At 70.4% G+C, this 56,653-nt stretch carries 54 protein-coding genes (2 of these 54 cut by a window edge); 21 read left to right on the top strand and 33 right to left on the bottom strand.

What is annotated here, in order from left to right; all coding sequences use genetic code 11:
* Positions 1-462, top strand: the 3' portion of a protein-coding gene (locus GH747_RS14730; protein WP_149770349.1) for a nucleoside/nucleotide kinase family protein. The gene continues 171 nt to the left of window position 1, outside the view; the window shows 462 of its 633 coding nt (coding positions 172-633); its start codon lies off the left edge, out of view; its stop codon occupies positions 460-462.
* Between the two features lie 4 nt (positions 463-466).
* Here the strand turns inward: GH747_RS14730 and GH747_RS14725 are convergent, their stop codons facing one another.
* The 14 genes from GH747_RS14725 to GH747_RS14660 form a co-directional block, all read right to left on the bottom strand.
* Positions 467-2,086, bottom strand: coding sequence for a VWA domain-containing protein (locus GH747_RS14725; protein WP_149770348.1), 1,620 nt, complete (start codon positions 2,084-2,086; stop codon positions 467-469).
* A gap of 86 nt (positions 2,087-2,172) precedes the next feature.
* Positions 2,173-3,786 carry a substrate-binding domain-containing protein gene (locus GH747_RS14720; protein ID WP_149770347.1) on the bottom strand — a complete coding sequence of 538 codons (1,614 nt, stop codon included), beginning with the start codon at positions 3,784-3,786 and terminating at the stop codon, positions 2,173-2,175.
* Positions 3,787-3,853: 67 nt separating this feature from the next.
* Complete coding sequence (locus GH747_RS14715) at positions 3,854-4,921, bottom strand: adenosine deaminase (RefSeq protein ID WP_149770346.1); 1,068 nt, start codon at positions 4,919-4,921, stop codon at positions 3,854-3,856.
* A 19-nt stretch (positions 4,922-4,940) separates the two neighbouring features.
* Positions 4,941-6,230 carry a thymidine phosphorylase gene (locus GH747_RS14710; protein ID WP_149770345.1) on the bottom strand — a complete coding sequence of 430 codons (1,290 nt, stop codon included), beginning with the start codon at positions 6,228-6,230 and terminating at the stop codon, positions 4,941-4,943.
* Entirely contained in the window at positions 6,227-7,444 is a 1,218-nt protein-coding gene (locus tag GH747_RS14705) for a cytochrome P450 (RefSeq protein ID WP_228552937.1), read from the bottom strand. Before GH747_RS14705 ends, GH747_RS14710 begins: the two co-directional genes overlap by 4 nt.
* 22 nt (positions 7,445-7,466) lie before the next feature.
* A complete protein-coding gene (locus GH747_RS14700) occupies positions 7,467-7,874 on the bottom strand; it encodes a cytidine deaminase (RefSeq protein ID WP_149770344.1) in 408 nt (135 codons plus the stop codon).
* Positions 7,871-9,133 (bottom strand): ABC transporter permease, encoded by a 1,263-nt coding sequence (locus tag GH747_RS14695; RefSeq protein ID WP_149770343.1) that lies wholly within the window; start codon positions 9,131-9,133, stop codon positions 7,871-7,873. Before GH747_RS14695 ends, GH747_RS14700 begins: the two co-directional genes overlap by 4 nt.
* Positions 9,130-10,224, bottom strand: a complete 1,095-nt coding sequence (locus tag GH747_RS14690; protein ID WP_149770342.1) for an ABC transporter permease — start codon at positions 10,222-10,224, stop codon at positions 9,130-9,132. Before GH747_RS14690 ends, GH747_RS14695 begins: the two co-directional genes overlap by 4 nt.
* Positions 10,221-11,726 (bottom strand): ABC transporter ATP-binding protein, encoded by a 1,506-nt coding sequence (locus tag GH747_RS14685; protein WP_149770341.1) that lies wholly within the window; start codon positions 11,724-11,726, stop codon positions 10,221-10,223. The genes GH747_RS14690 and GH747_RS14685 overlap by 4 nt, the downstream gene beginning before the upstream one ends.
* Before the next feature lie 110 nt (positions 11,727-11,836).
* Complete coding sequence (locus GH747_RS14680; RefSeq protein ID WP_205602950.1) at positions 11,837-12,916, bottom strand: BMP family lipoprotein; 1,080 nt, start codon at positions 12,914-12,916, stop codon at positions 11,837-11,839.
* A gap of 262 nt (positions 12,917-13,178) precedes the next feature.
* Complete coding sequence (locus tag GH747_RS14675; RefSeq protein WP_149770339.1) at positions 13,179-14,357, bottom strand: amidohydrolase; 1,179 nt, start codon at positions 14,355-14,357, stop codon at positions 13,179-13,181.
* A gap of 278 nt (positions 14,358-14,635) precedes the next feature.
* A complete protein-coding gene (locus tag GH747_RS14670) occupies positions 14,636-15,382 on the bottom strand; it encodes a succinate dehydrogenase/fumarate reductase iron-sulfur subunit (protein WP_149770338.1) in 747 nt (248 codons plus the stop codon).
* Positions 15,379-17,352 (bottom strand): fumarate reductase/succinate dehydrogenase flavoprotein subunit, encoded by a 1,974-nt coding sequence (locus tag GH747_RS14665; protein WP_149770337.1) that lies wholly within the window; start codon positions 17,350-17,352, stop codon positions 15,379-15,381. Before GH747_RS14665 ends, GH747_RS14670 begins: the two co-directional genes overlap by 4 nt.
* Positions 17,353-17,356: 4 nt before the next feature.
* Positions 17,357-18,073 (bottom strand): succinate dehydrogenase cytochrome b subunit, encoded by a 717-nt coding sequence (locus tag GH747_RS14660; protein WP_149770336.1) that lies wholly within the window; start codon positions 18,071-18,073, stop codon positions 17,357-17,359.
* A gap of 88 nt (positions 18,074-18,161) precedes the next feature.
* Here GH747_RS14660 and GH747_RS14655 point away from each other — a divergent pair, with 88 nt between their 5' ends.
* Positions 18,162-19,142 carry a LysR family transcriptional regulator gene (locus GH747_RS14655; protein WP_149770335.1) on the top strand — a complete coding sequence of 327 codons (981 nt, stop codon included), beginning with the start codon at positions 18,162-18,164 and terminating at the stop codon, positions 19,140-19,142.
* A 2-nt stretch (positions 19,143-19,144) separates the two neighbouring features.
* On the opposite strand, the gene GH747_RS14650 is transcribed toward GH747_RS14655, so the two are convergent.
* The 5 genes from GH747_RS14650 to GH747_RS14630 are packed head-to-tail and all read right to left on the bottom strand — an operon-like array spanning position 19,145 to position 24,099.
* A complete protein-coding gene (locus GH747_RS14650; RefSeq protein WP_163695648.1) occupies positions 19,145-20,104 on the bottom strand; it encodes a serine/threonine dehydratase in 960 nt (319 codons plus the stop codon).
* Complete coding sequence (locus tag GH747_RS14645; RefSeq protein ID WP_163695645.1) at positions 20,101-21,183, bottom strand: YihY/virulence factor BrkB family protein; 1,083 nt, start codon at positions 21,181-21,183, stop codon at positions 20,101-20,103. The genes GH747_RS14650 and GH747_RS14645 overlap by 4 nt, the downstream gene beginning before the upstream one ends.
* A 31-nt stretch (positions 21,184-21,214) precedes the next feature.
* Positions 21,215-21,727 carry a 2'-5' RNA ligase family protein gene (locus GH747_RS14640; RefSeq protein WP_149770332.1) on the bottom strand — a complete coding sequence of 171 codons (513 nt, stop codon included), beginning with the start codon at positions 21,725-21,727 and terminating at the stop codon, positions 21,215-21,217.
* A gap of 39 nt (positions 21,728-21,766) precedes the next feature.
* Entirely contained in the window at positions 21,767-22,783 is a 1,017-nt protein-coding gene (gene trpS, locus GH747_RS14635) for a tryptophan--tRNA ligase (protein ID WP_149770331.1), read from the bottom strand.
* Between the two features lie 35 nt (positions 22,784-22,818).
* Positions 22,819-24,099 (bottom strand): hemolysin family protein, encoded by a 1,281-nt coding sequence (locus GH747_RS14630; RefSeq protein WP_149770330.1) that lies wholly within the window; start codon positions 24,097-24,099, stop codon positions 22,819-22,821.
* Positions 24,100-24,140: 41 nt separating this feature from the next.
* On the opposite strand from GH747_RS14630, the gene galK reads away from it, so the two are divergent.
* Positions 24,141-25,259 carry a galactokinase gene (gene galK / locus GH747_RS14625; protein WP_205602949.1) on the top strand — a complete coding sequence of 373 codons (1,119 nt, stop codon included), beginning with the start codon at positions 24,141-24,143 and terminating at the stop codon, positions 25,257-25,259.
* Between the two features lie 148 nt (positions 25,260-25,407).
* The gene (locus tag GH747_RS14620) at positions 25,408-26,262 is read left to right on the top strand and encodes a prephenate dehydratase (RefSeq protein ID WP_377036091.1); all 855 of its coding nucleotides are present in this window, start codon (positions 25,408-25,410) and stop codon (positions 26,260-26,262) included.
* Here GH747_RS14620 and GH747_RS14615 read toward each other — a convergent pair.
* The 3 genes from GH747_RS14615 to GH747_RS14605 form a co-directional block, all read right to left on the bottom strand.
* A complete protein-coding gene (locus tag GH747_RS14615; protein ID WP_149770327.1) occupies positions 26,216-26,782 on the bottom strand; it encodes an MFS transporter in 567 nt (188 codons plus the stop codon). The two genes, GH747_RS14620 and GH747_RS14615, sit on opposite strands and share 47 nt — an antisense overlap.
* Positions 26,783-26,885: 103 nt before the next feature.
* Positions 26,886-27,308: a hypothetical protein gene (locus GH747_RS14610; RefSeq protein WP_149770326.1), complete on the bottom strand. Its 423-nt coding sequence runs from the start codon at positions 27,306-27,308 to the stop codon at positions 26,886-26,888.
* A complete protein-coding gene (locus tag GH747_RS14605) occupies positions 27,298-27,921 on the bottom strand; it encodes a hypothetical protein (protein WP_149770325.1) in 624 nt (207 codons plus the stop codon). The genes GH747_RS14610 and GH747_RS14605 overlap by 11 nt, the downstream gene beginning before the upstream one ends.
* Before the next feature lie 201 nt (positions 27,922-28,122).
* Between GH747_RS14605 and trxA the strand changes: the two genes are divergently transcribed.
* The 8 genes from trxA to GH747_RS14565 all read left to right on the top strand — a co-directional run bounded on the left by trxA (position 28,123) and on the right by GH747_RS14565 (position 35,453).
* A complete protein-coding gene (trxA, locus tag GH747_RS14600) occupies positions 28,123-28,506 on the top strand; it encodes a thioredoxin (RefSeq protein WP_149770324.1) in 384 nt (127 codons plus the stop codon).
* Between the two features lie 124 nt (positions 28,507-28,630).
* On the top strand, positions 28,631-29,200 hold the full coding sequence (locus GH747_RS14595) for a PadR family transcriptional regulator (protein ID WP_205602948.1): 570 nt from the start codon (positions 28,631-28,633) through the stop codon (positions 29,198-29,200).
* Positions 29,182-30,705: a DHA2 family efflux MFS transporter permease subunit gene (locus tag GH747_RS14590; RefSeq protein WP_149770323.1), complete on the top strand. Its 1,524-nt coding sequence runs from the start codon at positions 29,182-29,184 to the stop codon at positions 30,703-30,705. Before GH747_RS14595 ends, GH747_RS14590 begins: the two co-directional genes overlap by 19 nt.
* Before the next feature lie 21 nt (positions 30,706-30,726).
* Positions 30,727-31,587, top strand: coding sequence for a formyltetrahydrofolate deformylase (gene purU, locus GH747_RS14585; protein ID WP_149770322.1), 861 nt, complete (start codon positions 30,727-30,729; stop codon positions 31,585-31,587).
* Positions 31,588-31,739: 152 nt separating this feature from the next.
* On the top strand, positions 31,740-32,768 hold the full coding sequence (locus tag GH747_RS14580) for a sulfate ABC transporter substrate-binding protein (RefSeq protein WP_149770321.1): 1,029 nt from the start codon (positions 31,740-31,742) through the stop codon (positions 32,766-32,768).
* Positions 32,765-33,610 carry a sulfate ABC transporter permease subunit CysT gene (gene cysT, locus GH747_RS14575; protein ID WP_149770320.1) on the top strand — a complete coding sequence of 282 codons (846 nt, stop codon included), beginning with the start codon at positions 32,765-32,767 and terminating at the stop codon, positions 33,608-33,610. Before GH747_RS14580 ends, cysT begins: the two co-directional genes overlap by 4 nt.
* Positions 33,607-34,476: a sulfate ABC transporter permease gene (locus GH747_RS14570; RefSeq protein ID WP_149770319.1), complete on the top strand. Its 870-nt coding sequence runs from the start codon at positions 33,607-33,609 to the stop codon at positions 34,474-34,476. Before cysT ends, GH747_RS14570 begins: the two co-directional genes overlap by 4 nt.
* Complete coding sequence (locus tag GH747_RS14565) at positions 34,473-35,453, top strand: sulfate/molybdate ABC transporter ATP-binding protein (RefSeq protein WP_149770318.1); 981 nt, start codon at positions 34,473-34,475, stop codon at positions 35,451-35,453. The genes GH747_RS14570 and GH747_RS14565 overlap by 4 nt, the downstream gene beginning before the upstream one ends.
* Positions 35,454-35,668: 215 nt before the next feature.
* Here GH747_RS14565 and GH747_RS14560 read toward each other — a convergent pair whose 3' ends face one another.
* Entirely contained in the window at positions 35,669-36,919 is a 1,251-nt protein-coding gene (locus tag GH747_RS14560) for an MFS transporter (protein ID WP_228552936.1), read from the bottom strand.
* A gap of 153 nt (positions 36,920-37,072) precedes the next feature.
* Between GH747_RS14560 and aqpZ the strand changes: the two genes are divergently transcribed.
* Entirely contained in the window at positions 37,073-37,825 is a 753-nt protein-coding gene (gene aqpZ, locus GH747_RS14555; RefSeq protein WP_149770316.1) for an aquaporin Z, read from the top strand.
* Positions 37,826-37,941: 116 nt separating this feature from the next.
* Positions 37,942-38,931 (top strand): malate dehydrogenase, encoded by a 990-nt coding sequence (locus tag GH747_RS14550; protein WP_149770315.1) that lies wholly within the window; start codon positions 37,942-37,944, stop codon positions 38,929-38,931.
* Between the two features lie 93 nt (positions 38,932-39,024).
* Here the strand turns inward: GH747_RS14550 and GH747_RS14545 are convergent, their stop codons facing one another.
* The 3 genes from GH747_RS14545 to GH747_RS14535 form a co-directional block, all read right to left on the bottom strand.
* Complete coding sequence (locus GH747_RS14545) at positions 39,025-39,417, bottom strand: phage holin family protein (RefSeq protein WP_149770314.1); 393 nt, start codon at positions 39,415-39,417, stop codon at positions 39,025-39,027.
* Between the two features lie 86 nt (positions 39,418-39,503).
* The gene (locus GH747_RS14540; RefSeq protein WP_163695643.1) at positions 39,504-39,776 is read right to left on the bottom strand and encodes a DUF3017 domain-containing protein; all 273 of its coding nucleotides are present in this window, start codon (positions 39,774-39,776) and stop codon (positions 39,504-39,506) included.
* On the bottom strand, positions 39,773-40,633 hold the full coding sequence (locus tag GH747_RS14535) for a bifunctional methylenetetrahydrofolate dehydrogenase/methenyltetrahydrofolate cyclohydrolase (RefSeq protein WP_149770312.1): 861 nt from the start codon (positions 40,631-40,633) through the stop codon (positions 39,773-39,775). Before GH747_RS14535 ends, GH747_RS14540 begins: the two co-directional genes overlap by 4 nt.
* Before the next feature lie 30 nt (positions 40,634-40,663).
* Here GH747_RS14535 and GH747_RS14530 point away from each other — a divergent pair, with 30 nt between their 5' ends.
* Positions 40,664-41,203, top strand: a complete 540-nt coding sequence (locus GH747_RS14530; protein WP_149770311.1) for a YbaK/EbsC family protein — start codon at positions 40,664-40,666, stop codon at positions 41,201-41,203.
* Positions 41,204-41,263: 60 nt separating this feature from the next.
* Here the strand turns inward: GH747_RS14530 and GH747_RS14525 are convergent, their stop codons facing one another.
* The 4 genes from GH747_RS14525 to GH747_RS14510 all read right to left on the bottom strand — a co-directional run bounded on the left by GH747_RS14525 (position 41,264) and on the right by GH747_RS14510 (position 45,714).
* Positions 41,264-42,145, bottom strand: a complete 882-nt coding sequence (locus GH747_RS14525) for a hypothetical protein (RefSeq protein ID WP_149770310.1) — start codon at positions 42,143-42,145, stop codon at positions 41,264-41,266.
* Positions 42,146-42,276: 131 nt separating this feature from the next.
* A complete protein-coding gene (purH, locus tag GH747_RS14520; RefSeq protein ID WP_149770309.1) occupies positions 42,277-43,851 on the bottom strand; it encodes a bifunctional phosphoribosylaminoimidazolecarboxamide formyltransferase/IMP cyclohydrolase in 1,575 nt (524 codons plus the stop codon).
* Positions 43,848-44,483 (bottom strand): phosphoribosylglycinamide formyltransferase, encoded by a 636-nt coding sequence (gene purN, locus GH747_RS14515; protein ID WP_149770506.1) that lies wholly within the window; start codon positions 44,481-44,483, stop codon positions 43,848-43,850. Before purN ends, purH begins: the two co-directional genes overlap by 4 nt.
* On the bottom strand, positions 44,455-45,714 hold the full coding sequence (locus GH747_RS14510) for a cell division protein PerM (RefSeq protein WP_149770308.1): 1,260 nt from the start codon (positions 45,712-45,714) through the stop codon (positions 44,455-44,457). The genes purN and GH747_RS14510 overlap by 29 nt, the downstream gene beginning before the upstream one ends.
* 117 nt (positions 45,715-45,831) lie before the next feature.
* On the opposite strand from GH747_RS14510, the gene GH747_RS14505 reads away from it, so the two are divergent.
* Positions 45,832-47,694, top strand: a complete 1,863-nt coding sequence (locus tag GH747_RS14505; protein ID WP_149770307.1) for a sensor domain-containing protein — start codon at positions 45,832-45,834, stop codon at positions 47,692-47,694.
* 82 nt (positions 47,695-47,776) lie between these two features.
* Here the strand turns inward: GH747_RS14505 and sucD are convergent, their stop codons facing one another.
* Complete coding sequence (gene sucD / locus GH747_RS14500) at positions 47,777-48,670, bottom strand: succinate--CoA ligase subunit alpha (RefSeq protein ID WP_149770306.1); 894 nt, start codon at positions 48,668-48,670, stop codon at positions 47,777-47,779.
* A gap of 14 nt (positions 48,671-48,684) precedes the next feature.
* Positions 48,685-49,848, bottom strand: coding sequence for an ADP-forming succinate--CoA ligase subunit beta (sucC, locus tag GH747_RS14495; protein ID WP_149770305.1), 1,164 nt, complete (start codon positions 49,846-49,848; stop codon positions 48,685-48,687).
* 105 nt (positions 49,849-49,953) lie between these two features.
* Between sucC and GH747_RS14490 the strand changes: the two genes are divergently transcribed.
* Both GH747_RS14490 and GH747_RS22080 read left to right on the top strand, forming a co-directional pair.
* Positions 49,954-50,859 (top strand): alpha/beta fold hydrolase, encoded by a 906-nt coding sequence (locus GH747_RS14490; RefSeq protein ID WP_149770304.1) that lies wholly within the window; start codon positions 49,954-49,956, stop codon positions 50,857-50,859.
* A gap of 186 nt (positions 50,860-51,045) precedes the next feature.
* Positions 51,046-52,242: a M23 family metallopeptidase gene (locus tag GH747_RS22080; RefSeq protein ID WP_205602947.1), complete on the top strand. Its 1,197-nt coding sequence runs from the start codon at positions 51,046-51,048 to the stop codon at positions 52,240-52,242.
* A 52-nt stretch (positions 52,243-52,294) separates the two neighbouring features.
* Here the strand turns inward: GH747_RS22080 and pcrA are convergent, their stop codons facing one another.
* Positions 52,295-54,709: a DNA helicase PcrA gene (pcrA, locus tag GH747_RS14480; protein ID WP_149770303.1), complete on the bottom strand. Its 2,415-nt coding sequence runs from the start codon at positions 54,707-54,709 to the stop codon at positions 52,295-52,297.
* A 135-nt stretch (positions 54,710-54,844) separates the two neighbouring features.
* Here pcrA and GH747_RS14475 point away from each other — a divergent pair, with 135 nt between their 5' ends.
* The 3 genes from GH747_RS14475 to GH747_RS14465 all read left to right on the top strand — a co-directional run.
* A complete protein-coding gene (locus GH747_RS14475; RefSeq protein WP_149770302.1) occupies positions 54,845-55,204 on the top strand; it encodes a GntR family transcriptional regulator in 360 nt (119 codons plus the stop codon).
* A gap of 97 nt (positions 55,205-55,301) precedes the next feature.
* A complete protein-coding gene (locus tag GH747_RS14470; protein ID WP_149770301.1) occupies positions 55,302-56,285 on the top strand; it encodes an ATP-binding cassette domain-containing protein in 984 nt (327 codons plus the stop codon).
* On the top strand, positions 56,282-56,653 hold the 5' end (the start) of the coding sequence (locus tag GH747_RS14465; RefSeq protein WP_149770300.1) for an ABC transporter permease. Its footprint extends 432 nt past the window's final position; 372 of the gene's 804 nt are visible here — the first part of the coding sequence; the start codon lies at positions 56,282-56,284; its stop codon lies off the right edge, out of view. The genes GH747_RS14470 and GH747_RS14465 overlap by 4 nt, the downstream gene beginning before the upstream one ends.

Here is a 56,653-nt window from a genome sequence, read left to right as displayed (position 1 = left end):
GACTGGGACGACGTCCGTTCCTGGGACGCGATGGCGGCCTGTGACGCCCTTGAAGTGCTGTGCGCGACCGGGACGGTGGAGATGCCGGTCTACGACATCGCACTGAGCCGCCGTACGGGCACCCGGACGCTGACGCTCGGCGACGCCACGACCGTCGCCGCGGAGGGCCTGTTCGCGCACGCGGTCGTCGCCGAGCTCGCGCGGCGCGGTCTGCTCGCCGATGCCGTCTGCGTGCGCCACCACCGGCTCGTCACCTTCGTGCTGCGGCTGGTGCGCGACCTGCGCGAGAAGCGCAAACCGCTCCCCGTCCTGCTGCGCCGCGGCTGGCACCTCATGCAGGAGGAGCCTGCCGTCGTCGCGGAGGCCGTGGCGCACGGCTGCCGGCCGATGACGCCCCGTCAGGCAGAACGCCACCTGGCCGTGGTCGTCGCCGCGACCCGCGACCGGGGGCCACGGGCCTGACGGGTCAGTAGCGGGCCTGGAGCGCGTTGATGAACACGTCCACGATCTCGTCGGGCTCCCGCGCCAGGTAGACCTGGCCGCCGGTCGCCTGAGCGATCTTCTGGAGCGTGAACGCGTCGGCGTCCTTCGTGATGCCGATCGCGATCACGACCACTGGCCGAGCGGGGTCACGCTCACGCTTGAGGGCCTCGAGCAGCTTGGCCTCGCTGATGCTGCCCGGGTCGTCGTTGCGGCCACCGGTCAGGATGATGACCGAGTTGACGGCCTTCGGGTCGTACGAGGCCTGCACCGCCCGGTAGGCGGCCAGCGTCGTGTCGTACAGGCTCGTCTTGCCGCCCACCTGCTTGTTGAGCCTGCTGGTCGCGGAGACGATGCGCGCGCGGTGGGTGCTGGTCCCCGACGCCGAGTCGAGACGCCGGATCGGTGCGAGCTCGGTCCAGTTCTTCTTGCTGCCGTTCTTCGCGGCGAGCGCCCACGACCCGAGCGACCAGGAGTTCGGCATCAGACCGAGACCCTTGAGCGCCGCCTGGATGGTGAGCGCCATCTTGGTCGAGCCACCGACCCGTCCGTTCATGGGCTTCGAGACGTCGACGACGGCGAGGGTACGACCGGGCATCGCGATGAGCGACCAGCGTCGGATCGTGTCGGCGACGACCTTCGGGTCCTTGATCGCCATCGGAGCGATCGCGCCGACCGACCGGCCGGTGGACAGCGGGTCGCCGAGCGGCGACCGGAATCCGGCGTCGGCGAAGGCCTCCGCCGAAGCCTTGGCCGTCAACGCGTCACCGAGCTCGGAGGCGGCCTTGGAGATCCCGGGGCGGTCCGTGACCGAGGCGAGTGGGTAGCCGAGACCGAGACTCCCGGACTGCGGCACGATCGGGTCGAAGCTCGCGGCGGCCTCACCCGCGGCGTTGAAGGCCTGCTCGCTCACGACAGTGCTTCCGCCTGTCCGAGCGACCGCGGTCAGGAGGGCGGTCGGATCGACCGGCGGCGGGCTGCCCGCCTGGCGCTGCGCGAGCGTCACCTGGGCGGCGCTGACCGTGGAGAACGCCGTCGGTGTCACACCGCGGGCTGCTTCGGCGTACGCCGCGAGCAGCGGAGCCGCTCCCGTGGCGCTCGCCAGCGGGTCGCCGGCCGTGAACGACGGCGTGGTGAGGAGCGCCAGCCAGGTCCTGGGGGCCTCGCCACCCTCCTTCGGCCACGCGACGATGACGGGGGACGAGGCGACCGAGCGTACGACCGTCCTGGGCTCTGCCACACCCTCGACGAGCTGGGTGGAGACGCGCGACAGCCACACGGACGAGTCGGGCACCCACAGGTCGGCGGTGTCGTCGCCGATCGTCACCGCCTGCGCCGTCAGTGCCGGCGCCTCGGCGACCACGTCGTACGACAGGCAGTGATCCGCGCCGGCGCGTGCGGCGGCCGCCGCGACGATCGGCTCGATCTCCGGCGCGACGGCGACGACGAAGGGGTCTCCCCCACCGCAGTCCGCCGAGGCGGAGCGCTCGTCGTCACGCACGACGAACGCGATGGCGAGGACCGCCGCGAGCGCGACGATCCCCAGCCCGACCATGATTCCCCCGCGACCACTCGGGTCCTTGTCCCCGGCGTGTCGCCCGCCCATTGGCTCGCTCCTTGCGTGGTGGTGGAGTTGGCGTCTCTCAGCTGCGGACGCACCGCCCGCTCGGGCGGTGCGTCCAGGCAGCGTGACTAGCCGCGCGACTCCAGTGCCTTGACGAACACCGTCGGGATCTCGTCCGGCTCGCGGGCGATGTAGGACGAGCCACCCGTGGCCTTGGCGATCTTCTCGAGCGCGTCGGCGTCGGCGTCCTCGGTGATGCCGATCGCGACGATGATCACGGGTCGGGCCGGGTCACGCTCGCGCTGCAGCGTGGCGAGGAGCTCCGACAAGGTGAGGCTGTTGGAGTCCTCGTTCTTGCCGTCGGTCATGATCACGACCGAGTTGATGGCCTTCGGGTCGTACTGGGCCTGCACCGTCCGCCACGCCGCGAGCGTCGTGTCGTAGAGGCCGGTCCCGCCGCCGACGAGGGTGGGGTACTCGCGGGTCTTCTGGACGACCACGTCACGGTGCTTGACGCCGTCGGTGACCGCGCCGAGCTTGCGGATGGGCGCCATCTTGCGCCAGTCCTGCTCGCCGTCGAGCTGGTGGGAGAAGGCCCACGCGCCGACCGCCCACGAGTCGGGCATCAGCGACAGTCCGGTCAACGCCGCCTCGACCGTCAGACCCATGCGGGTCGAGTCACCGGCCTGCGCCTCCATGGAGCCGGACACGTCGATCACGGAGAGCATCTGGGCGGGGAGCGCGACGACCGACCACTTGCGCAGCGTCAGCCCGACCATCTGCATGTCTTCGAGCACGATGGGCGTGAAGGCCCCGACGCCTGCCCCCTCGGAGAGCGGCTCGCCGGACGGCTTGCGGAACCCGGCCGTCGCCAGCGACGCGACGCCGTCGGACGAGCCGAGCGCCTCCGCCAGCGCCTTGCCAGCCTGCTCGTTGCCCGGGTTCGACGACACCGCCGCCAACGGGTAGTCGAGCATGATGCTGCCGGTCTTGGGGACGACCTGCACGAACGCGGCGCTGGCCTGCGCCGCGGCGTTGAACACCTGCTCGCTGACGACGGTGCTGCCGCCGGCCTTGGCGACGTCGGTCAGGAGCTCGACCGGGTTCGTCTTCGGTGCGGAGACGGTCTGCCGCTGGGCGATCGACACCATGGCGGCACCGACCTCGTCAGGCTTGCTGACACCCTTGGCGGCCTCCACCTGCGAGGCGAGCAACGGGACCGTAGCCGGCGTCGACGCCAGCGGGTCACCGGCGGTGAACTTCGTGTCCGCCATCGCCTCGAGCCACGTGCCGGGGCGCTCGGACCTGTCCTTGGGCAGCGCGAGCACGACCGGCGAGGTCGCGACGGAGGCCGCGATCGTGGCCGGCCCCTCGGCACCCTCGGCCTGCTGCCCCTGCACACGAGCGATCCAGAGCGAGGAGTCGGGGATCCACAGGTCGGGCTTGTCCTCGCCGATGGCGAGCGACTGCGCGACGAGCGCGGGAGCCTGGGGCTCGACCGTGTACGTGGCGCACGCGTCGTCGCCGACGCGAGCCACGGCATCCTCCACGACGGAGGCGATCTCCGGAGCCACGGCGACGGATACGGCGTGCGTCGTGGAGCACGACGCAACAGCCGGGGTGTCCTCGTCCCTGAGGACGAACACCCCGGTCAGGATGGTGGCGATGACCACAAGTCCGATGCCGTACTGCCACTTACGGCCGGAATCGGACTCCTTGGCCACGGCGTGACGCCCGCCCATTGATTCTCCCTACTTCGTGGCATGTTTCACACACGACTGCGCACAAGGTAGCAGAGTCCGAATCGGGCTATATAGCATAGCCCGGCTTGATCGCATCTTGAATGAGTGCGAGGCGCTCGTCGAAGGGGAGGAACGAGCTCTTCATGGCGTTCACCGTGAACCATCTGAGGTCGTCGAGATCGTAGCCGAACGCGTCGACGAGCAGCGACATCTCTCGCGACATGGACGTCTGGCTCATGAGCCGGTTGTCGGTGTTGATCGTCACCCGGAAGCCCAGGGCCGCGAGCGTGCCGATGGGGTGCTCGGCGATCGACGGCGCCGCACCGGTCTGCACGTTGGACGACGGGCACAGCTCGAGCGGGATGCGCTTGTCACGCACGTACGCGGCGAGACGGCCGAGGCGAGGCGAGTCCGGATCGCTCGTGTCGACGTCGTCGATGATGCGTACGCCGTGGCCGAGCCGGTCGGCGCCGCACCACTGGATCGCCTGCCAGATCGACGGCAGCCCGAACGCCTCGCCGGCGTGGATCGTGAAGTGGGCGTTCTCGCGGTGCAGGTACTCGAAGGCGTCGAGGTGGCGGGTCGGAGGGTAGCCCGCCTCCGCGCCGGCGATGTCGAACCCGACGACGCCCCGGTCGCGGTACGAGACGGCGAGCTCCGCGATCTCGAGCGAGCGTGCCTGGTGCCGCATCGCCGTGAGGATCTGCCGCGGGTGGACGACCTTGCCGCGGCGCGCCGCCTCGGCGACTCCCTGCTCGAAGCCCTCCCGGACGGCGTCGACGGTGTCGGTGAGGGTCAGCCCCTCCCGGAGGTGCTGCTCGGGCGCCCAGCGCACCTCCGCGTACAGGACACCGTCGTCGGCGAGGTCCTCGACGCACTCGCGGGCGACTCGCACGAGGTCGTCGTGCGTCTGCATCACGCCGACGGTGTGCTCGAACGTCTCCAGGTAGCGGACCAGGCTCCCCGACGTCGCTGCGTCGGCGAACCACTGACCGAGCTCTGCGGGGTCGTCGACGGGCAGCTGGTGGCCGGTGCGCTCCGCGATGTCGGCGACCGTCTCCGGGCGGACTCCCCCGTCGAGGTGGTCGTGGAGGAGGACCTTCGGGACGCGCGCGATCTCTTCCGGAGTCACCATCGGGACAGCCTAGTGCGTGTCAGACGATGCGCTCGAGCACCGGCGACTCGGGAACGGACGGGGCAGCGTCGGTGATGTCGTACCCGCCGTCGAGGGCCGCGAGCGCACGCTCGAACCGCTCGGGTGTCTCGGTCTGGAGGGTCATCAACGGCTGACCGGAGCGTACGGCGTCGCCGGGGCGCGCATGCAGGGTGACGCCCGCCGTCGCCTGCACCGCCTCCCCCGGGCGTGACCGACCGGCACCGAGCCGCCATGCGGCGAGCCCGACCGCCATCGCGTCGATGCGTGCCACGTAGCCGTCTCGGTCCGCGGTGACGACGGTGGTCTCCCGCGCGGTCGGGAGGGCGGCGTCGGGGTCGCCTCCCTGGGCGGCGATCATGCGGCGCCAGACGTCCATCGCGCCTCCCGAGGCAAGGACGTCGGCAGGGTCCTTGTCCTCGCGGCCTGCGGCGGAGAGCATCTCGCGGGCGAGCGCGACCGTGAGGTCCACGACGTCGGCGGGCCCACCGCCTGCGAGCACCTCGACGGACTCCGCGACCTCGACCGCGTTGCCTGCGGTGAGTCCGAGCGGCGTCGACATGTCGGTGACGAGCGCACGCGTGTCGACGCCTGCCGCCTTGCCGAGGGCGACCATCGTGCGGGCGAGCTCGCGTGCCTTGTCGAGGTCCTTCATGAACGCGCCCGACCCGACCTTCACGTCGAGGACCAGCGAGCCCGTGCCCTCGGCGATCTTCTTGCTCATGATCGAGCTCGCGATCAGCGGGATCGACTCGACCGTGCCCGTCACGTCGCGCAGCGCGTACAGCTTCTTGTCCGCCGGCGCGAGCCCGGCGCCGGCGGCGCAGATCACCGCGCCGACGTCCTCGAGCTGCGCCAGCATCTCCTCGTTGGTGAGGTCGGCCCGCCAGCCGGGGATCGCCTCGAGCTTGTCAAGGGTGCCGCCGGTGTGTCCGAGCCCGCGGCCCGACAGCTGCGGCACCGCGACCCCGCACGCGGCGACCAGCGGCGCGAGCGGGAGCGTGATCTTGTCGCCCACACCGCCCGTGGAGTGCTTGTCCGACGTCGGCCAGGAGAGCCCAGAGAAGTCCATCCGCTCGCCGCTGCGGATCATCGCGTCCGTCCAGCGGGCGATCTCGGGGAACTCCATGCCGTTGAGGACGATCGCCATCGCCAGCGACGCCATCTGGACGTCGGCCACCTCGCCGGAGGTGAAGCCGTCCACCACCCAGTCGATCTGCGAGTCGCTGAGCACGTGCCCGTCGCGCTTCGCCGCGATCACCTCGACCGCGTCGTGCCGTGCTGCCGTCATGCTGCTGCCTCCCCGAGGTCGACCTGGACCGACTCGAATCCTCGCAGCACCCACGTCGGGCGGCGCGGTGCGACACCCGTCAGCGCGAGTCGCGGGAACCGCTCGAGCAGCCGGGTGAGCGTGATGTCGAGCTCCATGCGCGCGAGCGGCGCCCCGAGGCAGAAGTGCAGGCCCATCCCGAAGCCGACGTGCGGGTTCGGGTCGCGCGCGACGTCGAAGCGGTCGGCGTCGGCGAACACGGCGGCGTCGCGGTTGGCCGAGCCCATCAGGCACGCGACCTTCTGTCCGGTCTGCACCGTCGTCCCCGCCACGTCGACGTCGGCGGTCGCCGTGCGCTCGAACAGCTGCAGCGGGGCGTCGTAGCGGATCAGCTCCTCGAGGGCGGTCGGCACCGACACCTCCCCGGTCAGCACGCGGTCGCGCTGCTCGGGGTGCGACAGGAGGGCGTGCAGGCCGTTGCCGAACACGTTGACCGAGGCCTCGTGGCCCGCGTTGAGCAGAAGCACGACCGTGGCGACCAGCTCGTCCTCGCTGAGGCGTGCGGCGCCCCCCGACTCCGTGTCGCGCTCGGCGATCAGGTCGGACAGGAGGTCTTCGCCACGGATGCCGCGCGCCATCTCCGCCTTGCGCTCGTTCACCAGCTCGGCGACGTACGCGCTGAACGCGACGCTGCCGACGATGGCCTCACGCTTGGTCGCCTCGTCGACACCCTCCTCGTACATGTGCACGATCGACTGCGACCAGGCACGCAGCTGGGCGTGGTCGTCGCCGGGGACGCCGAGCAGGTCGCAGATCACGTAGACCGGCAGCGGCTCGGCGTACTCGCCGAGGATGTCGGCGGTGCCCCCCAGTCCGTCGAGCAGGCGCGCGGTGAGCGCCTCGACACGCGGCCGCATCCGCTCCACGTGGCCGCGCCCGAACGCGCCCGCCACGAGCCGCCGCAGCCGCGTGTGCGCCGGGGGCTCGTTCTCCATCATCTGGTTGCGGTGGAGCGCGTTGAACGGCTCCATGTCGTCGGTCGGCTCCCAGTCCTCCCAGATCCGCCCGAGACGCCGGTTGCGCAGCGTCTGGCTGACGGCGTCGTGGGTGGTCGCGAGCCACCGCTGGCTGGGCTCGTGCCAGAGCATCGGGCCGGCGGCCCGGAGCTCGGCGAGGACGGGGTAGGGGTCGGCGACGAACCCTGGGTCGCTGAGGTCGACGTGGGTGGTGTTCACGTCTCCATCATCGCCCGTGGCCTCAGGACTGGGTCGCCAGGTCGTCGTCGTCGAACGCGTCGGGCAGCACGTCGGACATCGTCATGACGCCGCGCGGGCCCTCGAGCAGCATCGCGGCACCGCCGTTCTCCCACAGGATCTGGCGGCACCTCCCGCACGGCATGACCGGGCTGCCGTCGCCGTCCACGCACACGACCGCGACGAGCCGTCCACCACCGGTGGAGTGCAGCGCCGAGACCATCCCGCACTCGGCGCACAGCCCCACGCCGTACGCGGCGTTCTCGACGTTGCAGCCGACGACGACACGGCCGTCGTCCACGAGGCCGGCGGCTCCCACGCGGTAGCGGGAGTACGGCGCGTACGCGCGCTCCATGACCGCGACCGCCGCGGCACGCAACGCCTCCCAGTCGACGTCGTCGACCGGGCTCATCCGGCTTCGCCCTTGCGGTACGGCTTGCCGTCCGCGGCAGGCATCCGGAGGCGTTGTGTCCCCAGAGCGAGCACGAGCAGCGTGGCGACGTACGGGGTCATGCCGGCGAACTCGCGCGGCACCTCGTCGCTCAGCAGGAACCAGGCGAGGAACGCCACGCCGACGGCCGCGAACAGAACGGCGTTCTTGCGGTCGCCCTTGCGCAGGCGCAGCACCGTGAAGATGAGGAGCAGCGCTGCGACCAGCAGCAGCAGCGCGTGCACGGCGTCGGCGTTGCGCAGCTGCATCGCGTCGGTGTAGCCGAACATCGTCGCGGCCCCGGCTGCCCCGAACGGACGCCAGTTGCCGAAGATCATGGCCGCCAGGCCGATGTAGCCTCGCCCGCCGGTCTGGCCGGTGACGAACCCGCTCGAGGACACGAGCACGAGCATGTAGCCGCCGAGTCCGGCGAACACGCCCGACACGATGACGGCGACGTACTTGAAGAGGTAGACGTTGACGCCGAGCGTCTCCGCGGCCTGCGGGTTCTCGCCGCACGAGCGCAGGCGCAGGCCGAACGTCGTCTTCCACAGCACCCACGCGGTGAAGAACACGAGGCCCGCGACGATGTAGACCATGATCGAGATGCTGTTCGTGAGCGCTGCGATGAGTGCCGCGAAGTCCGAGATCATGAACCAGTGCTTGTCGGCGAGGTCCGACGCCGCCTCGCCCAGCCACGGGATGTCGACCTTCGGTGGTGTCTCCAGCCCCGTGAGCTGCTTGATGCCACCGCCGTCGAGGTCGCGGAAGTAGGCCTCGGCCAGGAACGCGACCGCACCGGCGCCGATGATGTTGAGCGCCACGCCGGACACGATGTGGTCGACGCCGAACGTCACCGTGGCGATCGCGTGCAGGATGCCGCCGACGGCGCCGAGGAGCGCAGCGCCGATGAGGCCGACCCACGGGCCGTAGTAGTACGTGAAGTAGGCAGCACCCCACGTGCCCAGGATCATCTGGCCCTCGAGCCCGATGTTGACGATGCCGGCACGCTCGGCCCACACACCGCCGAGAGCGGCCAGCAGGATCGGGCAGGTCGCGATGAGTGCGGCCTGGATCGTGCCGACCGAGTCGATCTCGTTCGCGCCGCTGACCACGCGGACCGACGACACCAGGGCGAGGAAGCCGAGCACGAGGAGCAGCCAGCGGTACGACCGCCCGGCCGCGGCCGTCGGGGTGGACGGCGGCGGAGGCATGGTTGCCTCGGGGACCACGGTGCTCATGCCGAGACCTCCTCGGTCGTGGCGCCTGGTCTGGGCGCTTGCGCCACCTCGCGCTCCTCGGCGCGCAGGCGGTAGCGGCGGACGAGCTCGTACGCGATGACGACGGCGAGCACGATGATGCCCTGCGTGATCTGGATGACCTCGACGGAGATCCCCGCCTCGATGGTGAGGCGGTTCGACTGCTCGTTGAGGTAGGCGAACAGCAGCGCGGCGAAGGCGATCGGCAGTGCACGGTTGCGACCGAGCAGCGCGACCGCGATGCCGGTGAAGCCGAGCCCTGCCTGGAAGGTCGTGCCGTAGTAGTGGGCGCTGCCGAACAGCGACGGCATCCAGATCAGCCCGGCGATGCCACCCGAGATCAGCAGGGTGACCATCGTCATCTTCTTGCTGTTCACGCCGCTGGCGATCGCGGCCGACTCCGACTGGCCGGTCGCACGCAGGTCGAACCCGAACCGGGTCTTGTTGAGCACCAGCCAGAAGGACACACCCGCGATCACGGCGAGGAGCCCGAGCGTCCAGACCTCCCCGGCGGCCTTGTCGAACGGCTGCCAGCCCGGGACCTGGCTCGACTCGGGGATCGCCTCCGTACGACGGGAGTCACCGGCCTTGATGCCGTACGTGTTGATCAGGTAGCCCGTGATCGTGATGGCGATCGCGTTGAGCATGATCGTGGAGATGACCTCGCTGACGCCGCGCGTGACGCGCAGCAGGCCGGCGATGCCGGCCCAGGCGGCGCCGACCGCGACCGCGACGAGGAGGGCGCCGATCACGTTCAGCGCGCCGGGCAGGAATGCCGCCCCGGCGAACAGCGCGCCGGCGTACGCGGCCATCCGGTACTGGCCTTCGACGCCGATGTTGAAGAGGTTCATCCGGAAGCCGACCGCAGCAGCGAGGGCTGACAGATAGATCAGCGACGTCTGGTTGGCGATGTTGACCAGGAGACGGTCGGCCGGCCAGGAGAACAGGATGCTGATGAAGTCGCTCGCCGAGCCGCCCGAGATCTGGATGACCAGGCTCGTGACCGCGAGCGAGAAGACGATCGCGAGCAGAGGCGCTGCGAGCGCGATCGCGATGTTCCGCAGCCTGGTCATGCTTCCTCCTGTCCGCCCGTCATGGCCTCACCGAGGTCCTGCGGGGTGACGGTGCGGGGGTCGAACGTGCCGACGAGGCGGCCGCGCAGGATGACTTCGATGCGGTCGGACAACCCGATCAGCTCGTCGAGGTCGGCGGAGATCAGCAGCACGGCGAGGCCTGCCCGCCGGGCCTCCTTGATCTGGTCCCAGATGGCGGCCTGGGCGCCGACGTCGACACCGCGCGTCGGGTGCGCGGCGATGAGCAGGCTCGGCTCCCCGGACAGCTCACGCCCGACGATGAACTTCTGCTGGTTGCCGCCGGACAGCGCACGCGCCATCGTGTCGATGCCGGGGGTGCGCACGTCGTACTGGTCGACGATCCGCTCGGAGTCCTGGCGGGCTCCGCCGCGGTTGATCCAGCCGCGCTTGACGGCGACCTCCTCGTACGCGTGCCCGAGGATGCGGTTCTCCCACAGCGGGGAGTCGAGCAGCAGGCCGTGTCGGTGACGGTCCTCGGGGATGTAGCCGACGCCGGCAGCACGACGCTTGCGCGTGGCCCAGCCCGACATGTCGTCCCCGCCGAGCCGGACCGTGCCCTGGGTGGGCCGCATCGCGAGGATGCCCTCGACCAGCTCGGTCTGCCCGTTGCCCTCGACACCCGCGATGCCGACGACCTCGCCGCGGTGGATCTGCAGGTCGATGCCGTCGAGGATCGTCCGTCCGAACTCGTCGATCATCGTCAGCTGCTCGACCGACAGCTGGACGACGTCGGTGACGGTCGACTCGTCGGTGGCGGGCGACGGCAGCTCCGTGCCGACCATCAGCTCGGCGAGCTGGCGCTTGGTCACGCTCGACGGGTCGGGGTCACCGACGGTCGTGCCGCGACGCATCACGGTGATCGCGTCAGCGACGGCGAGCACCTCGTCGAGCTTGTGGGAGATGAACAAGAGCGTGTGGCCCTGCTCCTTCAGTCCATTGAGGTTCGCGAAGAGCGCGTCGACCTCCTGCGGGACCAGCACGGCCGTGGGCTCGTCGAGGATGATGATCTTGGCGCCGCGATAGAGGACCTTGAGGATCTCCAGGCGCTGCCGGGCGGCCACTCCGAGCGACTCGACGAGCACGTCGGGGTCGAGCCCGAACCCGAAACGGTCGGAGATCGCACGGACCTCGGCACGGGCCTTCGCGCCGGTGCCGTGCAGCTTCTCGGCGCCGAGGACGACGTTCTCGAGGACGGTGAGGTTGTCCGCCAGCATGAAGTGCTGGAACACCATGCCGATGCCCTGCGCGATCGCGTCCGAAGGGGTGGAGAACTCCACCGTCTCGCCGTTGATCGTGATCGTGCCGGCGTCGGGCTTCTGGACGCCGTACAGGATCTTCATCAACGTCGACTTGCCGGCACCGTTCTCGCCGACGAGGGCGTGCACGGTGCCGGGTGCGATCTGCAGGTTGACGTCGTGGTTCGCGATCACGCCGGGGAATCGCTTCTCGATTCCTCGGAGCTCCACCGCGGAGGTCGTCATCGTGCTCCTTCGAACGACAGGCAGAGAGACAAGGCACGGGCCCGAGGGGCGTTGACGCCCCCCGGGCCCGCCTTGATCGTCACGATAGGGCTCCTGGCCCTATCCGGCGATCACGGAGCCGTCGGAACCGTGATCTCGCCGCTCTTGATCTGGTCGGCGTAGCCGTCGATGTCACCGGTGATGTCGTCGACGAAGCCACCGGACGTCGAGTAGCCGACGCCGTCGACCTTGAGGTCGTACACCTGGTAGCTCACCAGCGGCTCACCCTTGTCGACGGCGCTGATCGCGTCGAACGCCGCGACGTCGACGCGCTTGAGCATCGAGGTCAGGATGTGCGCCTGCTCCGTCTCGGAGGCGGTCTGCCACTGGTCGGAGTCGACGCCGATGGCCCACTTGCCGTCGCCGGCCTCGACCGCAGCCTGGAAGACGCCCGCACCCGAGCCACCGCTCGCGTGGTAGACGATGTCAGCGCCCTGGTCGTACATGCCCGTGGCCGTGGCCTTGCCCGCAGCCGGGTCGTTGAAGCCCTTGGGGTCGGACTCCTGGAGGTACTTGACCTGGATCTCGATGTCGGGGTTCACGGCCTTCGCACCCGCGGTGAAGCCGGCCTCGAACTTCTTGATGAGGTCGGAGTTCACACCGCCGACGAAGCCGACGTTGCCGGCCTCGGACTTGGTGGCCGCAGCGACGCCGACCAGGAACGAGCCCTGCTCCTCGGCGAAGCCGAGGTAGGCGACGTTGTCGTTGGCCTCGTCGTCCGGGTCGAAGCCGTCGACGACGTCGAAGCTGATGTCCGGGTAGTCCGGCGCGACCTTGTTGACAGCCTCGCTGTAGAGGAAGCCGACAGCCAGGATCGGGTTGTGGCCGCCGTCGGCCAGCTGGCGGAGGCGATCCTCGCGGGCCGACTCGGCCTCGCCGTCGGTGGCCTCGGCCTCGGTGCAGGTCGCACCCAGGTCGTCGACAGCCTTCTTCACGCCGACTGCTGCGGCGTCGTTGAAGGACTTGTCGCCCTGGCCACCCACGTCGTAAGCGATGCCGACCTTGGGGCCGTCACCATCGGCGGCGGAGCAGTCGAGGGCGTTGCCGCCCGAGCCTGCGTTGTTGTCGTCACCGCCGTCGCTGTCATCGTCGCTGCCGCACCCGGCCAGAGCCAGCACGGCCACCGCGGCCAGCGCGGTGATCTTGCCCATTCGACGCAAGGGGACTCCTCAGTCATGAATCGCATCCATGCCGGGCCAGCCCCGGCGGATTTTTGAACCATAACCCTGCACGCGCTGAAACGAGGCACTGAGACGGTGTGATGGCAGGAGCCGATACTTACTTGTTACCCCGTTCCGTCGCACCCTCCGTGCGGCGGCGTGCGCTGGGAAGATGCCGCCAATACGGACAGCGTCACACCGTCGAACATTGATGTTGCTGTGCGGCCCGATCCCGGGTGCGGCTCCTCCAGGCTCAGCCTGGAGCGCTCGCCAGCGCTGCCATCGCGAGGACCTTGGCACCGATCGCGATCGCGCGTTCGTCGACGCGCAGGTTGCCCTGGTGCAGGTCGTACGTCGGTCCGCCGGGCGTACGCGTCCCCAGTCGCCCCATCGAGCCGGGCACGGACTCCACGAACCACGCGAAGTCCTCGCCACCGAGGCTCTGGCTGGTCGTGGTGACGGCACTCGGCCCGAGCGCGACGGCGACCGCGTCCCGGAGGATCTCGGTCGACTCGACGTCGTTGACCACCGGGGGCACTCCCTGGGTGTAGGTGACCTCGGCGTCGACGCCGTACGGGGCGACGATCTCGCGCACGAGCGCGCGGACGAGGTGCTCGGCCTCGTGCCACGCCGTCGCGTCGAGCATGCGCAGCGTGCCGGTGGCCTCGCCGGACGCAGGAATGACGTTGGGTGCGCTGCCGGCGTTGATGCTCCCCCAGACCAGGCTCGCGCCGGCGCGAGGGTCGAGACGCCGCGACAGCGCCGCCGGGAGCTGCGTGCAGAGCGTCGCGAGCGCGAAGGTCAGGTCCTGGGTCAGGTGCGGGCGCGAGGTGTGGCCGCCGCGCCCGGACAGCTGGACGCGGACGCGGTCGGCGGCGCCGGTGATCGAGCCCTCGCGGAGCCCGACCAGCCCCACGTCGAGCGAGGGGTCGCAGTGCAGGGCGAACGCACGCGAGACCCCGGACAGCGAGCCGGCGGCGAGCACGGCCAGCGCCCCGCCCGGCATGACCTCCTCGGCGGGCTGGAAGACCAGGCGGACCCGCACCGGCAGGCTGCCCTCGCGGGCGCAGCGGGCCAGCGCCCCGGCCGCACCGAGCAGCACCGTGGTGTGGACGTCGTGCCCGCAGGCGTGGGCGACGCCGGGGACGGTCGAGCGCCACGGGTCGGACGTACGGTCGGCGATGGGCAGCGCGTCGAGGTCGGCCCGCAGCGCGATCACCGGACCCTCCGCATCGCCCACCTCGGCGACGAGTCCCGTCGGGTCGAGCCGGGTGGCCGCGATGCCGAACTTGTCGAGCCACCGCGCGACGACCTCGGTCGTCCGCTGCTCCTCCCAGGACAGCTCGGGGTGCGCGTGCAGGTCACGGCGTACCTCGAGCAGATCAGGGACGAGAGCGTCGACGGCGTCGACGAGGTCGGAGGGCGTGGCCATGCCCCCAGGCTAACGCGAGCCCTCGGGCACGCCGTGCGGGTGACAGCGAGCGAGACGCGTACGCGCGCACCGCCCGCACCGCCCGCACCGCACCGCCCGTCCCGCTCGGCGGTGACCCTGGTCCCACCGGCCGGGGTGCGCGTGGGACCACACTCACCGCGGGGGTTGCCGCGTGGGACCACACTCACCGCGACGCGCGACTGCGGCGGGGTGACACGAACGCGTACGACGACGGCCCCGCACCGGCGTACCGGTACGGGGCCGTCGTACGGACTGCGTCAGGCCTTGCCCTTGGCGAGCGCACCGAGCAGGTCGCGGTTGAGCCGCGAGATCGTGTCGAGCGGGATGCCCTTGGGGCAGGCCGCCGTGCACTCACCGATGTTGGTGCAGTTGCCGAAGCCCTCGTGATCGTGCTGCTCGACCATGCCGAGCACGCGCGACGCACGCTCGGGCTGCCCCTGCGGGAGCAGTCCGAGGTGGGTGATCTTGGCAGCGGTGAAGAGCATCGCCGAGCCGTTGGGGCACGCTGCCACGCAGGCGCCACAGCCGATGCAGGTCGCCGCCTCGAACGCGTGGTCGGCGTTCTCCTTCGGCACCGGGAGGTTGTTCGCCTCGGGGGCCGACCCGGTCGGCGCGCTGATGTAGCCGCCCGCCTGGATGATGCGGTCGAACGCGCCGCGGTCGACCACGAGGTCCTTCACGACCGGGAAGCTCGACGAGCGCCAGGGCTCGATGTCGATGACGTCCCCGTCCTTGAAGGAGCGCATGTGCAGCTGGCACGTGGTCGTACGCTCCGGGCCGTGCGCGAGGCCGTTGATGACCAGGCCGCACATGCCGCAGATGCCCTCGCGACAGTCGCTGTCGAACGCGATCGGCTCCTCGCCCTCGAGCGTGAGGCGCTCGTTGAGCACGTCGAGCATCTCGAGGAACGACATGTGCTCCGACACGTCGTCCAGGTCGTAGCCGACCATCTTGCCCTCGTCGGACGGGTTGGCCTGACGCCACACACGAACGGTGATCTTCACTTGTAGCTCCGCTGCTTCATCTCGACGTTCTGGTAGATCAGGGCTTCCTTGTGCAGGACCGGCTTGCCGCCGTCCCCACCGAACTCCCATGCGGCGACGTAGGCGAAGTCGTCGTCGTGACGCAGCGCCTCGCCGTCCTCGGTCTGGCTCTCGACGCGGAAGTGGCCGCCGCACGACTCGCGGCGGTGTAGCGCGTCGATGCACATCAGCTCACCGAGATCGATGAAGTCCGCGACGCGGCCCGCACGCTCGAGGGTCTGGTTGAGGTCCTCGTTGACGCCGGTCACCTTGACGTTGCGCCAGAACTCCGTGCGCAGCTCGCGGATGAGCTCGATCGCCTTCAGCAGGCCGCCCTCGGTGCGCGCCATGCCGCAGTACTCCCACATGATGGTGCCGAGCTCGCGGTGGAACGAGTCGACCGTGCGGGTGCCGTTGATCGACAGCAGCTTCTCGATGCGGTCGGTGACCTGCTGCTTCGCCTCGACGGCCGCGGGGTGCGTCTCGTCGATCGGCTCGTACGGGCCGTCGGCGAGGTAGTTCGCCAGCGTGTACGGGAGCACGAAGTAGCCGTCGGCCAGGCCCTGCATCAGCGCGCTGGCGCCGAGGCGGTTGGCGCCGTGGTCGGAGAAGTTGGCCTCGCCGGTCACGAACAGGCCGGTGATCGAGCTCTGCAGGTCGTAGTCGACCCACAGGCCACCCATCGTGTAGTGCACCGCCGGGTAGATCCGCATCGGCGTCTCGTACGGGTTCTCGCCGGTGATCTGGGCGTACATGTCGAAGAGGTTGCCGTACTTCGCCTCGACCGTGTCCCGACCCAGCCGCGTGATCGCATCGGCGAAGTCGAGGTAGACACCGAGGCCGCCCGGGCCGACGCCGCGGCCCTCGTCGCAGACGTACTTCGCGGCGCGCGAGGCGATGTCACGCGGCACGAGGTTGCCGAACGACGGGTACTGGCGCTCCAGGTAGTAGTCGCGCTCGTCCTCGGGGATCTGCGAAGCGGGTCGGTCGTCGCCGGCCTTCTTCGGGACCCAGATGCGACCGTCGTTGCGCAGCGACTCGCTCATCAGGGTCAGCTTCGACTGGTAGTCGCCGGAGACCGGGATGCAGGTCGGGTGGATCTGCGTGTAGCAGGGGTTGCCGAAGTAGGCGCCCTTGCGGTGCGCCCGCCAGTTGGCGGTGACGTTGCAGCCCATCGCGTTCGTCGACAGGAAGAAGACGTTGCCGTAGCCGCCGGTCGCCAGCACGACCGCGTCGGCGAAGTGGGTCTCGATCTCGCCGGTGACCATGTCACGGACGATCACGCCGCGTGCGCGGTCGTCGGCGACGATGACCTCGAGCATCTCGTGACGCGTGTGGTTGATGACCGTGCCGGCGGCGACCTGACGCTCGAGCGCCTGGTACGCGCCGATCAGCAGCTGCTGACCCGTCTGACCGCGGGCGTAGAACGTACGGGAGACCTGGACGCCACCGAACGAACGGTTGTCGAGGAGGCCGCCGTACTCGCGGGCGAACGGGACACCCTGCGCGACGCACTGGTCGATGATCTCGACCGAGACCTGCGCCAGCCGGTAGACGTTGGACTCGCGGCTGCGGAAGTCGCCGCCCTTCACCGTGTCGTAGAACAGGCGGTAGATCGAGTCGCCGTCGTTGCGGTAGTTCTTCGCGGCGTTGATGCCACCCTGCGCGGCGATCGAGTGCGCGCGACGCGGGCTGTCCTGGTAGCAGAAGCTGGTGACGTGGTAGCCCGCCTCGCCGAGCGTGGCGGCGGCCGAGGCCCCGGCCAGGCCGGTGCCGACGATGATCACCTTGAGCTTGCGGCGGTTCGCGGGGTTGACGAGCTTCGCCTCGAACCGGCGGGTCTCCCACCGCTGCCGTACGTCGACGTCGGGCGCGCGGGTGTCCGCGATCGGCTCACCGAGGTCGTAGATGTCGGTGAACTCGTCGGTGCGAGCTTGCGTGTTCACGGTCATGGGGTCAGCCCACCCATCCGAAGAGAATGGCGTACGGCGGGATCAGGAAGCCGATCGTGATGATTCCCGAGAGCGCGTACGCGAGGACGTTGAGGTTGCGACGAGCCTTCACGCTCGTGTTGGCGCCGAGGGTCATGCCCGCGGCCCAGACGCCGTGACGCAGGTGGAACCCCACGGCCAGCAGCGCGATCGTGTAGACGAGCACCATGTACCACTCGCCGAACGTGTTGAGCACCCGCTCGTACGGGCTCGCCGACGCACCGCCGGGGGCGATGTCGTTCGTCGTGAGGTTCAGCAGGTGGAAGATGATGAAGAGGAAGATGATGACGCCGCCCCACCGCAGCGTGAACGACGCGTAGCTGCGCTGGAAACCGCGCTTGTTCTGCTTCGACTTGTAGCGCGGGCCCGATCCGGTGCGGGTCGCCTTCCGGTCGCGGACCGTCAGCACCACGGCGGAGTAGACGTGGGCGATGATCGCCGCCAGCAGCACCACGCGGATGATCCAGAGCAGGCCCGACTCCGGGAGCAGCGGCTCACCGATGGTCCGCAGGTGGTGCGAGTACTCGTCGAAGGCGACCTGGCCGCTGAAGACCTTGAGGTTGCCGTACATGTGAAGCAGCAGGTAGCCGACCATGATGAGGCCGCTGACCGCCATGAGCGCCTTGAGCGCAACGGTGGAACGACGCGCGCCCACCCGCTTGGTCATCTGAGTTGTCGCCACCCCGTCACGATAGGCCGGTGCAGTGAGGTTGCGCTAAGTCATACTGAGGCTTACTTTCATAGCCGTTGGGCATGGCACACTGGAAATCGTGCAGATCCAGCAGCTCGCCTACTTCGTCGCCGTCGCGCGCACACGGCACTTCACCCAGGCCGCCGAGGACTGCGGCGTCTCACAACCGAGCCTGTCGAAGCAGATCCGGGTCCTCGAGAACTCGCTCGGCACCGCGCTGTTCGAGCGCGAGCGCGGCGACGTACGCCTGACACCGGCCGGCGAGGCGCTCCTCCCCCACGCCCAGGAGATCCTCATCGAGGTCGACGAGGGTCTGCGCGCGGTGCGCGAGGTCGCGGGTCTGCAGCGCGGGCGCGTACGGGTCGGCGCGACGCCGTCGATGTGGGACGGCCTCATGGCGGACGCGCTGATCGCGTTCCGCGAGGCCTATCCCGGCATCGAGCTCGAGGTCACCGAGGGTGGGTCCCGCACGCTCACCCGCGCCCTGGGCCGCGGTGACCTCGATCTCGCCCTGGTGATCGTGCCGCTGCGCAGCGACGACCCTGATCTCGTCGCGAGGCCGCTGCTGCGCGAGCGGCTTGTCGTCGCGAGCCCCGCGAGCGCGTCGACCACCGCGAGCCCCGCGAGCGCGTCCAGCACCGCGAGCCCGGTCAGCGGGCCCGGCCTCGGCGACGGCCCGCTCGCCGTCCGCGACCTCGAGAACGTGCCGCTGGTGATGTTCCGAGAGGGGTACGACCTGCGTGACACCACGATGAACGCGTGCCTCGACGCGGGCTTCGAGCCGACCGTGGCGATCGAGGGCGGCGAGATGAACGCTGTCCTGCGGTTCGTGGAGGCAGGTCTCGGGCATGCCGTGGTGCCGAGCATGGTGCTCGCGTCGCGGCCGTCGCTGCGCGCGACCCCGATCGGGGAGCCCGAGCTCACCCGGACCATCGCCCTCGCCCACCGGCGTACGCAGGCGCTGCCGCTGGCCTCGCGGACGTTCCGCGACGTGCTCGTCGACCATCTGCGCGGGCTCGCGGCCGACGCGCTCGGCGTCGACGTCGACCTGGTCGACTGAGCTCACCGGGAGACGGGGGCGACGACGTCCTCCGGGATCGTCGGGTGGTTCGCGCCCGACACCACCACGACCACCGTCTCACCGTCGCGGACGTCGGCTGCGCCCGACATCACGGCGGCGAGCGCCGTGACTCCCCCGGGCTCGGCGAGCACACGACACTCCTCCCACAGCAACCGTCGCGCCGCGAGGATCTGGTCGTCGCTCACGAGCAGCGGCGCCGCACCCAGCGCGCCAGCGACGGCGTAGGCGTGCTCGCCGATCCGCGCCGCTCCCAGCGAGTCCGCCGCCACCCCGGACACGTCGACGTCGACGGGTCCACCGGCCTCCACCGCGGCCGCCAGCGACGGACACCGCTCCGGCTCGACGGGAACGACCTGGATCCGCTCGCGCAGCGCGAGCGCGGTGCCGCTGTAGAGTCCGCCGCCACCGCAGGGAACCAGCACCCGGCGGGCGAACGGCGCCTGGTCGCCGACCTCGATCCCGACACCCGCCGCTCCAGCCACGATCGACGCGGCGTCGTAGGCGTGCACCGCGACCACGTCGCGCCCCTCCGACCACCGGCGGGAGGCGTCGTACGCGGCGGAGTAGTAGCCGTCGACGACGTGTGCCGTCCCGCCGTACGCCTCGATCCTGCGCACCTTCTCTGCCGGCGAGGTGGCGGGGACGAAGATGTCGGCCGCGATCCCGGCGATCCCGCAGGCCCACGCCACCGCGGCCCCGTGGTTGCCGCCCGACGCCGCCACCGCGCCGGTCGTGCCCTCGGGCATGCGCAGGACCGTGTGGAGAGCGCCGCGCGCCTTGAACGAGCCGGTGTGCTGCATCAGCTCCAGCTTCAGCAGGACACGTCCGGGGACGCCGAGGTCGCCGCCCGCCACCTCCATCACGGGCGTACGACGGACCAACGGCCGCAGCAGCGTGTACGCGGCCTCGAGATCCTCGTGCTCTGGCAGCCGCACCGTCATGATTCGTCCTTCTGCCGTCCGTGCCGCCCCCATGCCCAGGCCCCGAGCGCCGCGCCGCCGAGCAGGAGGAGGACGCGCGACGTCGTGACCGCCTCGTCGCGCTGCGTCTCGAGCGCAGGGACCGCGGGCAGTCCCAGCGGCGAGGCAGCGCTCCCGCCGACGACGGGCACCACACGGGGTACGACGGCGGTCGGCCGCCGCCGCGACGCCGGCGCCATCACCGACCAGCTCGCTCCGTAGACCGTCAGCTGCGCGAAGTAGTAGATCCAGACCAGCAGCGTCACCGACAGAGCGAGCGACGCGAGCGCACCACCGGCGGCGGCCCCCAGGAGGAACGCCGCGAGCTGCTTGATGATCTCGAAGCCGATCGCCGCGAGCAGCGCGCCGGACCACATCGCCCGTGCAGGCACGTCGGTGTGCGGGAGGAGCTTGTAGATCACGAAGAACAGGACGGTGCTCGACGCGATCCCGAGAAGGACGCTCAGGACGCCCACGGCCACCGCTGCGGTGCTGCTCCTGATGCCGATCGTGTCCAGGAGCGTGCTCGCGTTCTGGGTGACGGCGCTCGAGATGCCGACCGACAGCAGGATCATCAGGCCGACGAGCGCCAGCGTCGCGAGGTCGCGCAGCTTGCCGGGCACGAACCCGTACGCACGCTGCTTCGACACGCCGAACGCCACCTCGAGGGAGGACCGCAGGTTCGAGACGAACCCGAGCCCGGTGTAGAGGACACCGAGGGCACCGATCACGCCGGCGATGTTGCGGGTGGCCGCGATCTGGTCGAACGAGATCTGACCGGCCGGCGGGGGGTCCTCCGTCGTGACGATGCCCGGGAGGATCTGGCTGATCGCCGTCTCGAGCGCGTCGTCGGCGTTCGGGAAGTACTCGGAGATGTAGCCGACGACGAAGAAGGCCAGGGCGAGGATCGGGAAGATCGACAGGAACCCGAAGTACGTGATGCCGCCGGCGAGGATGCTGCCGCGCACGGCACCGAAGTGCTGGATCGTCCGGACGACGTGGTCGACGAACGTGCTGCGGCGACGCAGCGCGGCGAACGCGGCCTTGGCGCGACCGATCATCGATCCCCCGCTCCCCCGTGTGCGCTCGGCGTCAGCCCAGCTGGAACTCCAGGTACGGGACCCAGCCCGCCTCGTCATCGTGCAGGTAGACCGCGAACGCCCGCACCTCGAACTCGCACGCGAAGTCGGCGAGCGAGTCGTACGCAAGGTCGAGCGCCGCGTCGTCCAGGTGGTGCGCGACGGTCACGTGCGGGTGGAAGGGGAACACGAGCTGGCTCTCGTCGATCAGCCCGACGCGGATGTGCTTGGCGAGCAGCTCGGTGCTGGAGATGCCTTCGCTGACCGCGACGAAGACCACCGGCGACACGGGCCGGAACGTGCCCGTGCCGCGCAGCCGCATGATGAACGGCTCCACCGCGGTCGCGTCGACGGCGAGCTTGCTGTGGAGCGCCTCGAGGTCGGCCTCGGCCACGTCCGTCGGCGGCAGCAGTGTCACGTGCGTCGGGATGAGCGCCGCCTGCGGGTCACCGAAGTCCGCCCGGCGCTCGCGTAGCTCGCTGCCCCAGGGTTCGGGGACGGGGATGGCGACGCCGATCGTGGGCATGGCGCCCACCCTAGCGCCAGCCGCGCCCCGGGTGGAGTCCTACGTCTGACCGACGAAACCGACCCGGTCGTACACCGCGGCGAGCGTCGTCGACGCGACCTCGCGGGCCGCGGCGGCGCCGTCGCGCAGGATCGCGTCCAGCTCGGCACGGTCGGCGAGGAGGGCGTCGGTGCGCTCCCGCAGCGGCGAGACGAAGTCGGCCACGATCTCGCTCAGGTCGACCTTGAACGCGCCGTAGCCCTGACCGGCGTACTGGTCGGCGATCTCGCTGACCTTGCGTCCCGTGAGCGCCGAGTAGATCGTCAGCAGGTTGGAGACGCCGGGCTTGTCCTCGCGGTCGAAGCGCACCTCGGCCTCGGAGTCCGTGACGGCTGACCGGATCTTCTTGGCAGCTGCCTTGGGGTCGTCGAGGACGTCGACGATGCCCTTCGGCGAGGACGCCGACTTGCTCATCTTGATCGCGGGTTCCTGGAGGTCGACGATCTTGGCGGTGTCGGAGATGATCAGCGGCGCCGGGATCGTGAACGTGTCGCCGAAGCGGCTGTTGAACCGCTGCGCGAGGTCGCGGGTGAGCTCGAGGTGCTGGCGCTGGTCCTCGCCGACCGGGACGGCCTCGGTCTGGTAGAGCAGGATGTCGGCGGCCATCAGCATCGGGTACGTCAGCAGCCCGACCGAGGCCTGCTCGAGACCGCCCTTGGCCGACTTGTCCTTGAACTGCGTCATGCGCCGCGCCTCCCCGAGGCCGGTGATGCAGTTCAGGACCCAGGCCAGCTCGGCGTGCGCCGGCACCTGGCTCTGCGCGAACAGCGTGCTGCGCTGCGGGTCGAGGCCCATCGCGATGAGCTGTGCCGCGGATCGATAGGTGCGCTCGCGCAGCGCCACCGGGTCGTGCTCGACCGTGATCGCGTGCATGTCGACGACGCAGTAGAACGCGTCGTGGTCGTCCTGCAGCCGGATCCAGTGCCGGAGCGCACCCAGGTAGTTGCCGAGGTGGAACGAGTCGGCGGTCGGCTGGATGCCGGAGAACACGCGGGGGCCAGAGGGGGCGACGGACATGGGGTCGATTCTGCCAGCCCGGTCCAGGCGATTTCTCAGGCGTCCTCGCGCACGAGACGCAACCGGGCGACACGCCGCCCGTCCTTCTCGTCGACCACCAGCCGGAACCCGTCGAGGCCGACGGCGTCCCCGACGTCGGGGAGCCGGCCGAGCCGCGCGGTCACGTACCCGGCGACCGTCTCGTACGGTCCGTCGGGCAGCGTGATGCCGGTCTGGCCGGCGAAGTCCTCGATGTTGAGCAGCCCGTCGACGACGAGGGTGTTGCCGATGAACGCCGGGGCGTCGGTCTCGTCCGTGTCGTACTCGTCGCGGATGTCGCCGACGATCTCCTCGACGAGGTCCTCCAGGGTGACGATGCCGTCGGTTCCGCCGTACTCGTCGAGCACGATCGCGAGGTGGACCTGCGCGCGCCGCATGTCGGTCATCGCGGCGAGCACGGGGCGGGTGCCCGGGATCATCACGACCTCGCGCACGAGCTCGCCGACGCGGACGGAGCGGTCGTGCATGCCGGGGTCGAACAGGTCGCGTACGTGGACGAACCCCTCGATCTCGTCGGCCGAGCCGTCGATCACCGGATAGCGGGAGTGGGGTTGCTCGCGAGCGAGCTGCACGGCCTTGTAGACCGGCATGGAGGCGTCCATGAAGTCGACCTCCGTACGAGGCAGCATCACCTCGCGCACCTGGCGGTCACCTGCCGCGAACACGTCCTCGACGATGCTGCGCTCCTCGTCCGACAGGCCTTCGGTGGTCTGCAGCAGTCCGCGGAGCTCGACGTCGGTGATCTCCTCGCGCGCCGCCGAGGGGTCGCCGCCGAGCATGCGGACGACGAAGTTCGTCGACACCGACAGGAGCCAGATGACCGGCGTCGCGAAGCGGGCGATCGCGTCGACGGCCGGGGCGAGCGCGAGCGAGAAGGTGACGGCGTGCTGCATCGCGAGACGCTTGGCGGTGAGCTCGGAGAAGACGATCGACAGGTACGAGATGAAGATCGTGATCAGGATGAGCGCCGTCACCGACGAGAGGGCCTCGGACATCCCGAGGTCCTCCAGCAGCGGGCTCAGGTCGCTCGCGAGGGTCGCACCGCCGAACGCCGCCGACAGGAATCCCGACAGCGTGACCCCGATCTGCACAGCGGACAGGAAGCGGTTGGGGTCGGAGGCCAGCCGCGCGACGGTCGCGCCGCGCTTCCCGCGGGTCGCGATCTCCGGGAGCTGGGAGTCCCGCAGCGAGACCAGCGCCATCTCGGCCGCCGCGAACACCCCGCCGAGCAGGATGAAGACCAGCACGAGGGCGATGTTCCACAGGGTCCCGTCCACCGTTCCAGCGTAGCGAGACGCCATGAGCAAGGATGTCGGGCATGACCGCAGCGGAGCCCCTCGCCGAGGGTGAGATCGGTGTCTGGGCCGCCCCCGGACGCGTGAACCTGATCGGGGAGCACCTCGACTACGTCGGGGGCCCCGCGATGCCGATCGCGATCGACCTCCACACCACGGTCAAGGCGCGCCGGCGAACCGACGGGCGGGTGCGGGTGTGGTCGTCGATCAGCGACGGGTCGGTCGAGTTCGGCGCCGACACCACGCCGGGCGACGTCAAGGGCTGGGGGCGCTACGTCGCGGGCGCGGTCTGGTCGTTGGCGGAGTCAGGCCGTACGACGCGGGGAGCCGACCTCGTGATCTCGTCCGACGTGCCGCTCGGGGCAGGACTGTCGAGCTCGGCCGCGCTGGAGTGCGGCGTGGGCGTCGCACTCGCCGGGATCGAGGGCTGGGACGTCGACCCGGTCGAGATGGCGCTGCTGTGCCAGCGCGCCGAGAACGCGTACGCCGGCGCGCCCACCGGGTCCATGGACCAGCTCGCGTCGATGTGCGGGTCGGAGGGGCACGCCCTCCTGATCGAGACTGCGTCACTGCCTCCGACGGTGAAGCCGGTGCCAGCCCACTGGGTCGAGGACGGCCTCGCGCTGCTCGTGGTCGACACGCGCGCGAAGCACAGCCACGCCGGCGGCGAGTACGGCAAGCGGCGGGCCCAGACCGAGGAGCTGGCGACGCTGCTGGGTCTCGAGACGCTCGCGTCCGCACCGCCCGACGCAGTGCTGAAGGTCGAGGACCCCGAGCTCAAGGCGCGGCTGCGCCACGTGATCACCGAGACCCAGCGCGTACGCTCCGCCACCCGCGCGCTCGCGGCCCGGGACTGGACCCAGTTCGGACAGCTCATGACGGCGTCCCACGTGTCGTTGCGCGACGACTTCGCGGTGAGCGCTCCCGAGCTCGACCTGACGGTGGAGGCGGCGCTGGAGCACGGGGCGCTCGGTGCCCGGATGACCGGCGGCGGGTTCGGCGGGAGCGCGATCGCACTCGTGGAGGCCGACCGTGTCGAGGCGGTGAGTGCGGCGGTGACCGACGCGTTCACCCGGATCGACTTCAAGGCCCCCCGTACGTTCGTCGTCGCTCCGTCCCAGGGCGCCCACCGCGTCTCCTGACGCCGAGCCACCGCCGTACGCCCGCGAGCCACCGTTTCCGTGTCCCTGCGCGCGTTGGTGCCTCCGTGGTCACACGACCGCGCCGCGTGACCACGGAGGCACCAACGGCGGCCGTGCGGAACCCGGTGCGATGATGGCTGCCGTGAGCCTGGACCTGGATCTGCCGCGCCGTATCGCCTACCAGGGCGAGCCCGGCGCCAACTCGCACATCGCGTGCGCCGACGCCTACCCCGAGTGGGAGCCGATGGCGTGCGCGTCGTTCGAGGACGCCTTCACCGCGGTGACCGACGGGACCGCAGGGCTGGCGATGATCCCGATCGACAACACGCTCGCGGGCCGGGTCGCGGACATCCACCACTTCCTCCCCCACTCCGGGCTGCACATCGTCGGCGAGTACTTCCTCCCGATCCACTTCGACCTCCTCGCGGTCCCCGGCGCCACGCTGGAGACGATCACCGAGGTCCACAGCCACGTCCACGCCCTCGGCCAGTGCCGGCGGATCATCCGCGACCTCAAGCTCTCGCAGGTCATCGCCGGCGACACCGCCGGGGCCGCACGCGAGGTCGCGGAGTGGGGCGACCCGACCAAGGCCGCGCTCGCTCCCCCACTGGCCGCGCAGACCTACGGCCTCGACACGCTCGCGACCACCGTCGAGGACGAGGACCACAACACCACCCGTTTCGTGGTGCTGTCACGTCACCCGGAGGTCCCGGAGCAGGGCGACTGGCCGACAGTGACGACGTTCGTCTTCAACGTGCGCAACATCCCTGCCGCGCTCTACAAGGCGCTCGGAGGCTTCGCGACGAACGGCATCAACATGACGAAGCTCGAGAGCTACATGGTCGGCGGGACCTTCACCGCGACGATGTTCCTGGCCGAGGTCGACGGCCATCCCGAGGACCCGCCGCTCGCCCGTGCGCTGGAGGAGCTGGCGTTCTTCTCGACCGAGGTCCAGGTCATGGGTGTGTATCCGGCGCACCCGCATCGGTTCGCGGACGCGTAGCCGCCTCGTACGCCTCGTACGCGGCGAACCGGGCGGCCTCTCGACGCCGGTGCTCGTACGCCCACTTCTCCTGGTCGCGTTCCTGCTGCGCCGCGCGCTCGTCTCGCGTCACGTACAGCTCAAGCACCTTACCGATGGCGTAGGCGACGACGCCGACCATGAAGAGCGCCCACCAGCCGCGACCGATGCGGGCGATCTGGATCAGGGCGACGAGCTGGGCGAGCAACCCTCCCACGGTGAACACGGTCGCGAACCGCCGCAGTCGAAACTCCCGCTTCGGTTCGTCAGTGTGGGGCGCGAGCGAGCCGATCTCGAGGGCCGCCCACCCGACCAGCATCGCTGCTCCAGTCAGCAGGAGCGCACTGTCGTACGCCCTCAGCCAGCCGACCGGCAGAACCACGACCAAGACCACCGCAAGACCCGTGGCCAGCAGGACATTGGCGATGATCTCCGCCCGCGTGCGCTTCGGCCGCAGTGCGCGAGGCAGCGCGTCCCCCCGATGAACGCCTCTACGAGCCATGGCGGGACCCTATCGTCGTGGCCACGCTTCGTGCTGCCTCCGCAGGATCGTGCAGGATCCGAGCCGAATACCAGCACCGAGCCTGCACGATCATGCCCATGCGCTATTCCTTGAGCCCTGAACCGATGGCGTACGTGAGGATGCCTGCGATTCGAACTCCCCACAACCAGCCCTGAAAGACCTCGAGGCCGAGAACGCCCTCGGCCACCGTGGCGACGAGAGCGACGGTGAGCCCGCCCGTGGTGAGCGCGGTCGCGACGCGCTGCATCCGGACGTGCCACCTCGGTTCGTCCGGGCGGGCCGAGACAGACGTGGCGGAAACGATCACCCACCCGACCATCAGACTCGCTCCACACGCCAGGAGCGCCTTGTCGGCCTCCCGCAGCGGGCTGATCGGCAGGAACACGACGACGAGCGCGACCGCCCCTGCCAGCAGCAGCCTAAGGCTGAGGGTCTCTGCCGGCGTGCGCTTCGGCCGCAGCGCACGAGGCAGAGCGTCCCCCCGATGAACGCCTCTACGAGCCATGGCGGGACCCAGTCGACGGTTCAGCTCGGGCTACGCGGCTCGCTTCTCGGGCCTGGTGCTCGTGAAGAGCGTTCATGGCTGCCTCTGTGCGGGCACCCTCGGCCGCCCGCTCCGCCTCAGCCGCGGCGAGCCGCGTAGCCTCTCGGCGCCGGTGCTCGTCGGCCCATCGCTCACGGTCACGCGGCCGCTGCCGCGCGCGTTCGGCGCGGGTCTCTCCCCCCTCGAGGGTCTCGCCTATGACGTACGCGATGACGCCGACCGCCCAGAGCCAGAGCAGCGGGTCAGGCGAGACGACCAGCGCTCCCCAGGCGCCCCACAAGGCGACAAAACCGCCGTGGCTCAGCAGGAGCGCGATTCGCCGCACCCGGAACCACCGCGGCGATTCATCGGGACTGCGCGACGCCGACGCGCAGTCGACGATTGCCCAAGCGGCAAGCACCACCAGTCCGGCGAGCAGGACGGTGCCATCATGCGCTCGCAGCCGGCCGATCGGCAGCACAGCGATGACGATCACCGCCGCACCTGCCAGCAGCAAGGTGCGCGCTACGGTCTCTGCCCGCGTGCGCTTCGGCCGCAGCGCACGGGCGAGCCGGCGATTGCCACGGGGAGACATGGCCGGACCCTATCGTCGCTGCGGTTCACTTCGGAACACCGTTCCGGCACAATGACCCGCCACGCGGCCGCTTGCGGCGCACGTCGACCGCGGCATGACACCGCCCGTGCCTAGGCTGGGCCACGCCCGGGAATGACCGCGGACCGCAGGTCGTTGAACACGGCAGAACCGCACGACGTACCCGACCGAAATGGACGTGACATGGCAACGACTGCCCTGACCGCCGACAGCTTCATGGACACCATCTCCGGCGACGGCATCGTGCTGGTGGACTTCTGGGCCTCCTGGTGCGGCCCGTGCCGCCAGTTCGCGCCCGTCTTCGAGGCTGCTGCAGAGAAGCACGCGGACATCAGCTTCACCAAGGTCGACACCGAGGCCGAGCAGGACCTGGCAGGTGCCCTGCAGATCACCTCGATCCCGACCCTGATGGCGTTCCGCGACGGCATCCTCCTCTTCAACCAGCCCGGCGCGCTGCCGGCGCAGGCCCTCGACCAGGTGATCGACGCCGTGCGCGAGGTCGACATGGACGAGGTTCGTGCCGAGGTCGCGAAGCAGCAGGCGGACGAAGGCGCCTCCCCGGCCTGATCGATGCATCGAAGCCCCTCAGCTCCTGGCTGAGGGGCTTCGTCACGGTCGGGGGCGCCCCTCGGGGTCAATATCCCGTGCGATATATTCCGGCTGGAATAATCCGTACGGGTCAGGAGGCCAGGTGTCGTCGCCACTCACACCCCTCGCGCTCGCTGCGATCGCACTGCTGGTCGAGCGTCCGATGCACCCGTACGAGATGTACCAGCTGCTCCTCGAGCGCCGCGACGGCCACGTGATGAAGGTCCGCGCCGGTTCGCTCTACCACGCGATCGAGCGACTCGACCGCGACGGGCTCGTCACCGCCGTGGGCACCGACCGCGCTGGCAACCGACCCGAGCGCACGACGTACGCGCTGACCGACGCCGGCCGCTCCGCGCTCCACGCCTCCGTGACCGAGATGCTTCGGACGCCGGTCAACGAGTTCCCCCGGTTCGCGGTCGCGCTCAACGAGGCCCACAACCTCTCGCTCGAGGAGGCCGTCGTTCTGTTCGAGCAACGGCGTACGGCGCTGGACGCCGAGATCTCCGAGCTCACCACGATCATCGAGTCGGCCCGCGGCCGAGCCGTCGACGAGGCCTACTGGTTCGTCGCCGACTACCGCCGTACGGTGCTCGCCGCCGAGCGCGACTGGCTCGACCGGATCATCGACCGCCTCCGAACGAAGGACCTGACATGGCCGCACCCGGCGTGACCGCCCCCTCGACCCGCAGCCCGTGGCCGGCACTGTGGGCCCTGGTGATCGGCTTCTTCATGATCCTCGTCGACACGACGATCGTGTCCGTGGCGACCCCGTCGATCATGGCCACCTTCGACGCCGACGTGGCCGAGGTCGTCTGGGTGACCTCGGCCTACCTCCTCGCGTACGCCGTACCGCTGCTCATCACAGGACGCCTCGGCGACCGGATCGGCCCCAAGCGCGTGTACGTCGCGGGACTGATCCTCTTCACCGGCGCGTCTCTGTGGTGCGGGCTGACGGGCACGATCGAGCAGCTCATCGTGGCCCGCGTCTTCCAGGGCTTCGGCGCGTCGCTGATGACCCCGCAGACGATGGCCGTGATCACGCGGACCTTCCCCGCGGACAAGCGCGGCCGCGCCATGAGCCTGTGGGGCGCCACGGCGGGCGTCGCGATGATGGTCGGCCCGATCCTCGGCGGCGTGCTCGTCGACTCGCTCGGCTGGGAGTGGATCTTCTTCGTCAACATCCCCGTCGGGATCGTCGGCCTCGTGATGGCGATCCGTCTCGTCCCGAACCTCCCGACGCTCTCCCACCGCTTCGACCTCGTCGGCGTCGCCCTGAGCGCGATCGGCCTCTTCCTGCTGGTCTTCGGCATCCAGGAGGGCGAGACGTACGACTGGGGAACGATCACCGGGTTCGTCACCGTGTGGGGCCTCATCGTCACCGGAGTCGTGGTGCTCGCCGCGTTCGTGGTCTGGCAGGCGGTGAACCGCGCCGAGCCGCTGGTGCCGCTGCGCCTGTTCAAGGACCGCAACTTCTCGCTGTCCAGCGTCGCCATCAGCACGATCGGGTTCGCGATCACCGCGATGGCACTGCCGCTGATGCTGTGGGCCCAGGCCGTACGCGACTGGTCTCCGACGCAGTCCGGCATGCTGCTGCTTCCCATGGCGGTCATCGCGTCGGTGCTGTCGCCGTGGGTCGGCGGGCTCACCGACCGCGTCCACCCCCGGATCATCGCCGGCATCGGCATCTCCGCGTTCGTGGTGGCGCTGATCTGCCTGTCGTTCGTGCTCACGCCGGAGGCACCGGTGTGGCTGGTCCTGCTGCCGATCGCGCTGCTCGGTGTCGCCAACGGCTCGATGTGGTCCCCCGTCGCGTCGACGGCGACGCGCAACCTGCCGATGAGCAGCGCTGGTGCGGGAGCCGGCGTCTACAACACGATGCGCCAGGTCGGCGGCGTCCTGGGCAGTGCGGCGATCGCGGCGCTGATGCAGGCACGCATCGCCGCCGAGCTCCCTGGCGCAGGGTCTGCCAACGAGTCGGCCGTGGCTGGCGGAGCGCTCCCCGAGGCCGCCCGCTCCGGGTTCAGCGAGGCGATGTCGCAGTCGCTGCTGCTACCGGCGGCCGTGCTCGTGGTCGGCCTCGTCGCGGTGCTCCTGTACCAGCGGCCGCCGCACCTCACCGCGGCGCCGGCCCCCGCCGTACGGCCGGCGTCCCAGTCGGCGCCGTCCGGCGCGTAGGCCCGCCGTACGCTTTCGTCCATGCCTGCCGCCGCCACCTACGTCCTGACCCTCACGTGCCCCGACCGGCCTGGTCTGGTCCATGCGATCTCGTCGTGGATCGTCGAGCGTGGCGGCAACATCCTTGACGCCCAGCAGTTCACCGACCCGATCGGCGGGCAGTTCTTCCTGCGCGTGCACTTCGAGAGCGTGGGTGACGCGTACGACGTGGACGACCTGCGCAGCGGGTTCGGTGACGTCGCCGCGCTGCACGCGATGACCTGGCATCTGGCCGTCGCCGAGGCACCGTGCCGCACCCTGGTGATGGCGTCGAAGGAAGGGCACTGCCTCAACGACCTGCTGTTCCGGCAGAGCATCGGTGCCCTCAACATCGAGATCGGCGCCGTCGTCTCCAACCACCCGGATCTGGAGCGGCTCGCCCGGTCGTACGACGTGCCGTTCCACCACGTCCCGGTCACGGCAGACACGAAGAGCGACGCCGAGTCGCGGATGTTTGAGCTCGTCGAAGAGCTCGAGATCGACCTGGTCGTGCTGGCGCGCTACATGCAGATCCTGTCGGACGACGCCTGCCGCCGGCTCGAGGGGCGCGCGATCAACATCCACCACAGCTTCCTGCCGAGCTTCAAGGGGGCGAAGCCGTACCACCAGGCGTACGCCCGCGGCGTGAAGCTGATCGGGGCGACCGCGCACTACGTCACGGCCGACCTCGACGAGGGCCCGATCGTGGACCAGGACGTGACCCGCGTGGGGCACCACCAGGACCCGGCGGCGCTGGTCCAGGCCGGCCGCGACGTCGAGACCCGCGTCCTTTCGCGCGCCGTCGGGCTGCACGCCGAGCAGCGCGTCCTCCTCAACGGCAGCCGTACGGTCGTTTTCGCCTAGCGACGCCTGGGACGGCCGCCCGCTCACATCGTGAGAAATCCCAAAACGGCGTTCCCTTGTCGCTATAGTCGAGTAATCTACTCGGGATTAGTAACTCACTAGTTTGAGCGCACTCAGCGCACCGCGCTGGATCACACTGCGAAAGGGAAGTCATGTCCACTCGAAAGAAGGCCACCCGCCTCCAGGCTGCAACCGTCGCGCTCGCCGCCGCGCTGGGGCTGTCAGCCTGCGGCGGCGCCGACGCCGACAGCGCGGACAGCACGACGCTGTCGCTGGTCGGCTTCGCGGTCCCGAAGGCTGGCAACAACGCCGCCCAGAAGGAGTTCGCGAAGACCGACGACGGCAAGGGCGTCGTCTGGAAGGAGTCGTACGGAGCCTCCGGCGACCAGAGCCGCGCGGTCGCCGGTGGTCTCGCCGCCGACTACGTGCACTTCTCGATCACCCCCGACGTGACGCGACTGGTCGAGGCCGGTCTCGTCGAGGACACCTGGGACGACGGCGAGCACAAGGGCATCGTCACCGACTCCGTCGTGGTGTTCGTCGTCCGCGAGGGCAACCCGAAGAACATCCAGACCTGGGACGACCTCGTCAAGGACGACGTCTCGATCGTCACGCCCAACCCGGGCTCGTCCGGCGCCGCCCGCTGGAACATCCTCGCCGGGTGGCAGCAGGCAGCCGCCGAGGGTGGCGACGCCGCCGGCACCCAGTACCTGACGAAGTTCTTCGAGCACGTCGCCGCACTCCCGGGCTCGGGTCGCGACGCCACTGCAGCCTTCCAGGCCGGCACCGGCGACGTCCTCATCTCGTACGAGAACGAGGCGATCCTCGCCCGCCAGCAGGGTGAGAAGTTCGACTACGTCGTCCCGGACGAGACCCTCCTCATCGAGAACCCGGGCGCCGTCCTCAAGGACGCCGACCCCAAGGCCGAGAAGTTCCTCGAGTTCGTCCTCAGCGACGAGGGTCAGGAGCAGTACGTCTCCAAGGGCTTCCGCCCGATCAGCGACAGCGTCGAGGTCGGCACCGTCGAGGGTGCGAACGACCCGGAGGACCCGTTCCCGACGCCGACGAGCCTCTTCACCATCGACGGTGACCTCGGTGGTTGGTCGGCCATCAACACGAAGTTCTTCGACGAGAACAACGGCATCGTCACGAAGATCCAGCAGGAGACGGGCAAGTCGTGACGTCTCCGACCCTCACGCAGGTGCGGCGCCGGGGTCCCCGGCGCCGCGCCCGCGCGGCGACCGCCCTCACCCCCGCCGCCGGGGTGGGGTTGGGGATCGCGCTGATCTGGTTCAGCATCCTCGTGCTGCTGCCCCTGTCAGCGGTGGTCATCACGACGACCGAGGGAGGCTGGGCGACGTTCTGGGAGACGATCCGCCAGCCGCAGACGTGGGCCGCGATCAAGCTCACCGTCGGCGAGGCCGTCCTCGTCACCCTCACGAACGTCGTCTTCGGCACCATGATCGCCTGGGTGCTGGTCCGTGACCGCTTCTGGGGCAAGCGCGTCCTGGAAGTCATCATCGACATCCCGTTCGCGCTGCCGACGATCGTCGCCGGCCTCGTCCTGCTCGCTCTGTACGGCCCAAACAGCCCGATCGGCGTCGACGTCGCCAACACCCGCATCGCGGTCTACCTCGCGCTGCTGTTCGTGACGACGCCGTTCGTGGTCCGCACGGTCCAGCCCGTGCTGCTCGAGCTCGACCCCGAGACCGAGCAGGCGGCCCAGTCCCTGGGCGCCAGCCGCTTCACGACGTTCCGCCGCATCCTGATCCCTGCGCTCGCACCGGCGATCACCGCCGGGGCGGCGCTCTCGTTCGCGCGAGCGATCAGCGAGTACGGCTCGCTCGTCCTGCTTTCGGGCAACCTGCCGATGCGCACCGAGGTCACGTCGGTCCGCATCCTCACCTACATCGAGAACGGCAACATGGCGGCCGCCGCCTCCGTCGCGTCGCTGCTTCTCCTCGTAGCCCTGTTCGCCATCGTGGCGCTCGACGTCATCTCGAGAAGGGTGGCCCGACGATGAACGGCAACCGCCTCGTCCGCTACTCGCTGCGCACGATCGTCCTCGTCTACCTCGGCCTCCTGATCGTGTGGCCCGTCTCGCTCGTCGCCAAGAACGCGTTCTCCGAGGGCATCGGGACCTTCATCGACGCGCTCACCGAGGAGACGACCGCGTACGCGTTCCAGCTCACGCTGATCGTGGCCGTGTGGGCGGTGGTCATCAACACCGTCTTCGGCATCCTGATCTCGATCCTGCTGGTCCGGTACACGTTCCCGGGTCGCCGTGCCCTGTCGGCGTTCATCGACCTGCCGCTGTCGGTGTCGCCCGTGGTCGTCGGCCTGGCACTGCTCCTCGCGTACGGGGGGACGAACGGCTGGTTCGGCCCCGCGCTCGAGGACTCCGGCATCCAGGTCATCTACGCGACACCGGGCATCATCATGGCCACGGCGTTCGTGTCGCTCCCGCTGGTGATCCGCGAGATCGTGCCGGTCCTCACCGAGATCGGCACCGAGCAGGAGCAGGCTGCCCGCAGCCTCGGCGCCAACGCCTGGCAGACGTTCCGCCGCATCACGATCCCCGCGATCCGCTGGGCGCTCGTCTACGGCGTCGTCCTGAGCCTCGCCCGGTCGCTGGGCGAGTTCGGCGCGGTCAAGATCGTGTCGGGCAACATCGTCGGCCAGACCCAGACGGCCACGCTCGTCGTCGAGGAGAAGTACCAGAACTTCGAGCAGACCGCCGCGTACGCCTCGTCGTTCGTCCTCGCTGCCGCCGCCGTCCTCGCGCTGATCGTCGTGACGCTGCTGCGCCCGGGCCACGAGGAGTCCGCCAGCACCGCCGGGGTCACCGCCGCCACCACCTCCGTACCCACCCAGAAGGACCCAGCATGAGCATCGAGATCGCAGGGGTCAGCCGTCGCTTCGGCGACTTCGTGGCCCTCGAAGACATCAACCTGTCGGTCCCGACCGGGCAGCTCACCGCCCTGCTCGGGCCCAGCGGCGGCGGCAAGTCGACGCTGCTGCGCATCATCGCCGGACTCGAGAACGCCGACTCCGGCACCGTCGAGATCGAAGGCACCGACGCGACCCGTCTCCCGGCGCGCAAGCGCAACGTGGGATTCGTGTTCCAGCACTACGCCGCGTTCAAGCACATGACCGTGGCGCGCAACGTCGCGTTCGGGCTGGAGATCCGCAAGCAGTCCAAGAAGCAGGTCGAGGAGCGCGTCCGCGAGATGCTGCGGCTCGTGCACCTCGAGCAGTTCGCCGACCGCTATCCCGCTCAGCTGTCCGGCGGTCAGCGGCAGCGCATGGCGCTGGCACGCGCCCTCGCGATCGAGCCGAGCGTGCTGCTGCTGGACGAGCCGTTCGGCGCACTCGACGCGAAGGTCCGCAAGGAGCTGCGCGACTGGCTGCGTCGCCTGCACGACGACGTCCACGTCACCACCGTGTTCGTGACGCACGACCAGGAGGAGGCTCTCGAGGTCGCCGACCAGATCGTCGTCATCAACCAGGGCAGGATCGAGCAGATCGGCACGCCGGACGAGCTGTACGACCAGCCGGCGTCCGACTTCGTCCTCTCGTTCCTCGGCCCGGTGACCACGCTGGGAGGCCGGCTGGTCCGGCCGCACGACATCGAGGTCACCACCGCACCCGTCCCGGACGCCGTACCGGGGACGGTCACGCGGTGGACCCGAATCGGGTACGAGGTGCGTCTGGAGGTCACGCCGGTCGCCGGCGGTGAGCCGATCCTGGTCCAGCTCACCCGGACGGAGGCCCTCCACCGCGGGCTGGGCGAGGGCATCGGCGTGTGGCTGCGCGAGTCGTCGCCCGTCAACGGCTCAGCCGCTCCGGCAGCCGTACTGGCCTGACCGTCCCCGCGCCCAGGCACGCGGCCGCGCCCGCGTGCCCGGGCACGCCTTCCCGTTTGCGGTGCCCGCACCTCAACCGCCGGGGCTGCACCGCAAATATGCGGTGCGGTCCCGGCATTTGCGGTGCTCCCACCGCAAATGCCGGAGGGAGGTGCGGCGCGCGGCAGCTCGGTGCGGCGCGCGGCAGCTCGGCGCGGCGCGGCGGCGCGCAGCGGTCAGTGCGACAAGGACAGCGCGAGGCGTTCCCCGCGGTAGAGCCACGCCGAGGCGACGAGGATGGCGAGCCCGGCGAACGACAGGCCCACGCCGACCCACGCTGTCGCGATGTAGCCGAATCCTGCGGCGATCACGAGACCGCCGAGCCATGCACCCAGCGCGTTGGCCGCGTTGAGTGCGGAGTGGTTGAGCGCCGCCCCGAGCATCTTGGCGCTGCCGGCGACGTGCATCAGACGCATCTGCAGGAGAAGGCCGAGCGCCGACGCCGCGGTCGAGAGCAGGAGCACGCCGATCAGGAGCAGGGCACCGTGCTGCGCCGTGACGGCGAACAGCGCGAGGAGCGCGGCCATCGCGACGAGCATGGTGCAGAGCCACGCGAAGAGCGAGTGGTCGGCGAGCCGCCCCCCGAGCGCCGTACCGAGGATCGAGCCGATTCCGTACACCAGCAGCACCCACGGCACGAACGAGGCGCTCAGGTTGCTCACGTCGGTCGTGATGGGCGCGATGTAGCTGTAGACGGCGAAGAGCCCGCCGAACCCGATCGCGCCGACACCGGCGGTGAGGAGGACCTGCGGCTGGCGCAGCGCGCGCAGCTCACGGCGTACGGTCGCCGACGTGTCGCGCTGCTGCTGCGGGACGAAGGCACCGATGAACCCCATAGTGACCACGGCGAGCCCCACGACGACCCAGTACGCCGAGCGCCATCCGAGCTGCTGTCCGAGGAAGGTGCTCGCGGGCACACCGACGAGGTTGGCAGCCGCGAGCCCGAGCATCACCGAGGCGACCGCGCGACCTCTGCGCTGCGGCGAGACCATCGAGGCCGCGATCAGGGACGCGACGCCGAAGTACGCGCCGTGCGGGAGGCCGGCCAGGAACCGGGCGCCGAGCAGCGTCTCGTACGTCGGGGCGACGGCGGTCAGCATGTTGCCCAGGGCGAGTGCCGCGACCAGCCCGATCGCGAGGGCGTGCTTCGGCAGCCTGGCGGTCAGCGAGACGATCAGGGGGGCGCCGACGACGACGCCGACCGCGTACGCCGAGATGACGTGCCCTGCGCTCGGGATCGAGACCCCGATCCCCGCGGCGATCTCGGGCAGCAGACCCATCGTGACGTACTCGGTGGTCCCGATCGCGAATCCGCCCAGAGCCAGCGCGATCAGCGCGAGCGTGAGGTTGCGCGGGGTCCCGCCGGTGCGCTCGCGGAGAATGCGCGGCGGGCGGGGACGGCGAGGCGAGAGAACGGAGGAGGTCACCTCCTCCATAATATGTTGCAGGAAAGAACAATTCAGGGTCCGTGACCGTGAACTCGCTCACCCCACGGCGGCGTGTCGCTCGCGGCCGTGCGACAAGTCACGCACAATGCGAGACGAGGGCTGTCAGGGGGACGGCCATCAAAAGGGGGAACGATGGTGCCCGAACTCCGCTCTCGACTCGGAGCCGAGCTGCTCGGCTCGTTCTGGCTGGTGCTCGGAGGCTGTGGCACGGCAGTGCTCGCCGCCGTGTTCGTGACCGACGTGGGCAACCTGGGCGTCGGGCACCTCGGTGTCGCCTTCGCCTTCGGACTCACCGTCCTCACCGGCGCGTACGCCGTCGGCCACATCTCCGGCGCGCATTTCAACCCAGCCGTCACCTTCGGCCTCGCGATCGCCAAGCGCTTCCCGTGGAAGGACGTCGGGCCCTACTGGATCGCCCAAATCGTCGGAGGCACCCTCGGCGCCGTGGTGCTCCTCGGCATCGCCAACGGCATCGACAGCTTCAACGCCGTCGACAGCGGCTTCGCCACGAACGGCTACGACGACCGCTCACCGGGCGGTTACGTGCTCTGGTCGGTGTTCCTGTGCGAGGTCGTGATGACCGCGATGTTCCTCTACGTCATCCTCGGCGTGACCTCCAAGCGCGCTCCGGTCGGCTTCGCACCTCTCGCGATCGGTCTCATGCTGACCCTGATCCACCTCATCTCGATCCCGGTCAGCAACACGTCGGTGAACCCGGCGCGATCGCTCGCTGTCGCGTGGTTCGCAGGAACGGACGCTCTCGCACAGGTCTGGGTCTTCCTGCTGGCACCGTTGATAGGTGCCGCCATCGCCGGAGCCTCGTTCGTGTTCATCACCGGCGTCGACCGCACCGACATCGACGTCACCGGCGACACCACGGCCTGACGTACCCTCGTACGGCCGGTATCGCCCGGTAACCCGGCGCGATCGCTGCGATCTGCACTTGCTAGCGTCTGGAGCACGTACGCGTCCGTACGCCCAGCTTCTTGCAAGGAGATGTCGTGAGCGCAACACCCGTGAAGGTGGCCGTCACCGGCGCCGCCGGCCAGATCGGCTACAGCCTGCTCTTCCGTATCGCCGCCGGCGATCTGCTCGGCCCGGACACCCCGGTCCAGCTGCGTCTGCTCGAGATCACGCCTGCGCTCAAGGCGCTCGAGGGCGTCGTGATGGAGCTCGACGACTGCGCGTTCCCGCTCCTCGACTCGGTCGAGATCGGCGACGACGCCAACACCATCTTCGACGGCGCGAACCTCGCGCTCCTCGTCGGTGCGCGCCCGCGTAGCAAGGGCATGGAGCGCGGTGACCTCCTCGAGGCCAACGGCGCGATCTTCACGGCTCAGGGCAAGGCCCTCAACGACCACGCCGCCGACGACATCCGCATCGGCGTGACCGGCAACCCGGCCAACACCAACGCCCTCATCGCGAAGACGAACGCACCCGACATCCCGGCCGAGCGCTTCTCCGCGCTCACCCGTCTCGACCACAACCGTGCGATCTCGCAGCTCGCGGCCAAGACCGGGGCACGCGTCACCGACATCACCAAGATGACGATCTGGGGCAACCACTCGGCGACCCAGTACCCCGACATCTTCCACGCCGAGATCGCCGGCCGTAACGCCGCCGAGGTCGTGGGCGACCAGGCGTGGATCGCCGACGACTTCATCCCGACCGTGGCCAAGCGAGGTGCGGCGATCATCGAGGCACGCGGCGCGTCGTCGGCAGCGTCGGCCGCCTCGGCCACCATCGACGCAGCCCGTGACTGGCTGCTCGGGTCGGCCGAGGGCGACTGGGTCTCGATGGCCGTCTCCTCCGACGGCTCGTACGGCGTGCCCGAGGGCCTCATCTCGTCGTTCCCCGTCGTCACCAAGGGCGGCGACTGGGAGATCGTCCAGGGTCTCGACATCGACGACTTCTCGCGCGCGAAGATCGACGCGTCGGTCGCCGAGCTCGTCGAGGAGCGCGACGCCGTCACCCAGCTCGGCCTGATCTGAGCCCAGCAGCAGACAGCACGACGCCCTGTCCCGGAACCCCCGGGGCAGGGCGTCGTCGTCTGTCGGCGCCTCTGCTCGCGCTCCGGCGCCCGGTTACTTCTGGTTCTGCAGCGCCTTCACGCCCATCTTGATGAGGATGAACGGCACGAGCAGCGACGCGACCGCGGTCACGAGCCAGACGATCAGCGCGGCGAGGATCCAGGTGGAGACGCCGTCGATCGAGATGCCGTCACCGACGAGCGTCGCGATGAAGAGCGCCACCAGCGTCGACACGATGCCGACACCGCCGACGAAGGCCTGCGCGTTCGTCGCGGCGACCTTGAGGATGAAGGGCGACAGGATCATCTGCGCGATCGCGAAGACGACGACCGCGGTGACGAAGCCACCCGTGGACACCGTCATGTCGTCGAGCAGCCATCCGGCGACGACGATGCCGATGGCGCACGCGACCAGGGAGATCAGGAGGTTGAGGAGCAGCCGAATCATGCTCGGAGCGTAGCGCCGCCGGATCACCGCTGCCGTGCGGCGCGCAGTGGGGGCGTACGGGGGTCTAGCCCTCAGGCAACGGGGAGCTAGCCCTCGGGCACCACGAAGGCGAGCGCCACCAGGCCCGCCCCGACGGCGAGCATCCACGCGACGTCGAAGGTACGACCGCGCACCCGCAGCAGCCCGGCTCGCGGCTCCGGGAGTGCGGCGCGGACCACCGCACCGCCGACGAAGGAGCTGCCGAGCACGAGGATGCCCTGGCGCCACGCTCCCAGCGCCACGAGCATCAGCCCGACGCACAGCGCCACGACCAGCGCGACGTACGCCCGTGTCCCCGAGACGCCGTCGGGTCGGGTCATGCCAGCCCGGCTGCGCGCTCGGCGGCCTCGACGACGTTCTGGAGGAGCATCGCCCGCGTCATGGGCCCGACGCCGCCCGGGTTCGGGGAGATCCATCCGGCGACCTCGGCGACACCGAGGTCGACGTCACCGGCGATCTTGCCCTCGGCGTCGCGGCTCACCCCGACGTCGAGGACCGCCGCGCCCGGCTTGACCATGTCAGCCGTGATGATCGACGGGACACCGGCGGCGGCCACCACGATGTCCGCGCGCTGCACCTCGGCGGCCAGGTCGCGGGTGCCGGTGTGGCAGAGCGTGACGGTCGCGTTCTCGCTGCGGCGGGTGAGCAGCAGACCGAGCGGCCGCCCGACGGTGACGCCGCGGCCGACCACGACGACCTGGGCCCCGGCGATCTCGACCCCGCCCCAGCGGAGGAGCTCGACGATGCCGCGCGGCGTGCACGGCAGCGGCGCGGGCTCGTTGAGGACGAGCCACCCGAGGTTGGTCGGCTGCAGGCCGTCGGCGTCCTTGTTCGGGTCGATGCGACCGATGACGGCGTTCTCGTCGATGCCCTTCGGGAGCGGGAGCTGCACGATGTATCCGGTGCAGGCGGGATCCGCGTTGAGCGTGTCGACGGCCTTGAGGATCTCGTCCTGGGTCGCGGTGGCCGGCAGGTCGACGCGGATCGACTCGATGCCGACCTGCGCGCAGTCGCGGTGCTTGCCGGCGACGTAGATCTGGCTGCCGGGGTCGTCGCCCACGAGCAGCGTCCCCAGCCCGGGGCGTACCCCGTGCTCCGCGAGGGTCGCGACCCGCGTGGCGAGGTCGGCCTTGATCGCAGCGGAAGCGGCCTTGCCGTCGAGAATCTGAGCGCTCACCCGAGAAGTCTCCCATGCAAGACTTCGCGGGTGACCCCTCGCCTCGGAACCCTCGATCTCGTTCCCGCCCTCGACCGTCTGGACCTCCTCGCAGCCCCCGTCGCCGCAGCCCTGTCCGCGCCGGGTGCGACCGCGGAGTCCGCCTGGGTGTGCGAGATCGATCCCGGGCTCGCCGACACGGCGGCGTTCTCGCAGGCGTACGCGGTGCCGCTCGAGGCGTCGGCCAACTGCGTCGTGGTCCTCGGCAAGCGGGCAGGCGAGGAGCGGGCGGCCGCGTGCGTGGTCCGAGCGGACACCCGCGCCGACGTGAACGGCGCCGTACGCCGTCGCCTGGACGTCCGCAAGCTGTCGTTCGCGCCGATGGACTGGGCGACGGAGACGACGGCCATGGAGTACGGCGGCATCACGCCCGTCGGCGCACCGGAACCGTGGCCGATCCTCGTCGACGAGCGGGCGGCCGCGCTCGAGTGGGCGCTGATCGGGTCGGGCGTGCGCCGCTCCAAGCTCGTCGTCCCCGGTCCGCTCCTCGCCGCGCTCCCCGGTGCCGAGGTCGCGGCCATCGCCCTCTGACGCACGTCTCGACATCTCCGCTGCCGACGCGACGGAGATGTCGAGACGTACGTCGGTGGTTCACCCGCGCCACCCCGCATTCGCGAACAGCCGTGCGAGCTGGTCGGAGACCGCGGCGCGCTGGCGCCGGATCGCGTACGAGCTGAAGATCAGCAGCTTCGGCCCGCCGATCACGATCTCGTTCGCCCGCATCAGGTCCGCGTCCCACTGGATGACGCGCATGTGCGGGATCCCGTGGACCTCGACCGCGAGGTCGTACTCGTCCCAGGCGACGTCGAGGTAGTAGCGCCCGTCGCCGCGTCGGACCGGACGCTGCCGGGTCGGGACAGGAAGGTGCAGGGCGCGGCGGATGGTCTCGAAGTCGCGTTCGGGCAACGACTGGATCCCGCCCGCGGCATCGAGGTACGACTCGACGATCAGCGCGCGATGGCGGCAGCTGCCGCGGCGACTCAGGGCATCACGCAGGTGCGGTGTCCGGACGAGTCCTTGCTGCGCTCCCGCCAGGATGATCGCTCTGGCCCGCCTTTCGCGCTCGGACCAGCTCGCCGCGTCGACCAGGCTGCGCGCGATCCTCGTACGGGGCGGGTGCCGCGCCGGGTGCACGTCGCGCTCGTCGAGGTAGACGCTCCAGTGCGGGACGACCCCCTCGATCGCCGGGCGACGCGCGGCGTCCGGAAGGACGACGTGCGTCTCCTCGACGGCGAACCCGCGCAACCCGTCGTACGAGGCGGCGCTGAGGCCACCGAGCACCGAGCCCGGCGCGCACGCGAGCAGCCGCGCCCAGACGAGCTGGTCCGGCGAGAGGGGACCGTTGTGCGTGACGACGACACCTCGGAACGGTCGTTGCCATCGCTCGGCGGCGACCTGGGCCCGGACCCGGCCCTCACCGAACAGCGCGTTCGCCTGTGCCGTCGTCAAGACGCCGCGCTGTCGTTCGAGCATGGCGCCGATGCTGGTCGATCCCGCGCCGAGACCGCACCTGCGCCGTGTGGATAACCGCGCGCTGCGACGTACGTCTCGACATTCCCGTCGCGCCGGCTACGGAAATGTCGAGACGTACGTCGGAAGGACTCTCAGTGGAAGAAGTGGCGCGAGCCCGTGACGTACATCGTGATGCCGGCGGCGTTCGCGGCTGCGACCACCTCGTCGTCGCGCACCGAACCACCAGGCTGTACGACGGCCTTCACGCCGCCGTCGATCAGCACCTGCAGCCCGTCGGCGAAGGGGAAGAACGCGTCCGACGCCGCCACGGCACCGGTCGCCCGCTCCGCCCCGGCGCGCTCGACCGCGAGCTTGCAGGAGTCGACGCGGTTCACCTGTCCCATGCCGACGCCGACTGCCGCGCGGTCCTTCGCGAGCAGGATCGCGTTCGACTTGACGGTGCGGCAGGCCTTCCACGCGAACGCGAGGTCCGCCAGCGTCGCCTCGTCGGCAGCCTCGCCTGCGGCCAGCGTCCACGTCGCCGGGTCGTCGCCCGGCGCGTCGACGTGGTCGCGCGACTGCATCAGCGCGCCGCCGGAGATCAGCCGCAGCTCGATGCCCTGCGGGTGCTCGTCGAGCGGCGCGACCAGGATGCGGATGTTCTTCTTGCGGGTCAGCACCTCGACCGCGCGCGGCTCGAACTCCGGCGCCACGATGACCTCCGTGAACACCTCGGCGACCTTCTCCGCCATCTCGACGGTGACGGGACGGTTCGCCGCGATCACGCCGCCGTACGCGGACAGCGGGTCGGTCGCGTGCGCCTTCGCGTACGCCTCGACGATGTCGTCGCCGACCGCGATGCCGCACGGGTTCGCGTGCTTGATGATCGCGACCGCGGGCTCGTCGAAGTCGTTCGCGGCACGCCGGGCCGCGTCGGCGTCGACGTAGTTGTTGTAGGACATCTCCTTGCCGTGCAGCTGCGTCGCGTTGGCGATGCCCGCCCGGTCGCCGTGGTAGAGCGCGGCCGCCTGGTGCGGGTTCTCGCCGTAGCGCAGGACCGAGGACAGCCCCCAGTCGCCGCCGATCCACGCCGGGAACTGCTGCTGCGTCTGCGGTGCGTAGATGCTCTGGAACCACGACGCGACGGCGATGTCGTACGACGCCGTGTGCGTGAACGCCTCCGCTGCGAGGCGCTTGCGCTCCTCGAGGGTGAAGCCGCCGGCGCGTACGGCGGTGAGCAGCGTGTCGTACCGGCGCGGGTCGACCACGACGGCCACCGACGGGTGGTTCTTGGCGGCCGCGCGAACCATCGACGGTCCACCGATGTCGATCTGCTCGACGACCTCGTCCGGCGACGCCCCGGAGGCGACGGTCTGCCGGAACGGGTAGAGGTTCACGACGACCAGGTCGAACGGCTCGATCTCGAGCTCGGTGAGCTGCTCGACGTGGCTGTCGAGCCTCATGTCGGCGAGGATCCCGGCGTGCACCCGCGGGTGCAGCGTCTTGACCCGCCCGTCGAGGGTCTCCGGGAACCCGGTCAGCTCCTCGACCTTCGTCACCGGGACGCCAGCGTCCGCGATGCGGTCGGCGGTGGACCCGGTGGAGACGATCGCCACGCCCTCGGCGTGCAGCGCGTTCGCGAGCCCCTCCAGCCCCGACTTGTCGTACACCGAGATCAGGGCGCGCTTGATGGGGCGCCTGTCTTCGCCCACGGTGGCCTCGCTCATCCGATGGTGACCTTTCTTCCGTCGATGGTCCAGCCGCGGCGGACCATCGATCCGAGCGCGTCGACCAGCTGGCGACGCTCTGCTTCCTTGATGCGTTCGAGGAGCGTGTCCTCGGTGTCGTCGTCCAGGACGGGGACGGCGACCTGGGCGATGATCGGGCCCGTGTCCACGCCGTCGTCGACGAAGAAGAGGGTCGCCCCAGCCAGCTTGACGCCGTACGCGAGGGCGTCGCGCGGCCCGTGGATGCCGACGAAGCTCGGCAGGAGCGAGTTGTGCGTGTTGACGTAGCGGTCGGCGAACGCCGCCAGGAAGTCGGCGCCGACCAGCTTGAGGAACCCGGCGGAGACCACCAGGTCGGGCTCGTACGACGCCACGCTCGCCGTCAGGGCGGCGTCCCAGTCCGCCCGCTCGTCGAAGTCGCGGACGCGGTGCACGAACGTGGCTGCGCCCGCCCGCTCGCCGCGGGCGAGACCCTCGATGCCGTCGCGGTCCGCTCCGACCGCCACGACCTCCGCGCCGTACGCCGGATCGGCGCACGCGTCGATGAGGGCCTGGAGGTTGCTGCCTGACCCGGAGACGAGGACGACCAGCCGCGCGGGGCGGTCAGTCGTCGGGGGTGGAGTCCGGCGGATCAGCGGCCGGTGCGGTTGCGTCGTCGTCTGCTCCACGACGACCACGATAGTGCGCCGCTGCTCCCCCGACCGCCCCGCCTACGGCCAGGACGACGATCGCGAGGGGGGCGGCGACCGCGAGATCGGGGCCGGAATGTCCCAGCCGGCCTGGTCCGACGGACCCGCCGGACAGCAGCATGGCCGCAGCGAGCAACGATCCTGCGATCGCGCCTGCGCCTCCCCCGCCGACGACCGCGGTCCGCAGGTCGTGCGCGAGCACGGTCGAGGACCGCCGCGGCGAGACGGCGCGGTAGCCGGCGATCGCACCGCACAGCAGCGGGAGCGCCGACAGCGCCACCAGCCACGCCGGTCGCGGGCCGGTCGGCGGGAGTGCGGCGAGCACCGGCAGGGCGGGTACGGCGCCGAGGCTGCTCGCGGTCAGGGTGACCGAGGTGCCCGCGCCGAGGGCGTACCCCGGGCCGAGCAGCGCGGCGACGTTCCACAGGACCAGGTTGGGGAGGACGACGAGACAGACGAGGAAGAGGCCGAGCCCTCCGAGGGCGTCGGGTCGAAGCGAGTCCCACATCGCCCCGGCCGTATCGATCCTCGCGACGATCCCGCCCACGACGAGGAGCGCTGCGGCCCCGACGAGCGCGACCGCCCCCACCCGGGCGCCCCGCAGCGCCGAGCGGCCCAGCGGCGGAAGTGCGTCGTACTGGCGTTGCGCGAGCCCCGATCCGTGGGCACCGCCGGTGAATCCGAAGAGGCCACCGACCACGAGACCCGCGACGGCGGCCCGCCATGTCTCGACGTGCACCGCCCCCAGGGCCGACCACCAGGCGACGACGGCGAGCACCCCGGCGTACAGGACGGCCGTGGCAGCGCCCGCCGACACGGCCTGCCGGACCGTCGGCGCGACACCGAAGCCGGTGGCGACGCGTGCGACCGACCCGTGAAGCAGCACGGTGACCAGCGCGAACAGTCCCAGCGGGATGGCGTTGAGGACCGCGCCGGACACCACGACACCGCTGCCGTGGGCCGTCAGCCACGCGATCGCGCCCGCACGGAGCGCGCCTGCGGCGGACCCGCTGCCGGCCGACATCCAGACGACGACCGCCAGCCCGCCGCAGACGAGGAGGCCGATCGCGGCGGCCAGGACGGCACCCGCCGCGCCGGCGTACCATCCGGGCCTGGTGCCGCCGTCGCTCGTGCCGCGGGCGCCGACGGGATTCGGGGCGAGAGTCTCGGTCATCTCGACCATGGTCCCTGTAGCCTGGGTCCCCTGGACGGAGGCACGCCGAGTGCCCGACCGGGGGGTCGTCCGGGTCACAGTCAGTCGCCGCACCCCGGACCGAGGGAGAACCGAGTCATGCCGAAGGTGGAAGAGTTCGACACCTTCTACGACTCCACCAGCCGATACGTCACCCACCTCACGTACGCCGAGAGCGGCGACCGCACGGTCACCGAGGAGGCCGTCGCCGAGGCCTACGGGAAGGCGTGGCAGGGCTGGGCCAAGCACCGTTCGCGTGATCCGCTGGGGTTCGTCCGCGGCGAGGCGTTCCGTCACGCCCGGCTGTCGCGAGGGACGCGCCCGTGGCGTCGCCGGCACGAGGACGACAGCGACCTCGGCCTGATCGAGGCCCTCCAGAACCTCAACAGCCGCACCCGCCGCCTGATCATCCTCCAGACGCTCGGCGAGCTCGACATCTCGTCCGCCGCACGCGATCTCGCGATGACCGACGCCGAGGCCGTCGCTGAGACGCAGCACGCGGTCACCGAGCTCGAGCAGGCGCTCGGGCAGAGCATCGGCCAGATCGAGAGCCGTCTGCTCGGGCTCTCCGAGATCTCGGAGCGCATCCCCCTCCCGACGCCCGCCCGGATCCGCGGCAAGGCCCGCGGGCGCCGCCGCAGGCACACCGTCATGGCGGTCGCGGCCGCCAGCGCTGCCGTGGTCGGTGCCGGGCTCGTCGTCGCGCCGACCGCACCCATGAGCCAGGCGGCTGCTCCCGAGCGCAACCGGGTGGGCGAGACCCCCGTCGAGGCTGCACGCCCGGGCGACGCCGTCACCACACGGTCGCTGCTCAACGCGACCGAGATCGGCCGGCTCAGCCCGAACCGCGACTGGACGACGCTCACCACCACCGCGGACGAGGCGGGCGACGACGAGGATCCGGTCGCGGCCGCCGCCGCGTCGGACCCGGCGGCCGCTGGGGAGCCGCTGACCACGTGCGCACCGCGCCGGTTCGCGACCAACAATCCCCGCAAGACCTACGTCCGCGACTTCGAGGTGTACGGCCAGCCGGAGCAGGCCGTCCACGTCATCGAGGTCGCCCGCGACGCCGACGGCGCGAAGGCGGCTCAGAAGCGGCGGCTGCAGTGGTACGCCGACTGTGCCGTCCCCGGGATCCAGATGACCTCGGACACCGCGACGATCAAGGGCGCTGCGTCGCCGGTCACGATCATCCGCCTCAACGACCTCTCGGCGCCGGTGCGGACGATCACGATCGGGATGATGCAGACCGGCGTCGTCAGCACGATGCTGGTGCACCAGACCGACGGCACCCGCGGCCCGGCGACCGCAGCCGTGGGCGCAGCCCTCGTCGATGCCATGCGGCTGGCCTGCGCATCGTCCGGCGGCCCGTGCACGACGACGGCCGAGGTCGTCGGAGCACCGCTCCCCCGCACCTCCACCGATCCCGGCTTCCTCGCGGCCGTCGACCTCCCGCCGGTCGGCTCGCAGACCAAGCCCTGGGCCGGGACGAAGCCGAAGGCCCCGAGCGACAACCCCGCCGCGACGATGTGCGACCAGGCCAACTTCCTCACGCGCGGCGTGTCCAAGGCACGCGGACGGATCTACGTCGTCCCCAACGACAAGGCGATCCCGAAGCAGTTCGGGATCGGCCAGTCGATCGCGACCTTCCGCAGCCCCCAGCAGGCCCAGGCGTTCGTCCAGCGCGTCCAGAAGCGGATCCGCAAGTGCGAGGACCGCAACCAGGCGGCGAACGTCGCTGACGGCAAGCCCGTGCGCGGCTCGGGCTACGCCGGCAGGACGTGGCGCATGACGTTCGAGACGGGCCCGAAGTCGTCGGTCAGCTATCGCCTCGCGCTCATCCGGCGCGGCGCCATCGTCACCGAGGTCCGGCAGTCGGGCAACAAGCGTGCTGACCTGACCGCGACGCAGTTCCTGCGGGTCGCCGACCGCTCCGGTCAGCGCCTCGCCTACTGGCGCTGACTCACCCGCCCCTACGCGAAGGCGCCCCGACCGATGAACGGTCGGGGCGCCTCGTACAAGGTTCCGCTCAGAGCGCCTTGAGTCAGAGCGCCTTGAGGATCTCGCGCATGAGCTCCGCGGTCTCGGACGGCGTCTTGCCGACCTTGACCCCGGCGGCCTCGAGGGCCTCCTTCTTGGCCTCGGCCGTGCCCGACGAGCCGGAGACGATCGCGCCGGCGTGGCCCATCGTCTTGCCCTCGGGCGCCGTGAAGCCTGCGACGTAGCCGACGACCGGCTTCGTCACGTGCTCCTTGATGTAGGCCGCGGCCCGCTCCTCGGCGTCGCCACCGATCTCGCCGATCATCACGATCGCCTTGGTCTCCGGGTCGTTCTCGAAGGCCTCGAGCGCATCGATGTGCGTGGTGCCGACGATCGGGTCGCCGCCGATGCCGATGGCGGTCGAGAAGCCGTAGTCCGACAGCTCGTACATCATCTGGTAGGTCAGCGTGCCCGACTTCGACACGAGGCCGATCGGCCCCTTGCCCGCGATCGTGTGCGGCGTGATGCCGGCCAGCGACTCCTCCGGCGTGATGATGCCGGGGCAGTTCGGGCCGATCATCCGGGTCTGCTTGCCCTGCAGGTACGACCAGACCTCGGCCGTGTCCTGGACCGGGACGCCCTCGGTGATGACGACGAGCAAGCCGATGCCCGCGTCGATCGCCTCGACGCAGGCATCCTTGGTGAAGGCCGGCGGCACGAAGACGACGGACACGTCGGCGCCGGTCTCGGCCATCGCCTCGGCGACGGTGCCGTAGACCGGCAGCTCGACCTCAGCGCCGGCCTTGGTGTGCGTCACGGTGGTGCCGGCCTTGCGGGCGTTGACACCGCCGACGATGTTGGATCCCGCGTCGAGCATCAGGGCGGTGTGCTTGGCACCCATCCCGCCGGTGATGCCCTGGACGATGATCTTGGAGTCCTTGTTCAGGTAGATGGACATGTCCTCGTCCCCTCTCAGGCGTTCGCCAGCTCGGCGGCTTTGTCGGCCGCGCCGTCCATGGTGTCGACGAGGGTGACCAGCGGGTGGTTGCGCTCGTTGAGGATCTGTCGACCCACCTCGACGTTGTTGCCGTCGAGACGCACGACCAGCGGCTTGGTCGCCGTGTCGCCCAGCAGGTCCAGTGCGCCGACGATGCCGTTGGCGACCTCGTCACAGGCGGTGATGCCACCGAAGACGTTGACGAAGACGGCCTTGACGTCGGGATCGCCGAGGATCACGTCGAGGCCGTTCGCCATCACCTGGGCGTTCGCGCCGCCGCCGATGTCGAGGAAGTTGGCGGGCTTGACACCGCCGTGCGCCTCACCGGCGTACGCGACGACGTCGAGCGTCGACATGACCAGACCCGCGCCGTTGCCGATGATGCCGACCTGGCCCTCGAGCTTGACGTAGTTGAGGTTGAGCTGCTTGGCCTTCGCCTCGAGCGGGTTCTCCGCGCTCTTGTCGACGAACTCCTCGTGCTCGGTGTGACGGAACTCGGCGTTCTCGTCGAGCGAGACCTTGCCGTCGAGCGCCTCGAGCTTGTCGCCCGCGAGACGGGCGAGCGGGTTGACCTCGACGAGCGTGGCGTCCTCTTCGACGAAGACCTTCCACAGCGCCTGGATCATGGTGACGGCCTGCTCGAAGACCGGCTCCGGGAAGGCGGCCTCGGTCGCGATGGCGCGGGCCTTCGCCTCGTCGACCCCGGTGCCCGGGTCGATCGGGATCTGCTTGACGGCATCGGGGTTGGTCTTGGCGACCTCCTCGATCTCGACGCCACCCTCGACCGATGCGATGCACAGGTACTGGCGGTTCGCGCGGTCGAGCAGGAAGGAGAAGTAGTACTCGTCCTCGATGCTGGCTGCGGGGGCGATCAGGACACGGTTGACCGTGAGTCCCTTGATCTCCATGCCGAGGATGTCCTCAGCGCGGTCGCGTGCCTCGCCGGGAGTCGGCGCGAACTTGACGCCGCCCGCCTTGCCACGGCCACCGGCCTTGACCTGGGCCTTGACGACGACTGCGCCACCCAGGTCTTCGGCGCCCTGCTGCGCCTCTTCGGGGGTGTTCGCCACGACGCCGAGCGTCACGGGAACCCCGTGCTTGGCGAAGAGCTCCTTCGCTTGGTACTCCATGAGATCCACGGTGATGCCGTCCTTTAGTACAGGTACGCTGCCGTACAACCTTTTGGACTGTAGTCCCGTGATCCTGGTCACAAGGCCACGGGGTGGGCGGGCTACCATCCGCGCATGGTCGACGACAGCGCAGCCGCCAGTGTCTCCGCCCTCAGTGTGCCTTCCCGCGGCGCGACCCTCTCGGTGAACCGGTCCGGCACCCCGTCGGGCCCCACGGTCGTCCTCGTCCACGGCTATCCGGACAACCACCGGGTGTGGGACCGCGTCGTGCCGCAGCTCCAGGATCTCGACGTGGTCACGTACGACGTCCGCGGCGCCGGTCGGTCGACTGCGCCCGAGGGACGCTCGGCGTACCGGGTCGAGCGCCTCGTCGACGACCTGGTCGCCGTGCTCGACGCCGTACGCCCCGACGGCGGCGCCGTCCATCTCGTCGGGCACGACTGGGGCTCGGTCCAGCTGTGGTCGGCCGTCTTCGCGTCGGCCGACGACCCGCGGCTCCGTGGGCGCATCGCCTCGTTCGTGTCGATCAGCGGACCCGACCTGCGCCTGTACGGCGCCTACCTGCGCCGCAGTGCCCGTGAGCGCCGCTGGCGTCGGCTGGCCGGCCAGCTGTCGAAGTCCTGGTACATCCTGGCCTTCCAGGTCCCTCACCTTCCCGAGCTGGTCGTCCGGCGGGCGACCGGCGTCGTACGGCGTGCGCTCACGCGGTCGCAGGGCCTGGAGGACGGCCACTGGTCGGACTCCCTCGCCCGCGACGCCGCCCACGGGATCAACCTGTACCGCGCGAACGCCTTCCGGTCGGCCTCCGCACCGCTGCCGGAGAGGACGCACGTCCCCGTCACCCTGGTCGTCGCCCTCCGGGACGACTTTCTCTCGCCGTCGCTGTACGAGGGGCTGGAGGAGCACGTCCCGAACCTGGTCCGGCGTGAGGTCGACGCCGGGCACTGGCTTCCGTGGCTGCGCCCCGAGGAGGTCGTCGCCGCCGTACGGGCGGCCGTGACTGCACCGTCCGGTCTGTGACCCGACTCACACGCGGACCCGTGAGTGGATCGGAAACAGCCGACACGCCTGGAACCACGGGGGCCTCACCACGGGACCTTGACCAACCGTCCAACATGCTGGACCCTGGACCAGTTGTCTCCCTTCGGTAACGGGGGCGCTTCCGCTAGGGTCGACAACCGCTAGTCCACTACTGGAGGTCACTGCATGACGTCGCGCCCCGCGCCCAAGCGCCGCGCCGAGAAGCCCAAGAAGGGCAGCTCGCGGGTGACGGAAGCCGCCGACGCCACCAGCACCACCGGCCGCAGGGTCGCAGGCCGACCGGCCTCCCCCGCCGACGAGACAGCAACCTTCTCCTCACATACCGAGGTCAGCCCCCCGCTGACCGCCGACCCGCAGGCGGACACGAGAGCCAGCTCCGCCGCCACCTCGCACCACGCCCGACCTGAGCACCCCGGACGCACGACGTCCACCAGCCGCGAGAGCACCGCTCCCAGGAGCGCAGCCCGCCAGAGCACCCCCGCCGAGCCTTACCGTGGCCGTCGCGCCGCAGAGCTCCCCCCGATCCCCGCCGATGCCACGGCCACGATCGACGCAGTCTCCGACCACACCACCGTGACCGAGCGCCGCTCGGGCGAGCTGCGGGCCCCGCGCCGCGCGACGCCGCCCGGCTCGCGCAGCGCCCGCACCAAGACGCGCCGGTTCCCCGGACTGCCGACCCCCGCCGTCGTCGGAGCCGCAGCGCTCGTCCTCGCCGGGGTCGGCGCCGTCGCGATGTCGTCGGCGAAGCCGCCGGTGATGGAGACGGCCGACTTCGTGCCCGTCGCCGCGGATGCCGCTGCCGGCACCGCCGAGTCGCGCTACGACCCCAGCAACGTCGACGTGACCCGCGACTTCGACCGCGCCCTCCTCGACAAGCAGGCCGAGCAGCAGGCGGCGCAGATGTCGTCGTCGCTCGCGCAGCTCGCCAACAAGACCGAGGCGCGCTCGAAGGAGATCAAGAAGCGCCAGTGGGTCATCCCGCTCACCGGCTACCGTCTGACGGCACGCTTCGGGCAGTCGAGCTCGTTGTGGTCGACGGTGCACACCGGCCTCGACTTCGCGGCCCCCTCCGGCACGCGCTTGGTCGCGATCGCCCGCGGCACCATCACGAGCACCGGCTACGACGGCGCGTACGGCAACAAGACCGTGCTCACCCTCGAGGACGGGACGCAGCTGTGGTACTGCCACCAGTCGTCGGTCACCGTCAGCGTCGGTGACGCCGTGGAGCCGGGTGACCTCGTCGGCTACGTCGGATCGACCGGCAACGTGACTGGTCCCCACCTCCACCTCGAGGTCCGGCCGACCCCCGACACCCCGATCGACCCGCTCGTCGCGCTGCGCGAGCACTTCGTCAACCCCTGACCGACGGCCTTCCGGGGCCGTCGTCCCCTGGGTTTGCCCCCCGGTGACCCGGTCAGATCTTCTCGACGGGTGCGTAACGGAGCAGCAGACGCTTGACGCCCTCGGAGCCGAAGTCGACAGACGCCACCGCGCGGTCACCGACGCCTTCGAGCGCCACCACCGTGCCCAGCCCGAACGCGTCGTGCGTGACACGGTCGCCCGGGGAGAGGCTCGGCACGTCGCGCCCGGCCTTGCTCGCACGGTCGGCGGATGCCGCCCGCAGCGGCGCGGCGGAGGTGCGGCGGGGGAGGTAACCGCCGGACCACGTGGCGGTGTCGGCCTGGGTGCGCTTCCAGTCGACGAGCTCCTCGGGGATCTCGTCGAGAAAGCGTGACGCCGGGTTGTGCGACGGTGCACCCCAGGCGGAACGCACCAGCGCACGGGTGACGTAGAGCCGCTGCTCGGCCCGGGTCAGCCCGACGTAGGCGATGCGGCGCTCCTCCTCGAGCTCCTTGGGGTCGCCCAGCGAGCGCATGTGCGGGAACACCGACTCCTCGAGGCCCGTGAGGAACACGACCGGGAACTCGAGCCCCTTGGCCGTGTGCAGCGTCATCAGGGTCACCATGCCGTCGCCGGAGTCCGGGATGGAGTCAGCGTCGGCGACGAGCGACACGCGCTCGAGGAACGCAGCCACCGACCCCGGCTCGAGCACCACGTCGTCATCGATGTCGGCATCGACGTCGGTCGGCTCGGCGAGCGTCGCGGCGTCGGAGACGAACTCGCGGGCGACGGCGACCAGCTCGGCGAGGTTCTCGACGCGTGCCTCGTCCTGCGGGTCGGTGCTGTTCTCGAGCTCGTCGAGATAACCGGACCGCGCCAGCGTCGCCTCGATGACGACGTCCACCGGCTCGCCTGTCGCCGCCATCTCCTGGAGCCCGGTGATCGTCTCGACGAAACCGGCGATCTGCTTCAGCGAGCGTGTCGCGATGCCGGGGGCCTCCTCGGCGCGCTGCAAGGCCTCCCAGAACGTGATACGGAGCCGGTCTGCGTACGCGCCGACGACAGCCTCGGCGCGCTCGCCGATGCCACGCTTGGGGGTGTTGAGGATCCGCCGGAGGGAGACCGCGTCTGCGGGGTTGACGAGCACGCGGAGGTACGCGATGGCGTCCTTGATCTCCTTGCGCTCGTAGAACCGGACGCCGCCCACGACGCGGTACGGGAGGCCGACCCGGATGAACACCTCTTCGAAGACACGCGACTGCGCGTTGGTGCGGTAGAAGACGGCGACGTCGGACGGTTTCGCGAGACCCTCGTCACCGAGGCGGTCCACCTCGTCGGCGACGTACTGGGCTTCCGAGTGCTCGTCGTCGGCCACGTAGCCGACGATCGGCTCGCCGGTGCCCTGCGCCGACCAGAGGTTCTTCTTCTTGCGGCCGGCGTTGCGGGAGATCACGGCGTTGGCGGCATCGAGGATCGACTGGGTCGATCGGTAGTTCTGCTCGAGGAGGATCGTGGTCGCCGTCGGGAAGTCGGCCTCGAACTCCAGGATGTTGCGGATGTTGGCCCCGCGGAACGCGTAGATCGACTGGTCCGAGTCGCCGACCACGAGCAGGTCCGAGTCAGGCTCGGTGCACAGCTCGCGGATGAGGACGTACTGGGCGTGGTTGGTGTCCTGGTACTCGTCGACGAGCACGTGGCGGAACCGCCGGCGATACACGTCGGCCACGTCGGGGAACGCCTGGAAGAGGTGGACGGTGCCCATGATCAGGTCGTCGAAGTCCATCGCGTTCGAGGCGCGCAAGCGCTCCTGGTACGTCGAGTAGGCGTTCGCGTACGCACGCTCGGTGTCGTTGTGCGCCTGCGTCGCCGCGGCCTCGTGGTCGACGAGCTCGTTCTTCTGGTTGGACACCCAGTTGAGCACCCCGCGCGGCGGGAACCGCTTGGGGTCAAGCTCCAGGTCGCGGCAGACCTGTGTCATCAGCCGCTTGGAGTCGGCGGCGTCGTAGATCGTGAACGTCGACGTGTAGCCGAAGCGCTGAGCCTCCTTGCGGAGGATGCGGACGCACGCCGAGTGGAAGGTCGAGACCCACATCAGTCGGGCACGGGGGCCGACGAGGTCGGCGACGCGGTCCCTCATCTCGGCCGCGGCCTTGTTGGTGAAGGTGATCGCCAGGATCGAGCCCGGGTGGACACGGTGCTGGGAGATCATCCACGCGATGCGGCGGGTCAGCACCCGCGTCTTGCCTGAGCCTGCGCCGGCGACGACCAGCAGCGGCCCACCCGTGTGCGTGACGGCAGCACGCTGCGGCTCGTTGAGCCCTTCGAGGAGGCGCTCCGCCTGGGCCTCTCGGCGTGCCTGGATCTCCTCGTCGCTCGGGCGGTCGTGTCCGCCTCCACCGCTGTCTGGGAGCGCGGGCGACGTGCGGGCGTCGGCTGGGCGCACGCCACCGGGCATCCGGTCTGCGGGCACGGGAAACGGGAGGCTCATCGTGGTCCAGCCTACGGGTGCCCAAGGACATCCCCGACCACGACGTACCGATGCAATGCGGCACACCGTCATGAACGACGACATACCCTGAAATAGGGGGCACGAGCTCCCTCGACGACCTAGGAGGCGCCCACTTTGCGCATCGTCATCGACCACGACGCGAGCGAGCCGCCGTACGAGCAGCTGCGCCGGCAGATCGCGTCGCAGGCGGCCGACGGAACGCTCGGCCCAGGTTCTCGCATCCCGACGGTGCGAGCACTGGCCGAGGACCTGAACATCGCCGTCAACACCGTCGCGAAGGCCTATCGCGCCCTCGAGGCCGAGGGTGTCCTCGAGGCGCTCGGCCGCCGTGGCACGTTCATCCGCTCGCGGGCGCTGCCCGACGACATCGCCGCCGCCGCGGCGGGCGCCGCGGACACGTACGTCGCGGAGCAGCGCCGGCTCGGGATCGCTCGCACGGAGGCGATCAGGATGGTCGAGGACCGCTGGCCTTAACCGGCTGTCAGCGGCGCCGGTCCCGGCTGTCAGCCCGCCGTCCCGGCTGTCAGCGCGCTGACAGCGCTGCGACAGCGCGCCCCCGCACCGTAGAGGCATGAACGATGCGATCTACGCCGAAGGGCTCACCAAGCGCTTCGGAGACACCCAGGCTCTGGCAGGCGTCGACCTCGCCGTGCCCGAGGGCACCGTGCTCGGCGTCCTCGGGCCGAACGGAGCCGGCAAGACCACCGCCGTCCGCGTGCTCGCGACCCTGCTGCGCGCCGACTCCGGCCACGCGACCGTCGCCGGGTACGACGTGGCGCGCCAGCCGAGCGAGGTCCGGCGCGCGATCGGCCTCACGGGCCAGTACGCGTCGGTGGACGAGGCGCTGACCGGACGAGAGAACCTCGTCCTCGTCGGTCGCCTCCTCGACCTCCCCCGCCGCGACGCCGCCGCTCGCGCCGTCGAGCTCCTCGACCAGTTCGGCCTGACCGATGCCGCCGACCGCCGCGCCGGCACCTACTCCGGCGGCATGCGTCGCCGCCTCGACCTCGCGGCGAGCCTCGTCGGACGCCCGCAGGTGATCTTCCTCGACGAGCCGACGACCGGCCTCGACCCGAGCAAGCGCGACGACATGTGGAACGTGGTGCGTGGCCTGACCCAGGCAGGGACGAGTGTCCTGCTCACCACCCAGTACCTCGAGGAGGCCGACGCCCTCGCCGACCGGATCTCGGTCATCGACCACGGTCGTGTGATCGCCGAGGGCACCCCGCACGAGCTCAAGGCCCTCGTCGGCGGGCGGACGCTCCAGGTCCGTCCCGTCGACCCGCGCGACCTCGGCGACGTCGCCGCGCTGCTGACCGGCATCGCCGGGCGGCCGACCGACGAGCCCGCGAAGGGCACGGTCGCGGTGCCGGTGGAGGACGACCGCGTGCTCACCACCGTCGTACGCGACCTCGACGCCCGCGGCATCGCGGTCGCCGAGCTCTCGCTCGCCCTCCCCGACCTGGACGAGGTGTTCTTCGCTCTCACCGGGACGCCGACGTCCAGGGACACCGCCGCCTCCCCCACCGACACGAAGAAGGAGCTGGTCCGATGAGCGCCGCCACACTCGTCCCCGACCGTACGACCACGCCAGCGCCGTTCCCGCTCGTCCGCCACAGCGCGGCGCTGGCCGGGCGCGCCCTGAAGAAGATGCGCCGTACGCCGGAGCAGTTCTTCGACGTCACCCTCCAGCCGATCATCTTCATCGTCGTCTTCGTCTACCTCTTCGGAGGCGCGATCGCCGGGTCGACCCACGACTACCTCCAGTTCGTGCTGCCCGGCCTGATGGCGCAGACGGTGCTGTTCAGCACGATCGCGATCGGCGTGAACCTCAACACCGACATCAAGGAGGGTGTCTTCGACCGGTTCCGGTCGCTGCCCATCCCACGATCGGCCCCGCTCGTCGGCGCGGTCGCGGCCGAG

Source organism: Mumia xiangluensis (assembly GCF_010994095.1).
Classification (GTDB): Bacteria; Actinomycetota; Actinomycetes; order Propionibacteriales; family Nocardioidaceae; genus Mumia; species Mumia xiangluensis.
This window is presented reverse-complemented; position numbering and strand designations above follow the sequence as displayed.

Excerpts from the sequence above, each read along its gene's own strand:
- GH747_RS14700 (WP_149770344.1), bottom strand. The coding sequence starts at position 7,874 with ATGAGCCCGGTCGACGACGTCGACTGGGAGGCGTTGCGTGCCGCGGCG.
- GH747_RS14505 (WP_149770307.1), top strand. The coding sequence starts at position 45,832 with ATGCCGAAGGTGGAAGAGTTCGACACCTTCTACGACTCCACCAGCCGA.
- pcrA (WP_149770303.1), bottom strand. The coding sequence starts at position 54,709 with ATGAGCCTCCCGTTTCCCGTGCCCGCAGACCGGATGCCCGGTGGCGTG.
- aqpZ (WP_149770316.1), top strand. The coding sequence starts at position 37,073 with ATGGTGCCCGAACTCCGCTCTCGACTCGGAGCCGAGCTGCTCGGCTCG.
- GH747_RS14710 (WP_149770345.1), bottom strand. The coding sequence starts at position 6,230 with ATGACGGCAGCACGGCACGACGCGGTCGAGGTGATCGCGGCGAAGCGC.
- GH747_RS14650 (WP_163695648.1), bottom strand. The coding sequence starts at position 20,104 with ATGACGGTGCGGCTGCCAGAGCACGAGGATCTCGAGGCCGCGTACACG.
- sucD (WP_149770306.1), bottom strand. The coding sequence starts at position 48,670 with ATGTCCATCTACCTGAACAAGGACTCCAAGATCATCGTCCAGGGCATC.
- GH747_RS14605 (WP_149770325.1), bottom strand. The coding sequence starts at position 27,921 with ATGTCTCCCCGTGGCAATCGCCGGCTCGCCCGTGCGCTGCGGCCGAAG.
- GH747_RS14565 (WP_149770318.1), top strand. The coding sequence starts at position 34,473 with ATGAGCATCGAGATCGCAGGGGTCAGCCGTCGCTTCGGCGACTTCGTG.
- GH747_RS14695 (WP_149770343.1), bottom strand. The coding sequence starts at position 9,133 with ATGAGCACCGTGGTCCCCGAGGCAACCATGCCTCCGCCGCCGTCCACC.
- GH747_RS14725 (WP_149770348.1), bottom strand. The coding sequence starts at position 2,086 with ATGGGCGGGCGACACGCCGGGGACAAGGACCCGAGTGGTCGCGGGGGA.
- trxA (WP_149770324.1), top strand. The coding sequence starts at position 28,123 with ATGGCAACGACTGCCCTGACCGCCGACAGCTTCATGGACACCATCTCC.
- GH747_RS14490 (WP_149770304.1), top strand. The coding sequence starts at position 49,954 with ATGGTCGACGACAGCGCAGCCGCCAGTGTCTCCGCCCTCAGTGTGCCT.
- GH747_RS14540 (WP_163695643.1), bottom strand. The coding sequence starts at position 39,776 with ATGACCCGACCCGACGGCGTCTCGGGGACACGGGCGTACGTCGCGCTG.
- purU (WP_149770322.1), top strand. The coding sequence starts at position 30,727 with ATGCCTGCCGCCGCCACCTACGTCCTGACCCTCACGTGCCCCGACCGG.
- GH747_RS14645 (WP_163695645.1), bottom strand. The coding sequence starts at position 21,183 with ATGATCGGTCGCGCCAAGGCCGCGTTCGCCGCGCTGCGTCGCCGCAGC.
- GH747_RS14715 (WP_149770346.1), bottom strand. The coding sequence starts at position 4,921 with ATGGTGACTCCGGAAGAGATCGCGCGCGTCCCGAAGGTCCTCCTCCAC.
- GH747_RS14675 (WP_149770339.1), bottom strand. The coding sequence starts at position 14,357 with ATGGCCACGCCCTCCGACCTCGTCGACGCCGTCGACGCTCTCGTCCCT.
- GH747_RS22080 (WP_205602947.1), top strand. The coding sequence starts at position 51,046 with ATGACGTCGCGCCCCGCGCCCAAGCGCCGCGCCGAGAAGCCCAAGAAG.
- GH747_RS14615 (WP_149770327.1), bottom strand. The coding sequence starts at position 26,782 with ATGGCTCGTAGAGGCGTTCATCGGGGGGACGCGCTGCCTCGCGCACTG.
- GH747_RS14470 (WP_149770301.1), top strand. The coding sequence starts at position 55,302 with ATGAACGATGCGATCTACGCCGAAGGGCTCACCAAGCGCTTCGGAGAC.
- GH747_RS14665 (WP_149770337.1), bottom strand. The coding sequence starts at position 17,352 with ATGACCGTGAACACGCAAGCTCGCACCGACGAGTTCACCGACATCTAC.
- GH747_RS14640 (WP_149770332.1), bottom strand. The coding sequence starts at position 21,727 with ATGCCCACGATCGGCGTCGCCATCCCCGTCCCCGAACCCTGGGGCAGC.
- GH747_RS14720 (WP_149770347.1), bottom strand. The coding sequence starts at position 3,786 with ATGGGCGGGCGTCACGCCGTGGCCAAGGAGTCCGATTCCGGCCGTAAG.
- GH747_RS14525 (WP_149770310.1), bottom strand. The coding sequence starts at position 42,145 with ATGCTCGAACGACAGCGCGGCGTCTTGACGACGGCACAGGCGAACGCG.
- purH (WP_149770309.1), bottom strand. The coding sequence starts at position 43,851 with ATGAGCGAGGCCACCGTGGGCGAAGACAGGCGCCCCATCAAGCGCGCC.
- GH747_RS14680 (WP_205602950.1), bottom strand. The coding sequence starts at position 12,916 with ATGGGCAAGATCACCGCGCTGGCCGCGGTGGCCGTGCTGGCTCTGGCC.
- GH747_RS14690 (WP_149770342.1), bottom strand. The coding sequence starts at position 10,224 with ATGACCAGGCTGCGGAACATCGCGATCGCGCTCGCAGCGCCTCTGCTC.
- GH747_RS14580 (WP_149770321.1), top strand. The coding sequence starts at position 31,740 with ATGTCCACTCGAAAGAAGGCCACCCGCCTCCAGGCTGCAACCGTCGCG.
- galK (WP_205602949.1), top strand. The coding sequence starts at position 24,141 with ATGACCGCAGCGGAGCCCCTCGCCGAGGGTGAGATCGGTGTCTGGGCC.
- GH747_RS14610 (WP_149770326.1), bottom strand. The coding sequence starts at position 27,308 with ATGGCTCGTAGAGGCGTTCATCGGGGGGACGCTCTGCCTCGTGCGCTG.
- GH747_RS14545 (WP_149770314.1), bottom strand. The coding sequence starts at position 39,417 with ATGATTCGGCTGCTCCTCAACCTCCTGATCTCCCTGGTCGCGTGCGCC.
- GH747_RS14510 (WP_149770308.1), bottom strand. The coding sequence starts at position 45,714 with ATGACCGAGACTCTCGCCCCGAATCCCGTCGGCGCCCGCGGCACGAGC.
- trpS (WP_149770331.1), bottom strand. The coding sequence starts at position 22,783 with ATGTCCGTCGCCCCCTCTGGCCCCCGCGTGTTCTCCGGCATCCAGCCG.
- GH747_RS14590 (WP_149770323.1), top strand. The coding sequence starts at position 29,182 with ATGGCCGCACCCGGCGTGACCGCCCCCTCGACCCGCAGCCCGTGGCCG.
- GH747_RS14570 (WP_149770319.1), top strand. The coding sequence starts at position 33,607 with ATGAACGGCAACCGCCTCGTCCGCTACTCGCTGCGCACGATCGTCCTC.
- GH747_RS14685 (WP_149770341.1), bottom strand. The coding sequence starts at position 11,726 with ATGACGACCTCCGCGGTGGAGCTCCGAGGAATCGAGAAGCGATTCCCC.